Annotated in this window: 54 protein-coding genes, 1 tRNA gene and 1 pseudogene (1 of these 56 only partly in view); 35 read left to right on the top strand and 21 right to left on the bottom strand. The window is 70.7% G+C overall.

The features are described 5' to 3' along the window. The 6 genes from AB0959_RS43395 to AB0959_RS43370 all read left to right on the top strand — a co-directional run. A protein-coding gene (locus AB0959_RS43395) for an MFS transporter (RefSeq protein WP_366832389.1) crosses the window boundary here: on the top strand, positions 1 to 1335 show its 3' portion. It extends 210 nt beyond the left edge of the window; the window shows 1335 of its 1545 coding nt (coding positions 211-1545); its start codon lies off the left edge, out of view; the stop codon is at positions 1333 to 1335. A 236-nt stretch (positions 1336 to 1571) separates the two neighbouring features. Next, positions 1572 to 2717, top strand: coding sequence for a serine hydrolase domain-containing protein (locus AB0959_RS43390; RefSeq protein WP_366832371.1), 1146 nt, complete (start codon positions 1572 to 1574; stop codon positions 2715 to 2717). Positions 2718 to 3091: 374 nt separating this feature from the next. Continuing rightward, the gene (locus tag AB0959_RS43385) at positions 3092 to 3895 is read left to right on the top strand and encodes a DeoR/GlpR family DNA-binding transcription regulator (protein WP_366832370.1); all 804 of its coding nucleotides are present in this window, start codon (positions 3092 to 3094) and stop codon (positions 3893 to 3895) included. Beyond that, positions 3892 to 4839: a 1-phosphofructokinase gene (gene pfkB, locus AB0959_RS43380; RefSeq protein WP_366832369.1), complete on the top strand. Its 948-nt coding sequence runs from the start codon at positions 3892 to 3894 to the stop codon at positions 4837 to 4839. Before AB0959_RS43385 ends, pfkB begins: the two co-directional genes overlap by 4 nt. A gap of 229 nt (positions 4840 to 5068) precedes the next feature. Then, entirely contained in the window at positions 5069 to 7156 is a 2088-nt protein-coding gene (locus AB0959_RS43375) for a fructose-specific PTS transporter subunit EIIC (protein ID WP_366832368.1), read from the top strand. Between the two features lie 247 nt (positions 7157 to 7403). Then, positions 7404 to 7676: a hypothetical protein gene (locus AB0959_RS43370; RefSeq protein ID WP_366832367.1), complete on the top strand. Its 273-nt coding sequence runs from the start codon at positions 7404 to 7406 to the stop codon at positions 7674 to 7676. A 51-nt stretch (positions 7677 to 7727) separates the two neighbouring features. Here AB0959_RS43370 and AB0959_RS43365 read toward each other — a convergent pair whose 3' ends face one another. The 4 genes from AB0959_RS43365 to AB0959_RS43350 all read right to left on the bottom strand — a co-directional run bounded on the left by AB0959_RS43365 (position 7728) and on the right by AB0959_RS43350 (position 12471). Then, positions 7728 to 8477 (bottom strand): DUF6227 family protein, encoded by a 750-nt coding sequence (locus AB0959_RS43365; protein ID WP_366832366.1) that lies wholly within the window; start codon positions 8475 to 8477, stop codon positions 7728 to 7730. Positions 8478 to 8698: 221 nt separating this feature from the next. Further along, on the bottom strand, positions 8699 to 9904 hold the full coding sequence (locus AB0959_RS43360; RefSeq protein ID WP_366832365.1) for an Ig-like domain-containing protein: 1206 nt from the start codon (positions 9902 to 9904) through the stop codon (positions 8699 to 8701). 172 nt (positions 9905 to 10076) lie between these two features. After that, positions 10077 to 11108: a P1 family peptidase gene (locus tag AB0959_RS43355; protein ID WP_366832364.1), complete on the bottom strand. Its 1032-nt coding sequence runs from the start codon at positions 11106 to 11108 to the stop codon at positions 10077 to 10079. Positions 11109 to 11226: 118 nt separating this feature from the next. Beyond that, the gene (locus AB0959_RS43350) at positions 11227 to 12471 is read right to left on the bottom strand and encodes a low temperature requirement protein A (protein WP_366832363.1); all 1245 of its coding nucleotides are present in this window, start codon (positions 12469 to 12471) and stop codon (positions 11227 to 11229) included. 167 nt (positions 12472 to 12638) lie between these two features. Between AB0959_RS43350 and AB0959_RS43345 the strand changes: the two genes are divergently transcribed. After that, positions 12639 to 12833, top strand: a complete 195-nt coding sequence (locus AB0959_RS43345; protein ID WP_366832362.1) for a hypothetical protein — start codon at positions 12639 to 12641, stop codon at positions 12831 to 12833. A gap of 67 nt (positions 12834 to 12900) precedes the next feature. On the opposite strand, the gene mscL is transcribed toward AB0959_RS43345, so the two are convergent. The 6 genes from mscL to AB0959_RS43315 form a co-directional block, all read right to left on the bottom strand. Further along, positions 12901 to 13371 (bottom strand): large conductance mechanosensitive channel protein MscL, encoded by a 471-nt coding sequence (gene mscL, locus AB0959_RS43340; RefSeq protein ID WP_366832361.1) that lies wholly within the window; start codon positions 13369 to 13371, stop codon positions 12901 to 12903. 120 nt (positions 13372 to 13491) lie between these two features. After that, positions 13492 to 14028, bottom strand: coding sequence for a hypothetical protein (locus AB0959_RS43335; protein ID WP_366832360.1), 537 nt, complete (start codon positions 14026 to 14028; stop codon positions 13492 to 13494). Between the two features lie 302 nt (positions 14029 to 14330). Further along, a complete protein-coding gene (locus AB0959_RS43330; RefSeq protein ID WP_366832359.1) occupies positions 14331 to 15173 on the bottom strand; it encodes an S-methyl-5'-thioadenosine phosphorylase in 843 nt (280 codons plus the stop codon). Positions 15174 to 15246: 73 nt separating this feature from the next. Further along, the gene (locus tag AB0959_RS43325; protein ID WP_366832358.1) at positions 15247 to 15606 is read right to left on the bottom strand and encodes an FmdB family zinc ribbon protein; all 360 of its coding nucleotides are present in this window, start codon (positions 15604 to 15606) and stop codon (positions 15247 to 15249) included. A gap of 68 nt (positions 15607 to 15674) precedes the next feature. Continuing rightward, positions 15675 to 16973 carry an MFS transporter gene (locus AB0959_RS43320; protein ID WP_366832357.1) on the bottom strand — a complete coding sequence of 433 codons (1299 nt, stop codon included), beginning with the start codon at positions 16971 to 16973 and terminating at the stop codon, positions 15675 to 15677. 250 nt (positions 16974 to 17223) lie between these two features. Further along, positions 17224 to 18696, bottom strand: a complete 1473-nt coding sequence (locus AB0959_RS43315; RefSeq protein WP_366832356.1) for a potassium/proton antiporter — start codon at positions 18694 to 18696, stop codon at positions 17224 to 17226. Positions 18697 to 18993: 297 nt separating this feature from the next. On the opposite strand from AB0959_RS43315, the gene AB0959_RS43310 reads away from it, so the two are divergent. Then, entirely contained in the window at positions 18994 to 21777 is a 2784-nt protein-coding gene (locus tag AB0959_RS43310) for a penicillin acylase family protein (protein ID WP_366832355.1), read from the top strand. A gap of 117 nt (positions 21778 to 21894) precedes the next feature. Here AB0959_RS43310 and AB0959_RS43305 read toward each other — a convergent pair whose 3' ends face one another. After that, positions 21895 to 22479 carry a 5-formyltetrahydrofolate cyclo-ligase gene (locus AB0959_RS43305; RefSeq protein WP_366832388.1) on the bottom strand — a complete coding sequence of 195 codons (585 nt, stop codon included), beginning with the start codon at positions 22477 to 22479 and terminating at the stop codon, positions 21895 to 21897. A 133-nt stretch (positions 22480 to 22612) separates the two neighbouring features. Between AB0959_RS43305 and galU the strand changes: the two genes are divergently transcribed. From galU to AB0959_RS43270, 7 genes and pseudogenes are all read left to right on the top strand, one after another. Beyond that, positions 22613 to 23515, top strand: coding sequence for a UTP--glucose-1-phosphate uridylyltransferase GalU (gene galU, locus AB0959_RS43300; RefSeq protein ID WP_366832354.1), 903 nt, complete (start codon positions 22613 to 22615; stop codon positions 23513 to 23515). Positions 23516 to 23520: 5 nt separating this feature from the next. Beyond that, entirely contained in the window at positions 23521 to 24843 is a 1323-nt protein-coding gene (glp, locus tag AB0959_RS43295; RefSeq protein ID WP_366832353.1) for a gephyrin-like molybdotransferase Glp, read from the top strand. A 118-nt stretch (positions 24844 to 24961) separates the two neighbouring features. Next, on the top strand, positions 24962 to 25471 hold the full coding sequence (gene moaC / locus AB0959_RS43290; protein ID WP_366832352.1) for a cyclic pyranopterin monophosphate synthase MoaC: 510 nt from the start codon (positions 24962 to 24964) through the stop codon (positions 25469 to 25471). Further along, positions 25468 to 25989: pseudogene (locus AB0959_RS43285) on the top strand (MogA/MoaB family molybdenum cofactor biosynthesis protein); the annotation flags it as partial. The gene moaC and the pseudogene AB0959_RS43285, both read left to right, overlap by 4 nt. Positions 25990 to 26267: 278 nt before the next feature. Further along, positions 26268 to 26903 (top strand): GNAT family protein, encoded by a 636-nt coding sequence (locus tag AB0959_RS43280; protein ID WP_366832351.1) that lies wholly within the window; start codon positions 26268 to 26270, stop codon positions 26901 to 26903. 173 nt (positions 26904 to 27076) lie between these two features. Beyond that, the gene (gene glpR / locus AB0959_RS43275; RefSeq protein WP_366832350.1) at positions 27077 to 28483 is read left to right on the top strand and encodes a gephyrin-like molybdotransferase receptor GlpR; all 1407 of its coding nucleotides are present in this window, start codon (positions 27077 to 27079) and stop codon (positions 28481 to 28483) included. A 148-nt stretch (positions 28484 to 28631) separates the two neighbouring features. Then, positions 28632 to 28705 (top strand) — tRNA-Ala (locus AB0959_RS43270). A gap of 72 nt (positions 28706 to 28777) precedes the next feature. Here the strand turns inward: AB0959_RS43270 and AB0959_RS43265 are convergent. Next, positions 28778 to 29251 (bottom strand): MarR family transcriptional regulator, encoded by a 474-nt coding sequence (locus tag AB0959_RS43265; protein ID WP_366832349.1) that lies wholly within the window; start codon positions 29249 to 29251, stop codon positions 28778 to 28780. 101 nt (positions 29252 to 29352) lie between these two features. Here AB0959_RS43265 and AB0959_RS43260 point away from each other — a divergent pair, with 101 nt between their 5' ends. The 4 genes from AB0959_RS43260 to AB0959_RS43245 all read left to right on the top strand — a co-directional run bounded on the left by AB0959_RS43260 (position 29353) and on the right by AB0959_RS43245 (position 33675). Next, positions 29353 to 29730 carry a cupin domain-containing protein gene (locus tag AB0959_RS43260; protein WP_366832348.1) on the top strand — a complete coding sequence of 126 codons (378 nt, stop codon included), beginning with the start codon at positions 29353 to 29355 and terminating at the stop codon, positions 29728 to 29730. Between the two features lie 233 nt (positions 29731 to 29963). Continuing rightward, positions 29964 to 31289 carry a sensor domain-containing protein gene (locus AB0959_RS43255; RefSeq protein WP_366832387.1) on the top strand — a complete coding sequence of 442 codons (1326 nt, stop codon included), beginning with the start codon at positions 29964 to 29966 and terminating at the stop codon, positions 31287 to 31289. Positions 31290 to 31306: 17 nt separating this feature from the next. After that, on the top strand, positions 31307 to 31942 hold the full coding sequence (locus AB0959_RS43250) for a response regulator transcription factor (RefSeq protein WP_366832347.1): 636 nt from the start codon (positions 31307 to 31309) through the stop codon (positions 31940 to 31942). A gap of 206 nt (positions 31943 to 32148) precedes the next feature. Next, entirely contained in the window at positions 32149 to 33675 is a 1527-nt protein-coding gene (locus AB0959_RS43245; RefSeq protein WP_366832346.1) for a family 43 glycosylhydrolase, read from the top strand. Between the two features lie 53 nt (positions 33676 to 33728). Here the strand turns inward: AB0959_RS43245 and AB0959_RS43240 are convergent, their stop codons facing one another. Further along, the gene (locus AB0959_RS43240) at positions 33729 to 34205 is read right to left on the bottom strand and encodes a GNAT family N-acetyltransferase (RefSeq protein WP_366832345.1); all 477 of its coding nucleotides are present in this window, start codon (positions 34203 to 34205) and stop codon (positions 33729 to 33731) included. 100 nt (positions 34206 to 34305) lie between these two features. On the opposite strand from AB0959_RS43240, the gene AB0959_RS43235 reads away from it, so the two are divergent. Continuing rightward, a complete protein-coding gene (locus AB0959_RS43235) occupies positions 34306 to 35109 on the top strand; it encodes an exodeoxyribonuclease III (protein WP_366832344.1) in 804 nt (267 codons plus the stop codon). 48 nt (positions 35110 to 35157) lie between these two features. On the opposite strand, the gene AB0959_RS43230 is transcribed toward AB0959_RS43235, so the two are convergent. After that, complete coding sequence (locus AB0959_RS43230; RefSeq protein ID WP_366832343.1) at positions 35158 to 36489, bottom strand: recombinase family protein; 1332 nt, start codon at positions 36487 to 36489, stop codon at positions 35158 to 35160. 194 nt (positions 36490 to 36683) lie between these two features. Continuing rightward, positions 36684 to 37304: a MerR family transcriptional regulator gene (locus AB0959_RS43225; protein ID WP_366832386.1), complete on the bottom strand. Its 621-nt coding sequence runs from the start codon at positions 37302 to 37304 to the stop codon at positions 36684 to 36686. Between the two features lie 187 nt (positions 37305 to 37491). Here AB0959_RS43225 and AB0959_RS43220 point away from each other — a divergent pair, with 187 nt between their 5' ends. The 3 genes from AB0959_RS43220 to AB0959_RS43210 are packed head-to-tail and all read left to right on the top strand — an operon-like array spanning position 37492 to position 41020. Beyond that, the gene (locus AB0959_RS43220; protein WP_366832342.1) at positions 37492 to 39129 is read left to right on the top strand and encodes an NAD(P)/FAD-dependent oxidoreductase; all 1638 of its coding nucleotides are present in this window, start codon (positions 37492 to 37494) and stop codon (positions 39127 to 39129) included. Then, positions 39126 to 40091, top strand: coding sequence for an alpha/beta hydrolase (locus AB0959_RS43215; protein ID WP_366832341.1), 966 nt, complete (start codon positions 39126 to 39128; stop codon positions 40089 to 40091). The genes AB0959_RS43220 and AB0959_RS43215 overlap by 4 nt, the downstream gene beginning before the upstream one ends. Next, positions 40088 to 41020, top strand: coding sequence for an SDR family oxidoreductase (locus AB0959_RS43210; protein ID WP_366832340.1), 933 nt, complete (start codon positions 40088 to 40090; stop codon positions 41018 to 41020). Before AB0959_RS43215 ends, AB0959_RS43210 begins: the two co-directional genes overlap by 4 nt. A gap of 57 nt (positions 41021 to 41077) precedes the next feature. On the opposite strand, the gene AB0959_RS43205 is transcribed toward AB0959_RS43210, so the two are convergent. Next, positions 41078 to 41707 carry a TetR/AcrR family transcriptional regulator gene (locus tag AB0959_RS43205; RefSeq protein ID WP_366832339.1) on the bottom strand — a complete coding sequence of 210 codons (630 nt, stop codon included), beginning with the start codon at positions 41705 to 41707 and terminating at the stop codon, positions 41078 to 41080. Positions 41708 to 41813: 106 nt separating this feature from the next. Between AB0959_RS43205 and AB0959_RS43200 the strand changes: the two genes are divergently transcribed. The 4 genes from AB0959_RS43200 to AB0959_RS43185 all read left to right on the top strand — a co-directional run bounded on the left by AB0959_RS43200 (position 41814) and on the right by AB0959_RS43185 (position 46874). Further along, positions 41814 to 42866 (top strand): aldo/keto reductase, encoded by a 1053-nt coding sequence (locus AB0959_RS43200; protein ID WP_366832338.1) that lies wholly within the window; start codon positions 41814 to 41816, stop codon positions 42864 to 42866. Between the two features lie 268 nt (positions 42867 to 43134). Continuing rightward, complete coding sequence (locus AB0959_RS43195; protein WP_366832337.1) at positions 43135 to 43734, top strand: TetR/AcrR family transcriptional regulator; 600 nt, start codon at positions 43135 to 43137, stop codon at positions 43732 to 43734. Between the two features lie 189 nt (positions 43735 to 43923). Further along, a complete protein-coding gene (locus tag AB0959_RS43190) occupies positions 43924 to 46182 on the top strand; it encodes an MMPL family transporter (protein ID WP_366832336.1) in 2259 nt (752 codons plus the stop codon). A gap of 137 nt (positions 46183 to 46319) precedes the next feature. Then, a complete protein-coding gene (locus AB0959_RS43185; RefSeq protein ID WP_366832335.1) occupies positions 46320 to 46874 on the top strand; it encodes an isochorismatase family protein in 555 nt (184 codons plus the stop codon). Positions 46875 to 46899: 25 nt separating this feature from the next. Here AB0959_RS43185 and AB0959_RS43180 read toward each other — a convergent pair whose 3' ends face one another. The 4 genes from AB0959_RS43180 to AB0959_RS43165 all read right to left on the bottom strand — a co-directional run bounded on the left by AB0959_RS43180 (position 46900) and on the right by AB0959_RS43165 (position 49170). After that, positions 46900 to 47157: a hypothetical protein gene (locus AB0959_RS43180; protein ID WP_366832334.1), complete on the bottom strand. Its 258-nt coding sequence runs from the start codon at positions 47155 to 47157 to the stop codon at positions 46900 to 46902. Beyond that, positions 47154 to 47501 carry a hypothetical protein gene (locus AB0959_RS43175; RefSeq protein WP_366832333.1) on the bottom strand — a complete coding sequence of 116 codons (348 nt, stop codon included), beginning with the start codon at positions 47499 to 47501 and terminating at the stop codon, positions 47154 to 47156. The genes AB0959_RS43180 and AB0959_RS43175 overlap by 4 nt, the downstream gene beginning before the upstream one ends. A 76-nt stretch (positions 47502 to 47577) precedes the next feature. After that, positions 47578 to 48492 carry a helix-turn-helix domain-containing protein gene (locus AB0959_RS43170; protein WP_366832385.1) on the bottom strand — a complete coding sequence of 305 codons (915 nt, stop codon included), beginning with the start codon at positions 48490 to 48492 and terminating at the stop codon, positions 47578 to 47580. A 141-nt stretch (positions 48493 to 48633) separates the two neighbouring features. Continuing rightward, positions 48634 to 49170: an ATP-binding protein gene (locus tag AB0959_RS43165; protein WP_366832332.1), complete on the bottom strand. Its 537-nt coding sequence runs from the start codon at positions 49168 to 49170 to the stop codon at positions 48634 to 48636. Between the two features lie 140 nt (positions 49171 to 49310). Here AB0959_RS43165 and AB0959_RS43160 point away from each other — a divergent pair, with 140 nt between their 5' ends. Continuing rightward, positions 49311 to 50159, top strand: coding sequence for a helix-turn-helix transcriptional regulator (locus AB0959_RS43160; RefSeq protein ID WP_366832331.1), 849 nt, complete (start codon positions 49311 to 49313; stop codon positions 50157 to 50159). Continuing rightward, positions 50156 to 50407: a DUF397 domain-containing protein gene (locus tag AB0959_RS43155; protein WP_366832330.1), complete on the top strand. Its 252-nt coding sequence runs from the start codon at positions 50156 to 50158 to the stop codon at positions 50405 to 50407. The genes AB0959_RS43160 and AB0959_RS43155 overlap by 4 nt, the downstream gene beginning before the upstream one ends. A gap of 30 nt (positions 50408 to 50437) precedes the next feature. Here AB0959_RS43155 and AB0959_RS43150 read toward each other — a convergent pair whose 3' ends face one another. After that, positions 50438 to 50800: an SsgA family sporulation/cell division regulator gene (locus AB0959_RS43150; protein ID WP_366832329.1), complete on the bottom strand. Its 363-nt coding sequence runs from the start codon at positions 50798 to 50800 to the stop codon at positions 50438 to 50440. A 232-nt stretch (positions 50801 to 51032) separates the two neighbouring features. Between AB0959_RS43150 and AB0959_RS43145 the strand changes: the two genes are divergently transcribed. From AB0959_RS43145 to AB0959_RS43120, 6 genes are all read left to right on the top strand, one after another. Then, the gene (locus AB0959_RS43145; RefSeq protein ID WP_366832328.1) at positions 51033 to 52103 is read left to right on the top strand and encodes an energy-coupling factor ABC transporter permease; all 1071 of its coding nucleotides are present in this window, start codon (positions 51033 to 51035) and stop codon (positions 52101 to 52103) included. A gap of 1 nt (position 52104) precedes the next feature. Beyond that, a complete protein-coding gene (gene cbiQ / locus AB0959_RS43140) occupies positions 52105 to 52866 on the top strand; it encodes a cobalt ECF transporter T component CbiQ (protein ID WP_366832327.1) in 762 nt (253 codons plus the stop codon). Beyond that, positions 52854 to 53612 carry an ABC transporter ATP-binding protein gene (locus AB0959_RS43135; RefSeq protein ID WP_366832326.1) on the top strand — a complete coding sequence of 253 codons (759 nt, stop codon included), beginning with the start codon at positions 52854 to 52856 and terminating at the stop codon, positions 53610 to 53612. Before cbiQ ends, AB0959_RS43135 begins: the two co-directional genes overlap by 13 nt. Further along, positions 53609 to 54064: a MarR family transcriptional regulator gene (locus AB0959_RS43130; protein WP_366832325.1), complete on the top strand. Its 456-nt coding sequence runs from the start codon at positions 53609 to 53611 to the stop codon at positions 54062 to 54064. The genes AB0959_RS43135 and AB0959_RS43130 overlap by 4 nt, the downstream gene beginning before the upstream one ends. Before the next feature lie 152 nt (positions 54065 to 54216). Continuing rightward, a complete protein-coding gene (locus AB0959_RS43125) occupies positions 54217 to 54705 on the top strand; it encodes an organic hydroperoxide resistance protein (protein ID WP_366832324.1) in 489 nt (162 codons plus the stop codon). 72 nt (positions 54706 to 54777) lie between these two features. Then, the gene (locus AB0959_RS43120) at positions 54778 to 55956 is read left to right on the top strand and encodes a serine hydrolase domain-containing protein (RefSeq protein ID WP_366832323.1); all 1179 of its coding nucleotides are present in this window, start codon (positions 54778 to 54780) and stop codon (positions 55954 to 55956) included. Positions 55957 to 56280: the final 324 nt, after the last annotated feature.

The raw sequence follows: 56280 nt of genomic DNA, 5'->3' as shown, positions 1-56280 counted from the left end.
ACCCTCGCCTCGGCGCTGTGCGGCTTCGCCGCCAACCCGGAGATGCTGGTCGCCGCGCGCGTCCTGCAGGGCGCAACGGCCGCGCTGATGGTGCCGCAGGTGCTGTCGATCGTGCACGCCACCTTCCCGGCGCACGAGCGCGGCAAGGTCTTCGGGCTGTTCGGCGCGATCGTCGGCCTCGGCGCGGTCTCCGGTCCGCTGCTCGGCGCCCTGCTCACCGAGTGGAACCTCTTCGGCCTGGAGTGGCGCCCGATCTTCCTCATCAACCTCCCGGTCGGCATCGCGGCCCTGATCCTCGGCCGCCGGTTCATCACCGAGTCCAAGGCACCGCGGGCCCTGCGCCTGGACCTCGTGGGCGTCGCCCTGGTGACCCTCGGCCTGCTGATGCTGCTCTACCCGCTCACCCGCGGACGTGAGCTGCACTGGCCGCTGTGGGGGTACGGGTCGATGGCGGGCTCGGTGGTCGTGTTCGCGGTGCTGGTGGCGTACGAGAAGCGGAAGGCCCGGATCGACGGCTCGCCGCTCATCGAGCTGTCCCTGTTCCGGGTGAAGAGCTTCGCGGCGGGCATCGCCGTCCAAACGGTCTTCGGTGTCGGCCTCGGCATCTTCTTCCTGGTCTGGACGCTGTACATGCAGATCGGCCTGGGCTGGAGCGCGCTGAAGGCGGGGCTGACCGGTGTGCCGTTCTCGATCGCCGTTTCGGTGGCCGCCGGCGTCTCGGTCCAGCAGCTCGTCCCTCGCTTCGGCCGCAAGGTCCTGCAGGCCGGCGCGCTGGTGATGGCGGCCGGTGTGCTCCTCTACCTCTGGGAGTCCGAGCGGTACGGCCTGTCGATCGCTCCCTGGCAGATGGCGCTCCCGCTGGTCGTGATGGGCGTCGGCATGGGCCTGATCGTGGCCCCGCTGACCGACGCGATCCTCGCGGAGGTCCCGCGGGAGCACGCGGGCTCCGCGTCCGGCCTGATCAACACGGTCCAGCAGATGGGGAACGCGCTGGGTCTGGGCCTTGTGTCCGTGGTCTTCTTCGGGACCATGGACGACCGGCTCGCGTCGGCGCAGGCCGGGCCCGAGCAGGTCGGACCCGCCTTCGGACACGCCTTCCAGAACTCCCTCGGCTGGGTCGCGGCCGTCATGACGGCGATCTTCCTGCTGATGTTCGCCCTGCCGAAGCGGCCGACGCGACAGCCGGAGACGGAGCCGGCAGCGGAGCTGGAGACGGAAAGGGAAGCGGCAGCGAATTCGGCGCCGGCGCCGGCGCCGGAGCCGGCGCCGCAGCCGGAGCCGGTCGCTGGGGGCGGGGCGGCGTCGGGCGGGCGCGCACCGGAGCTCGTGCCCTGACCCCGGTGATACCGGCCTGACTCAACTGCCCGGCGGAAGGCGCCCGTTGCGCGCCCCGCCGGGCAGTGGCGTCGCGGTCCCGCCGGCGTTCGACAGCCACCCCATGTCAAGGGGGGAGACCGCAGCCCCGATTCGGGGGGCAGGCGCACTGATCTCACAGCGGGCCGCTGGCAGGGTCGTCCGTGAGGGATCGGCCCGCCCACGCGAGCCGGACCACGACCAGGGGGAGAAGAGTCATGATGCGCAAGCGCCTCGCCGCCGCGGTACTGCTCGCCGCCACGCTCACCGGGGCGTCCGCCTCAGTGGCGTCGGCTTCCGTGACGTCGGCCTCCGTGACGTCGGCCTCCGTGGCGTCGGCCCGCCAACCCGACCCCGTCCAGCGGCAGTTGGATCTGCTCGTCACCCGGGACGGGGTACCGGGCGCCCTCGCGTACGGCGGTGGGACGACGCGTACGGCCGGTGTCGCGGACCTGACGTCGGGCAGGCCGATGGTCGATGAGCGGGCCCGGTTCCGGATGGCCAGCAACACCAAGGCGTTCACCGCGGCGGCCGTGATGCGCCTGGTGGCGGACGGGCGCATACGACTCGACGCCCGCGCGGGCACCTACGTGCCCCAGCTCGCCGAACGTACCGTCACCGTACGGCAGTTGCTCAAGCAGACCAGCGGGCTGCCGGAGTACGCCACGCTGGTCGACTGGGGCCGGCCCGGCACGGACGAGGACTATCTGGCCCTCGCCCTGAAGAAGGAGCCCGCCTTCGAGCCCGGCACCGACTGGGGCTACTCCAACACCAACTACCTGGTGCTCGGCATGGTGATCGACAAGGTGTCGGGCACCGACTTCCGTACGTACATCGAGCGCACGATCCTGCGCCCACTGCGCCTGGACGACACCTACTGGCCCGCGCCCGGCGAGCTGGGCCTGCGCGGACCGCACGCCCGCAACTACGGCATCCACCCGGCACATCCACAGGACGGCCGGGTGGAGGTGACCGAGCTGCCGGGGTACGAGTTCGGCGCGTCCGGCGGGCTCGTCTCCACGCCCGGGGACCTCAACGCCTTCTGGGACGGCCTGTTCGGCGGCCGGCTCCTGCCCGGCTGGGCGGTGCGCCTGATGACGCGGGACACCACCGACGTCAGCGGCCGCGACGTCTACCCGGCGGGCAGCCGCTACGGCTACGGCGTCGCGTCGATCCCCCTCAGCTGCGGTGGCGTCTACTGGGGGCACGGCGGCGACCTTCCCGGCGACTCGGTGGGCGGCGGCCGGGCCACGGGCGGCCGCGGCACCGTGACCGTCTACACCACGACCTGGGCGGCCGAACACCCAAGCCTGGGCCACCTCCAGGGAGCGGTGGACGCGGCCCTGTGCGCCCACGGGCGCTAGTGCCGCGACAGGCAACGTTCGCCCCGTCGCGACGCCCGGCACGCTCCCCCACTGCCTGAAGGGCGTGGGAGGTGCCCCCACTCGCCGCACCGGGCACAAGCCCAAGTACATCCAGTACGAGGGCCTGCGCCCGGCACTCCCTCAGCCTCCGGCCGGGGGTCCCCCCGGAGCACGCACCGGACGCTGCTCCTTGACGGGCAAACGTCGCCTGCCGCGGCACTAGCCGCCGAGCACAGGGGTTCCGCTCGCCCTCCGATGCCCGTTTGTGTCTGACGTATGCCCGAACCTGTTTACTTTCCGGAAATCCAGGCGTAGCCTCCCTGCGAATCCACAAGTTCGGGCATCACCGGGCAGGAAGTCGGAGGGGAACGGACATGTACGCACCGGAGCGGCAGCAGGAGATTCTCCGGCTCGCCCGTGACGGCGGCCGGGTGGACGTGGTCTCGCTGGCGGAGGAGTTCCAGGTTACGGCGGAGACGATCCGGCGCGACCTGAAGGCCCTGGACCGGGCGGGCCTCGTACGCCGTGTGCACGGCGGCGCGATCCCCGCGGGCCGGCTGGACTTCGAGCCCGACATCGCCGAGCGCGAGGGCACCGCCGCCGACGAGAAGGACCGTATCGCCCACGCGGCCCTCGCCGAGCTGCCGAGCGACGGCACGGTGATCCTCGACGCCGGTACGACGATCGCCCGGTTCGCCGCCGCCATCCCGCTGGAGACGACGCTCACCGCCGTCACCCACAGCCTCCCCATCGCGGCCCGCCTCGCGGACCACCCCGGCATCCAGCTCCACCTGGTCGGCGGCCGCGTACGGCACCGCACGCGCGCGGCCGTGGACGCCTGGGCCCTGCGGGCGTACGGCGAGATCCGCGCGGACGTGCTGTTCCTCGCCGCGAACGGCTTCTCCGCCGGGCACGGACTGACCACCCCCGACCTCGCCGAGGCCGCCGTGAAGCGCGCGGCCGTGGCAGCCGCCCGCCGCGTGGTGCTGCTCTCCGACTCCTCCAAGCACGGCCAGGAGCACTTCGCCCGCTTCGGCGCCCTCGGTGACGTCGACCTGCTGATCACCGACAGCGGGCTGAGCCCCGAAGACGCCACCGCCATCGAACGCGGCGGCACGGAAGTGCTGCGTATCCCGGGGGCCAACCCCCGGACCCCCAGCCGGAAAGACCGCGCATGATCCTCACCGTCACCCCGAACCCCTCCCTCGACCGCACCTACGAGGTCCCCTCCCTCGACCGCGGCGAGGTCATCCGGGCCACCGGCGAACGCATGGACCCGGGCGGCAAGGGCGTCAACGTCTCGCGGGCGGTCGCCGCCGCCGGACAGCGCACCGTGGCTGTACTGCCGCTGGGCGGCGCCCCGGGCGCACTGGTCGCGAACCTGCTCGACGCGCAGGGGATCGAGGTCGCGCGGGTACCGGTCGCCGGTGCCACCCGGTCCAACATCGCGCTCGCGGAGGCCGACGGCGTCCTGACGAAGATCAACGCGCCCGGTCCCGAACTCTCGGCGGCCGAGCAGGAGTTGCTCCTGGAGACCGTGCGCGCCCAGTCCGTCGACGCCTCCTGGATCGCCTGCTGCGGCAGCCTCCCGCGCGGGCTCGCCCCGTCCTGGTACGCCGCCCTGGTCGCCCGCGTCCACGCGGCGGGCACCCGGATCGCCCTCGACACCTCCGGCCCGGCACTGCTGGCCGCCCTGCGCGAACGCCCGGACGTCGTGAAGCCCAACGCCGAGGAACTCGCCGAGGCCGTCGGCCGCCCCCTCGCCACGGTCGGCGACGCGGTCAAGGCCGCCGAGGAGCTGAGGGAGATGGGCGCGGGCGCCGTGCTCGCCAGCCTCGGCGCGGACGGCCAGGTGCTGGTGAGCGCCTCGGGCGCCTGGTTCGGCAGCGCCCGCGTGGACGTCGTCCGCAGCAACGTCGGCGCCGGCGACTCCTCCCTGGCCGGCTTCCTGATCGCGGGCGGCGACGGCCCGGAGGCCCTCGCCTCGGCGGTGGCCCACGGCGCGGCCGCCGTCCAGCTCCCCGGCAGCGTGATGCCGACGCCCGGGGACCTGGACCCGGCCGCGGTGACGGTGACGGCGGAGGTTCCCGTGGACCGAGCGCTGAGGGAGCCGGTGTCATGAGGGTCTCCCTTACGCTTCCGGCGGCCCCGACTGGTGGCGGCTTCCCCTTACCCACCGCCACCGCCACCGCCACCGCCACCGCCGCCACCGCCGCCACCACAGGCACCACAGGCACCACAGGCACCACAGGCACTGCCATCCCCACCTTCACCCCCACCCCCCACTGCATCCCCGTCCCCAGCCCCGCCCACGACTCCCCACGGGCGATACGCGAGCGAAGGAGCCCGCGATGAGCGAGATGATCACCGCGGATCTGGTCGACCTCGACCTGTCCGCCGACACCAAGGAAGCGGCGGCGCGTGCCCTCGCCGAGCGCATGGTGGCCAAGGGCCGGGTGACCGACCTCGACGGCTTCCTCGCCGACGTGGCCGCCCGCGAAGCACAGATGCCCACCGGCCTCGACGGCGGCATCGGCATCCCGCACTGCCGCAGCGAGCACGTCACCGAGCCGACCCTCGCCTTCGGGCGCAGCGCGGCCGGCATCGACTTCGGCGCGGCCGACGGGCCCGCCGACCTGATCTTCCTGATCGCCGCCCCGGCCGGCGCGGACGACGCCCACCTCACCATCCTGTCGTCCCTCGCCCGTCAGCTGATGAACGCCGAGTTCACCGCCGCGCTGCGGTCCGTGGACGACGCGGAACGGGCCGCGGCACTCGTCCGGGGCGACGCCCCCCAGGAAACCGAAGACTCCGCAGACTCCGCGGCGGCGTCGGCCGGAACGGCCTCCGCCGACGCCGCCGCGGGCAGCACCGACGACGAGACGGCTGCTGCGAACACGGCCCCCGAGGCAGCGGCTCCGAGCACGGTCGCCGAGGAGGCCCGCCCGTTCCGTATCGTCGCCGTCACCTCCTGCCCCACCGGCATCGCGCACACGTACATGGCCGCCGAGTCGCTGGAGAACACCGGCCGTGACACCGACGGTGTCGAGGTCGTCGTCGAGACGCAGGGCTCGGCCGGTTTCACCCGGCTCGACCCGGCCGTCATCGCCGCCGCCGACGGCGTGATCTTCGCGCACGACGTCCCCGTGCGGGAGAAGGAGCGGTTCGCGGGCAAGCCCACCGTGGACACCGGTGTGAAGGCGGCCATCAACCGGCCCGCCGAGCTGATCGCCGAAGTCCGCGGCAAGGCCGAGCGCGGCGAGATCTCCTCGGCCGCCCGGCCCGGCTCCACCCCGGTCGAGCGCGCGGGCGAGCCCGGCGACGGCTACGGCACCAAGCTCCGCAAGTGGCTGATGACCGGCGTGAGCTACATGGTTCCGTTCGTCGCGGCGGGCGGTCTGCTCATCGCCCTCGGCTTCGCGATCGGCGGCTACCAGATCAACGCCGCCAAGCCGGTCACCGACCACTTCCTCTGGGGGCAGCTGGACAGCTGGGCCGCGCTGCTGTTCCAGATCGGTGGCGTCGCCTTCGGCTTCCTGATCCCCGTCCTCGCCGGTTACATCGCCTACGGCATGGCGGACCGCCCCGGTCTCGTGCCCGGCTTCGTCGGCGGCATGATCGCCTCCAACATCGCCGCCGGTTTCCTCGGCGGCCTGGTCGCCGGTCTGCTGGCCGGTGCGGTCGTGCTCGCCATCCAGCGGATCAAGATCCCGCCGGTGCTGCGCGGCATCATGCCGGTGGTCGTGATACCGCTGATCTCCTCGATCGTCGTCGGCTTCCTGATGTTCGTCGTGGTGGGCAAGCCCATCGCCGAGGCACAGAAGGCCATGACCGACTGGCTGAGCGGTCTGTCCGGCACCAACGCCATCCTGCTCGGCGTCCTCCTCGGCCTGATGATGTGCTTCGACCTGGGCGGCCCTGTGAACAAGGTCGCCTACGCCTTCGCCACGGGCGGCATCGCCGTCCAGGACCCGAGCGACTCCGCGATGAAGATCATGGCCGCCGTGATGGCCGCCGGTATGGTCCCGCCGCTGGGCATGGCCCTCGCCACCACGGTCCGCAAGAAGCTGTTCACCACCGCCGAGCGCGAGAACGGCAAGGCCGCCTGGGTCCTCGGCGCCTCCTTCATCTCCGAGGGCGCGATCCCGTTCGCCGCCGCCGACCCGCTGCGGGTCATCCCTGCCTCCATGGCGGGCGGCGCGGTCACCGGGGCGCTGGCCATGGCCTTCGGCTCGACCCTGCGCGCCCCGCACGGTGGCATCTGGGTCACGTTCCTGATCGGCAAGCCGTTCCTGTACCTGCTGGCCATCGCGGTCGGTACGGCGATCACGGCCGGCCTGGTCATCGTCCTGAAGGGCATGCGGAAGACCCAGCCGGACGCGGTCGCCGAGGAGGCCCCGGCCGCCACGGCGGAGGCGAAGCAGCCGGTCGCGGCGTGAGCCGTTGACCACGGTGGCGATGGAGCGTGCGACACGATGCCCCATCGCCATACGGCGGCCGCAGCCCGTTGGACAGGGGGCTGCGGCCGCCGTGCGTGGTCCGCAGGCCCTGCGAGCCCTGCGAGCTCCGCTTGCTCACCGAGGTGCGCATTTGCCAGGTTTACATCCGTGGTGCGTTGTTCGCGGCACCTGCGAGATGCGTCACGGTCCGGGCAAAAGGCCCGGACCGTGGTGTCTACTGGGACGCATGCCTGAGCACGTGTCGATCCTCCATCTGTTGGGCGTGGCCGCCCTCGCGGCGGCGGCGGTCATCTGGGTCGCCATGCTCGCCCGCGTCATGCGCCGTGACCTTCCCGTGCACCGGCGGCAGTTCGCGTCCCTGAGCCGCCGCGGACGGATCCTGCGGGGCCTGCCTCACCAGCGCCACTCCGCCCCGCACATCGAGCAGGTCGAACTGACTCCGGCCGAACGCGACGCCTTCGCCGTCCTCGTGCGACGGCTCAGCGGCGGCCGCTCCTGACCGCCCGGCGGTCACCCGTGACCGCGCGTCCTCTTCCGCTCTCTTCCGCGCTCATCCACGGCTCGCCGCCCGTCGCTCCATGGCGTCCCGGGCCGCGTCCTCCGACGCGTAGACCTCGCACATGTGACGCCCGTCCGGCGTCGCCGTGTGCTCGACCTCCCACAGGGAGATCTCCTGGCCGTCGGTGAGTAAGAACGCGTGCTCGTACAGCGAGAAGCTCGGCCCCCCACGGCCGGTGCGGCTCGGACGGCCGAACGCCTGGGTGATCTCGTGCGCGAACGCCGTCCGCCGCAGCAGCGTGGCGAGCTCGTCCCCCGGCGGGTCCGGGTTCTCCGCGCGCCGCAGCAGCCGCCGGGCGTGGTCGGCCGAGTCGTCCAGCACGTACTCGTGGCGGGTCTCGGGAACCGGCGCCAGCTCCACCATGACGGGCAGCTCGAACTCCGGTGTGTCCGACGGCAGCGGCAGCCGCGCCGTGGCGGCCCGCAGCTCCTCCTCGTCCACGTACACCTCGGCCTGCGGATCGCTGCCCGGCGCCGTGTTGTGCACCAGCTCCCAGAGGGTGAGGGCGGAGCCGTCGTCCAGCAGCCAGGTGTGCCGGTACGTCGAGCGGTGCAGCCCCGCGCTGTAGTGCGCGGAGTGCAGCGAACTGTCGTGCGCGAGCGCGCAGTCGAGTCGCCGTATGGTCTCGTCGGGCAACTCGAAGGAGTTCAGGGCACGACCGAGGAGTCGCGCGAGGTGCTCCTCCGGAGACTCGGGCGACTCGGGTGGCTCGTACGCTGCCGTCTCGTACGGAACGCTCAAGGCTTCTCCCGGCGTTGCTGCATGTCACCTTGTGGGTGCATACCGTAGCCCCTCGGTCGGACATCGTGTCCGGGAACCGAGAAAACGTACGTCAGAAAAACGCGCGAGCCGCGCGAATGGTTCCCGCGCGGCCCGCTGATGTGCCGAAGATCTTCGCGTTCTGTCGCCAAAGAGCGCTCGTCAGGACCCGGTTGACGTGACGTCACCCGCCCTGGCGCGACTCAGAGGGCGCTGCCCGCCGTCCAGGCGCTCCACGACATGTTCCAGCCGTTGAGGCCGTTGTCCGGGGCGACCGTCTTGTCGGGGGAGTTCTTGACCGTCACGACGTCACCGACGAGCGAGTTGTCGTAGAACCACTTGGCGGGGGTGGCGCCCTGCGCGCCCTGCACGTCCTGGAGCCCGATGCAGCCGTGACTGGTGCCCTGGCTGCCGAAGGGCGGGTTGCCCTTGTTGTACCAGTAGTTGCCGTGGATGAAGGTGCCCGACGTCGTCAGCCGCATCGCGTGCGGCACGTCCGGGATGTCGTACTCGCCGCCGAAGCCGACCGTCGTTCCGTTCATCCGCGTCTGGACGAACTTCTCGGAGATCACCATCTGCCCGTTGTACGTGGTGTTCTGCGGGCTGCCCGCGGAGATCGGGATCGTCTTGAGCGTCCTGCCGTCACGCACGACCGTCATGGTCTGCGTGTTGACGTCGACCGTGGAGACCTGGGACCGCCCGACGGTGAAGCTGACCGTCTTGTCCTGCACGCCGTAGACGCCCTCGGCGCCCTGCACGCCGTCCAGGTCGATCTTCATCGTGACCTTGGAGCCGGCCTTCCAGTACTCCTCGGGCCGGAAGTCGAGCCGCTGCTGCCCGAACCAGTGCCCGACCACCTTCTGCCCGGTGCTCGACGTCACCGTGATGTGCGACTGCACGGCCTTCTTCTCGCTGATCGCCTTGTCGAACGTGAACGACACCGGCATCCCCACACCGACCGTGGACCCGTTGTCCGGCGTGTACGTCCCTATGAAGCTGTTGGCCGTCGTGACAGTGGTGAAGATCGAGTTGGCGGCGGACGTGCGTCCCTTGCCGTTCTTCGCGACAGCCGAGATCTGGTACTTGGTACCCCGCTCCAACTGCTCCTTCGGCTTCCACGCCATCCCGTCCGCGGACAACTCCCCGGACACGGCCTGCTTCGTCCCCGCCACCGTCATCTTCACCTCGGTCAGCTTGCCGCCGCTGACCTTCACGCCGGTCGCGTTGATGGACGCACCCGTCGAACCGTCCTTCGCCGAGATCGTGATCTTCGCCGCGGAGTCCTTGGCGGAGGTCTTGTCGTTGTCGGCCTTCGCGCTGCCACCGCAGGCGGTGAGCGTCAGGGACCCGGCCACCAGGACCGCCACGGCCCCCAGCGTGCGTCGCACCATCTTGTCCGGCGATGTCACGGGCTGCTCCATCTTCTCGCTTCGTACGTGATCCGCTCCAGTACGAGGAGAAAGAGCGCCCGGGCCCCGGAGAGGTTCCGGCCGTCCCGCCGCTGAGGCACGCACGTGACAGAACCGGGACAATCGGCCTACGGGGCCCGGGTCTTCACCGGGACGGTCACCGGGAAGGTCGTCAGCCCCCGTACAGCTCTCCGTACGCCGGCCACACCCCGCCCGGCCCCTCCACCGACTCCGCCGCCCGCACCGCCCGGACGATCGCCCGTGTCACCACGTCCGCGCCCGCCGCGAGCACCTCGTTCAGCGCGAGCGGGCCGCCCGAGGGCAGGGGGCGGGCGGCGGTGGCCAGGGTGAAGACCGTGTCGCCGTCGTTGAGGAGATGCACCGGGCGTACGGCGCGGGCTATGCCGTCGTGCGCCGTGCCCGCCAGCTTCTGCGCCTGGGCGCGGGTGAGATCGGCGTCGGTGGCGACGACGGCGAGGGTCGTGTTCAGCGGGGGCGCGGTGTTCTTGCCGGTGGCCTCCGCCAGCCGCCGCCGCGCCGCCTCGTGGACCTCGGCCGCCGGGAACGCCGTCCGGCCGCCTCCCCGCAGCAACTCCCCGTACAGCACCCCCGTCTCCGGATCCATCACCGATCCCGACGCGTTGGCCACCACCAGCGCGGCCACCGTGACGCCCGAGGCGAGCACGACGCTCGCGGTCCCGACACCCCCCTTCAGCTGCCCGACCGTCGCCCCCGTACCGGCACCCACACAGCCCTCCTCGACCGATGCGCCCGACTCGCTCGCGGCGGCCGCCTCCACCGCGGCCCGTCCGGTGGCCGCGTCCGGCCTGGCACGGAAGTCGCCACCCCGGCCCAGGTCGAAGACACAGGCCGCGGGCACGACCGGCACGACCTGCGACGGATCGGGACCCACCCGCACCCCGCGTCCCCGCTCCTCCAGCCAGGACATCACCCCCGACGCCGAGTCCAGCCCGTACGCGCTGCCCCCGGTCAGGACGACCGCCTCGACCTTCTGCACCAGGTTCCGCGGATCGAGCGCGTCCGTCTCCTTGGTCCCCGGCCCACCGCCGCGGACGTCGACCGCGCCCACCGCCCCGCCCTCCGGGGCCAGGACGACCGTCGTCCCGGTGAGCCAGCCGTCGCCGGTCCGGGTGGCGTGCCCGACCCGCAGCCCCACGACATCTGTCAAAGCGTCAACTGTCATGGACCCAGTGTGATCCGGCACGGCCCACTCCGCCTCACCGGGGCACCGCCACCCGCCCCGCCCCACCGGGGCACTGCCACCCGCCCCGCCCCACCGGGGCACTGCCGGCCGCTCCGCCTCACCGAGGCACTGCCCCCGCTCTCTCCTCTCCCGCCACCATCCGCGCCGTGAGCGTCACCCCGGTGGCCACGGCCAGCGCCGCCACGATGCCCGCCGCGAGCACCGCCCAGTCCCCCAGGAACGTGCACGCGATCACCGCCAGCGCGGTGGTGGGCAGCACGGCCTGCTGGGCGATCCCCACCTTGAAGTAGCGCGCGTGCAACGCCCACACGGCCAGCAGGTACAGCGCCGTCGGCAACGTCACCGCGGCCGACGCGGCGAGCGTCGAGATGTGCGCCTTGCCGACCGCCTGCTCCACCGCGACCTCCAGTCCGGCACCGATCGCGGCCGCCGACGCGAAGATCACATAGTGGCCGTACCCCCACAGGAAACCCTGCCTGGTGGAGCTCAGCCGCCCGTGGATCGGCACGACGAAGTAGATCCACCACGCCGAGAACACGGTCAGCAGCCCGCCCGCCGCGATCGGCAGCAGCTCACCCAGCGCGTCGTTCTCCTCCACGCCCGACTTCACCGCGACCGTCGCCGCCGCGATCGTCTCGCCGAGCACGATGATCGTGAAGAGGCCGTAGCGCTCGGCGATGTGGTGCGGATGCCAGGTCGTGGCGTGCGCCCGCTCCGCGTACACCGGCACGTACATCTCCGCCGGCACCATCACCAGGAACACCCAGGGACGGGCGGGCTCCGGGAGGACGAGGAGGCCCAGCCAGCCGATCTGGCAGAGCAGCACGCCGACCGCGTATCTCAACGCCATGGTTCTCTCGGCGCCCCCGGCCGCCCGCGCCGCGCGCAGCCACTGGGCGGCCATGGCCACCCGCATGATCACGTAGCCGATCCAGACGACCAGGAAATCGTGGTCCTCGAACGCCTGGGACACACCGGCCGCGAGCACCAGCACACCGGCGATCTGGACCAGCGTCACCACCCGGTACAGCACGTCGTCGTTGTCGTACGCCGAGGCGAACCAGGTGAAGTTCATCCAGGCCCACCAGATCGCGAAGAAGACCATCGCGTAGTTGAGGATGCCCTCGCCCGCGTGGTCCGCCGCCACCGCGTGGACCAGCTGCACGCCTGCCTGGGCGATCGCCACGACGAAGCACAGGTCGAAGAAGAGCTCGAGCGGCGACGCGACCCGGTGCTCCTCCTCGCGCACCCGCGCGGTCAGCCTCCGCAGAGGGCCGCGGTCGGCGGACGAACCGGCGGAAGAGGCGGAGTGCGGGGCCGAACCGGCCGAACTGGATGTCATGCGGCCAAGCAGACCAGAAAACCCGGGGAGCCTCTTGCCCAGGAGTGCACCGGTGGGCGGGTCCTCGCGGACGCCGAGCCCTCCGGCGGTGCCAGGGGCCGGCCCGCACTCCGTGCCCTCCGGTCGCGCCAGGGCCCCGCCCGCCCACGGGCCCGTACCCTGGAGCCATGAGTACCGCTTCCGCCCCCGAACCGCGCGAGCCGGCGAAGCCCCGGCGGGTCGCCGCGCTGGTCTTCGACGACCCGCTCGACCAGCCGTCGTCGGACGACACGGACCGGGGGTGGGGCGAGCGGCCCTCGGAGGGCGACAGCGTCGCCGACCTGAAGCGCTTCCTCGACGAGAAGCCGCCCCACCACCTCTGAGAGCGGTGCGTGAACCATTGCCGAGCGCGGTCGGTGAGCCACTTCCGAGCGCGCTCCGTGAACCGCTCTACTCGCGGTCGTGCCCCGCGCCCCGCTGGGCGACCAGGGCGTCGCGGATCTCCTTCAGGACCTCCAGTTCGCTCACCTCGATGACCTCGTGCGTGCCCTCCTTGGCCTTGCGGCGGGCCTCCTGCCGCGCGAGGTACCTGGCCATCGGCAGCACCATCAGGAAGTAGACGACGCTCGCCGTGATGGCGAAGGTGAGCGTCGCTCCCAGCACGGAGCCCCACAGGATGCGGACGCCCGTCGCGCTGTCGCCGGTGCCCGTGCAGGGGTCCTTCAGGCAGTAGCTGTAATGGTCGAGGTTCTTGGTGCCGATCGCTCCCACCACGGGGTTGATGATGCCCTTCACCACCGCGGTCACGATGTTGGTGAAGGCCGCGCCGATGACCACGGCCACCGCCAGGTCGACGACGTTCCCCCGCATAAGGAAGGCCTTGAAGCCCTCCCAAAGGTTCGGCTCCTTCTTCTCGCTCACCTTGACGCCCCTCCGCGCAAGTTGTGGAACAAACGACTCCGCAACTTACGGCACGGCGTTCCGGCCCTGTCCAGCCGCACCCTCTGAACAACTGATGTGAGCGACGCCCGGTGCCCTTGCTCAGGGTCGGCACAGCGTCACCGCCAGCCGTGAGGTCGCGCCCGCGCCGGCCAGCCGTGCCGCCGCGGCCCTGGGCACGGACAGCACCACCAGCGCCCCGCTCTCGGTGACGCCCGCCGCCGGCACCCTCGTCACCCGGGCCCCGCGCGCGACCACTCGGGCGTCGCCGCCGGCCGTGGCCGACCCCTCCGCCGCGATCACGTCGACCCGGTCGCCGGGCCGCAGCAGCCGCACCGCCGCGCCGTCGGCGATGCGCACCGGCGCCGCCACCATCTCGACGGCGCGCTGCCGCTCAGGAACCGACTCGGCCACCGGATGCCCGCGAGGCCGCTGGGCGTCCCTGGCCGGCTCCGCCTCCCGCGGGCCCGCCGCCACCAGCGTCGCCGCGGTGACGGCCAGCCCGGCGGCCACGGCCCGCCTCCGGCACCGCACGAGTCGCCGCAACCGGTAGCGGGCACCACCCACCCGCAGCGGGGCGAAGTGCGGGACCTCGCAGGTCGGGGGAGCGCCGGAGCCGGGCGGGCCGTCCAGGGGCATGGACGGGGACGCGGAAGCGGAAGCGGACGCGGATGTGAATGTGGTCGAGGTCGAGGTCGAGGTCGAGGTCGGAGAAGGGAACGGAGGGGAAGGGAACGGAGGGGAAGGGAACGGAAGGGACATGAGGCCACCACCTGCTGCGTGAGATCGGCTTGCGGTCCCACGATGAGGCTTCGCCGCAAAGTCCGCCGACGCCCGTGGACAACTCACGAACTGTGGAAAACTCCCTCACCCGAACGGGAGGTTCCGCCGCCCCGACCCCCTTGCGGAACCTGGGCGTGAACCCCGTGCGCGCCCACCCGTCACGGCATCGCGAACCCCGGATCCATCCCGCCCAGAGCCGACGTGCACAGGCAGTCCCGCTTCTCGTTCGGCGGCAGCGCGGAGACCGCGTCGAACAGGACACCCCGCAGCCGGTCGACGTTCGCGGCGAACACCTGGAGCACCTCCTCGTGCGAGACGCCCTCGCCGGTCTCGGCGCCCGCGTCGAGGTCGGTGACGAGGTTCAGCGACGTGTAGCAGAGCTCCAGCTCGCGGGCGAGCGCGGCCTCGGGATGGCCGGTCATGCCGACCACGGACCAGCCCTGCGCCTGGTGCCAGACCGACTCGGCGCGCGTCGAGAACCGCGGCCCCTCCACGACCACCAGCGTGCCGCCGTCCACCGGTTCCCAGTCCCGCCCGCGGGCGGCCTCCAGCGCGACCTTGCGGCCGGTGGGGCAGTACGGGTCGGCCAGCGACACGTGCACCACGTTCGGGACGTCGCCCCCGGGCAGCGGCAGCCCGTCGAAGTACGTCTGCGCCCGCGCCTTCGTACGGTCCACCAGCTGGTCCGGCACGAGCAGCGTGCCCGGCCCGTACTCCGGCCGCAGTCCCCCCACGGCGCAGGGCGCCAGTACCTGGCGTGCCCCGACCGACCGCAGAGCCCACAGGTTGGCGCGGTAGTTGATGCGGTGCGGCGGCAGGTGGTGGCCGCGCCCGTGACGGGGGAGGAAGGCGACCCGCCGTCCCGCGAGCTCGCCCAGGAAGAGGGAGTCGCTGGGCGGCCCGTACGGGGTGTCGACCTGTATCTCGGTCACGTCGTCGAGGAAGGAGTAGAAGCCCGAACCGCCGATGACACCGATCTCAGCGTTTTCCGTGTTCGCCATGCCCGCACCCTAACCGGGGGTACGAACGCCGAAGACCCTGCCGCCGTACGACGACAGGGTCCCGGAGCGGGTGTTAGGCCGCGGAGCTGCTGCTGGAGGAGGAAGATCCCGAGGACGACGAGCCCGAGGACGACGAGCCCGAGGACGACGACGAGCCGGACGACTTCGAGTCGGACGACTTCGAGTCGGACGAGGACTTCGAGTCCGACGACGTCGAGGACTTGGAGGACGACGCCGTGCTGCTGCTCGACGACGAGCCACGGCTGTCGTTCCGGTAGAAGCCGGATCCCTTGAAGACGATGCCGACCGCGGAGAACACCTTCTTCAGGCGGCCACCGCAGTTGGGGCACTCGGTCAGGGCGTCGTCGGTGAACTTCTGCACCGCTTCGAGGCCCTCACCGCATTCGGTGCACTGGTACTGGTACGTCGGCACTGGTCTTCCTCCTGGCACTCTCACTCGATGAGTGCTAACGACGGTCCATAGTGACGTATTCCTGCGGCTCAGTCCACTGCCACCTGTGAGCGGTGACCGATGCCACGTGCGACGGTGCGGGTCCGGGGCCGTGCCACGAGCCGTGACCGCAGTGCCACCAGCGTCGCCAGCGCCAGTGCCGTACCGGCCAGCGGCACCAGGAATCCGGCACCGTTCCACACGTGGTCCTCCAACTGCCCGGCGGCTGTGACGGCGGCGGCCTGACCGAGGGCGACCGCGCCGGTCAGCCACGTGAAGGCCTCCGTGCGGGCGGACGCCGGCACCAGGGCGTCGACCAGCGTGTAGCCGGTGATCAGGGCGGGCGCGACACACATGCCGACCAGCAGTCCGAGCCCGGCGAGGACCACCACGGAGTGGGCGGTCCACAGGCCCGAGGCGGTCACGGCGAGGGCCGCGTACGCGACGACCAGCCGCCGCTGCGGTGCGGCCTTCCAGGCGATCGCGCCGCAGACGAGCCCGGAGAGCATGTTGCCCGCCGCGAAGACGCCGTACAGGACGCCGTTCAGACCGGGCTCGCCGATCGACTCCGAGAACGCGGCGAGCGAGACCTGCATGCCGCCGAAGACGGAGCCGATCCCCAGGAAGGTCACGATAAGCACCCGCACCCCGGGGACCCGTAGTGCCGAAACGTGCTCCACGCGCGCGTGCCCGTCGAGCCCGTCGTGCCCACCGTGAACGGGTGTGGGCTGGGTGCCCTTCTGAGCCGCGAACAGCAGACCGCCGACCAGGGTGAGCGCGGCCTCCGTCACCAGTCCGGCCGCCGGGTCCACGGCCGTGCACAGCGCGGTCGCCACCAGCGGGCCGAGCACGAAGGTCAGCTCGTCCGTGACGGACTCGAAGGCCGCCGCGGTCGTCATCAGGGGCGTTCCCTGGAGCCGCGCACCCCAGCGGGCGCGAACCATGGGACCTATCTGCGGCACCGAGGCACCTGTGGGCACGGCGGCGACGAAGAGCGCCCACAAGGGGGCGTCGGCAAGCGCCAGCGCCGTCAGGGAGGCGCCCGCCAGGGCGTGCAGGACGACGCCGGGCACCAGCACGGCCCGCTGTCCGTGGCGGTCGGCCAGGCGCCCGCTGTAGGGGGCGAACAGCGCCATGGAGACACCGGTCGCGGCGGCCACGGCACCGGCCGCCCCGTACGAGCCGGTGGTGTGCCGCACCAGCAGCACGATGGAGATGGTGAGCATCGCGAACGGCTGGCGTGCCGCGAAGCCGGGGAGCAGGAACGTCCAGGCGCCACGGGTGCGCAGCAGTTGCCCGTAGCCCGGGCGGGACGGGCGGGACGACGTCGAGGTGACCGTGGAAGCCACGGCCCATGCCTTTCTGCCGCCTGGTAGCGCGCGCCCGTGCGGGAGGCGCGCCGAGAGCTGTCCTCTTGCGCGTACTGCGGTAGATACCGGAGTCCACTGCGAGGGGGCGTCCCGGCCGCCATACGGTCGCGCCAGCTCTGCGTCAGGCAGAGGTGGTTCGATCAGGGTGCGGCTTCATAGTACAGAGGCGAGGTCACCGTTCACCTGTGAAAGCGGGCACCATCCGACGGTCGACCTGGGATCCCGCGAGCTATGCTCGCGCCCCGCCGTTGCCCGTCCCCAGCCAGCCCGCCAGTTTTCCGCCCATGCCGACCGCGCGCAGACGCCGTTCCGCCGCGTCCCGGACGGGGTCCGTGGCCACCACGAGCAGTTCGTCGCCGCGTCGCAGCACCGTGGTGGGCAGGGGGACGAAGGACGTGCCGTCGCGCACGACGAGCGTGACGGCCGCGCCGGGGGGCAGTCGCAGCTCGTTGACCTCGACGCCGTGCATCTTGGAGCCCTCGGGGATCGCCACGGACAGCAGGTGTCCGCGCAGCCGCTCCAGGGGTGCCGACTCGATGCCGAGGTCGGCGGCCTCCTGGCCCTCGCGCAGGCGCAGCTTCCGGGCCAGCCAGGGCAGCGTGGGCCCCTGGACGAGGGTGTAGACGACCACGAGCACGAAGACGATGTTGAAGATCCGTCGGCTCGCCTCGACCTCGTTCACCATGGGGATGGTGGCCAGGATGATGGGAACCGCTCCGCGCAGCCCGGCCCAGGACAGCAGCGTCTGCTCGGCCCACGGCACCCGGAACGGCAGCAGGGCGACGATGACGCTCACCGGCCGGGCCACCATGGTCAGCACCAGGCCGATGACGATCGCGGGCACGATGTCGTCGCCCATCTCGTGCGGGGTCACGAGCAGGCCGAGCAGCACGAACATGCCGATCTGGGCGATCCAGCCGACGCCCTCGGCGAAGCCGCGCGTGGCGGGCCAGTGCGGCAGCTTGGAGTTGCCGAGCACCATGGAGGCCAGGTAGACGGCGAGGAAGCCGCTGCCGTGGGCGAGTGCCCCGGCCGCGTAGGCCGTGACGGCGATGGCCATGACGGCGATGGGGTAGAGGCCGGAGGCGGGCAGGGCCACGTGCCGCAGCCCGTACGCGCCGAGCCAGCCCACCGCGAGGCCGATGGCCGCTCCGATGGCCAGCTCCAGGGCTATCTCCAGGAGCAGCACGTACCAGTGCTCCACCGGGCCGGCCGTGGAGAAGGAGACGACGAGGATGACGACCGGGGCGTCGTTGAAGCCGGACTCGGCCTCCAGGACACCGTTCACGCGCGAAGGGAGGGGGATTTTCCGCAGGACGGAGAAGACCGCCGCCGCGTCCGTGGACGAGACCACCGCGCCGATGATGAGCGCCTGCCGCCATTCCAGTCCGATCAGGTAGTGCGCGCCCGTGGCCGTCACGCCGACGCTCACCGCGACCCCGACCAGCGCCAGTGAGCTGGCGGCCGGGAGGGCCGGTTTGATCTCCTTCCACTTCGTGCCGAGGCCGCCCTCGGCGAGGATCACGACGAGGGCTGCGTAGCCGATGACCTGGGTCATCTCGGCGTTGTTGAAGTGGATGTCGCCGATGCCGTCCTGGCCCATGGCGACGCCGATGCCCAGGTAGACGAGCAGGCTGGGGAGCCCGCTGCGCGAAGAGATCCGTACCGCTGCCACCGCGACGAGCAGGACGATCGAGCACACGAGCAGGAGCTGGTTGAGGTGGTGGACGTTCAGCGGCTGGTCCCTTCTCGCGGGTCCGGGCAGGTGGATTCGAGCACGCGAAGGCGGTCATCGGCACGCACTTCTGTGCAGGTACTTCGTTACCTTACCTAACTCTTGACGTTTTCTTGACACTCCAGAGTGCAAGATCGAACGTCCGTACGTGCCGGTTGCCGACTCCGCGTCAAGTTGTGTCGGGCCCTGCGCCTATGGTTGCTCCTGCGCTCAGTTAAAAGCACAGCCCGGTCTGCCGCTCGCATTAGGACAGCAAGGACAGCGATGCCCCCCAACACCACCGCCTCTTCCGGTCAGAAGCCCGGCAAGTCCGGCAGGAAGAAGGGGCGCAGAGCCCGCCTGCTCCTGATCGTCCTGGTCCTGGCCCTCATCGGAGGCTTCGGATACGGGGGATACTGGTCGGTCAGCACCGTACGTGCCTCGTTCCCCCAGACCAAGGGTTCGATCACGCTGCAGGGCCTGTCCGGACCGGTCGACGTCCAGCGTGACGACTACGGGATCCCGCAGATCTACGCCTCCACCGACGAGGACCTGTTCATGGCGCAGGGCTTCGTCCAGGCGCAGGACAGGTTCTACGAGATGGACGTGCGCCGCCACATGACCGCGGGCCGCCTGTCCGAGATGTTCGGCAAGAGCCAGGTCGACAACGACGAGTTCCTGCGCACCCTGGGCTGGGACAGGGTGGCGAAGCAGGAGTACGACACCAAGCTGTCGGCCGAGACGAAGAGCTACCTCCAGGCCTACGCCAAGGGCGTCAACGCCTACCTGAAGGGCAAGGACGGCAAGGACATCTCCCTGGAGTATGCCGCCCTCGGCTTCAGCAACGACTACAAGCCCGAGGAGTGGACCCCGGTCGACTCGATCTCGTGGCTGAAGGCGATGGCCTGGGACCTGCGCGGCAACATGCAGGACGAGATCGACCGCGCCCTGATGACCAGCCGCCTGGGCCCGAAGCAGATCGCCGACCTGTACCCGGAGTACCCGTACAACCGGAACAAGCCGATAGTCCAGGAGGGCCAGTACGACGAGGTCACCAGGACGTGGACCGACGGCTCCGGGACCTCGACGCAGAACGGCGCGGGCACGGGCGGTACCGCCAATGGCACGGGCACTGGCACCGGCACCGGCACCGGGACGTCCGGCGCCTCCTCCGGAATCCAGTCGCAGCTCTCGGGCCTCTACAAGGTGCTGGAGGACGTGCCCGAGGCCGTCGGCGTGAACGGCAACGGCATCGGCTCCAACTCCTGGGTCGTCTCCGGCGAGCACACCATCAGCGGCAAGCCGCTGCTCGCCAACGACCCGCACCTGTCGGCCTCGCTGCCGTCCGTCTGGTACCAGATGGGCCTGCACTGCAAGGCGATCTCCGACAAGTGCCAGTACGACGTCTCCGGCTACACGTTCGCCGGGATGCCCGGCGTCATAATCGGCCACAACCAGGACATCGCCTGGGGCATGACCAACTCCGGCGTCGACGTCACCGACCTGTACCTGGAGAAGCTCACCGGGAACGGCTACGAGTACGACGGCAAGGTGCGCTCCTTCGACACCCGCGAGGAGACCATCGAGGTCGCCGGCGGCAAGTCCAAGAAGATCGTCGTCCGCACCACCAACAACGGCCCCCTGCTGTCGGACCGGGACGACGAGCTCGTGAACGTCGGCAAGAAGGCCTCCGTCGACAGCGCCGCCCCCGACCGCGGCGACGGCTACGCCATCGCGCTGCGCTGGACCGCGCTGGAGCCGGGCACCTCCATGGACGCCGTGTTCGCCATGGACAAGGCCAAGGACTGGGACGGCTTCCGCAAGGCCGCCGCCCTGCTCGACGCGCCCTCGCAGAACCTGATCTACGCCGACACCAAGGACAACATCGGCTACCAGCTGCCCGGCAGGATCCCGATCCGCGGCGAGGGCGACGGCTCCCTCCCGGTGCCGGGCTGGGACCCCAAGTACCGCTGGACCGGCTACATCGACCAGGACGAGCTGCCCTACGAGTACAACCCGAAGCGCGGCTACATCGTCACCGCCAACCAGGCCGTCGTCGACAAGGACAAGTACCCCTACACGCTCACCACGGACTCGGGCTACGGCACGCGCAGCCAGCGGCTCGCCGACCTGATCGAGTCGAAGATCAAGGGCGGCGGGAAGGTCTCGACCGAGGACATGCGCCAGATGCAGCTGGACAACAGCAGCGAGATCGCCCGGCTGCTGGTGCCCCGGCTGCTGAAGATCGGCATCCAGGACAAGAGCGTCCGCGAGGCGCAGAAGCTGCTGGAGGGCTGGGACTACACCCAGGACGCCGACTCGGCGGCCGCCGCGTACTTCAACGCGGTCTGGCGCAACATCCTCAAGCTCGCCTTCGGCAACAAGATGCCCAAGGAGCTGCGGGTCAAGGGCCAGTGCCTGTGGGTCAAGCCGACCGACAACAACGGCCCGGCCGACGAGGTGACGGAGGTCCGTGAGTGCGGTCAGCGCGACGCGGACCAGGCGCAGCCGGACGGCGGCGACCGCTGGTTCGAGGTGGTCCGCAGGATCATCGACGACAAGAACAACGACTGGTGGAAGGCGCCCGGCACGCGCACCGAGAAGCCCGCCAACAACCGTGACGAGCTGTTCGCGCGGGCTCTGGACGACGCCCGCTGGGAGCTGACCGCCAAGCTCGGCAAGGACATCGACACCTGGAGCTGGGGCCGGCTGCACCGCTTGTTCCTGAAGAACCAGACCCTGGGCACCGAGGGCCCCGGCTTCCTGCAGTACATGCTCAACCGCGGCCCCTGGAAGCTGAGCGGCGGCGAGGCCACGGTCAACGCGACGGGCTGGAACGCCGCGGGCGGCTACAACGTCGTCTGGGTGCCGTCCATGCGGATGGTCGTCAACCTCGGGAACTTCGACAAGTCCAAGTGGATCAACCTCAGCGGTGCCTCCGGGCACGCCTACAACGCCCACTACACGGACCAGACGAACAAATGGGCCAAGGGTGAGCTGCTGACCTGGTCCTTCTCGAAGAAGGCGGTCGACGCCGGCACGGGCGACACGCTGTTGCTCAAGCCGTGACGCCGCCCAGCCGTCCATCTGACGCGTCCTGCTGAAAGGGCCCTCCACGCGCGCGTGGAGGGCCCTTTCACTCATGGGGCTCACTCATGGGGGCACCTCTGAGGCATGGGGGCACCTCTAAGGGCGGGCCCGGAAGCGCCGTACTCCCGAGGGGGTCACCACCGCGTGCACCGGACGGTCATGGGGCTCCTCGGGCACGCGGTCGACGACCTCCGTGTCGTACAGGAGCACCACCAGCGCCGGATCGGCCCCCGCGCGCTCCAGGCGGGCGAGGACGCGGTCGTACGAGCCGCCGCCGCGCCCCAGACGCATCCCGCGCGCGTCCACGGCGAGACCGGGCAGCAGGACGGCGTCCGCCCGCTCGACGGCCTCCGGGCCGAGGCGCTCGCCCGACGGCTCCAACAGGGCCATCTTTCCGCCATGTTGGACACGGACCAGGGAACCCTCGCCGTCGTAAGCACCCCAGTCGAGGTCGTTGTCCGCCAACAGGACCGGCAGCAGAACACTCACCCCGCGCGCGTGGAGCGCGTCGAGGAGCGCGAGAGTGCCCGGCTCGTTCCCGACGGAGACGTACGCCGCGACCGTGCGCGCGCGCACCAGTTCGGGCAGGCTGAGGGCGCGGACGGCAAGGGCGTCCGTCGTTTTCCGGACGTCATCCGCCGTCAACCCGTTCCTCACCGCGAGGAGCTCTCCCCGCAACATTCGCTTGGCAGGGTCCATACCGTGCCTCATCCGGCTCACAGGTTGCTCCCGTATTGTTCATAGTCGGCTCATATGAGAGCGAATTAACCGGAGCCACAGAAAGCGCACAAAGGCACCGGATATGGTTGCGCCCATGACTGAGTCGAACCCCAGGATCACCAAGGCTGTCATCCCCGCAGCCGGCCTCGGCACCCGGTTCCTGCCGGCCACCAAGGCCACTCCCAAAGAGATGCTGCCGGTCGTGGACAAGCCGGCCATCCAGTACGTGGTCGAGGAGGCGGTGTCCGCGGGGCTCGACGACATCCTCATGGTCACCGGTCGCAACAAGCGCCCCCTGGAGGACCACTTCGACCGCAACTACGAGCTGGAGTCCGCCCTCCAGAAGAAGGGCGACGCCCACCGGCTCGCCAAGGTCCAGGAGTCCAGCGACCTCGCCACCATGCACTACGTCCGCCAGGGCGACCCCAAGGGCCTCGGCCACGCCGTCCTGTGCGCCGCCCCGCACGTGGGTGACGAGCCCTTCGCCGTCCTCCTCGGCGACGACCTCATCGACCCCCGCGACCCCCTGCTCCAGCGCATGGTCGAGGTCCAGGAGCAGCACGGCGGCAGCGTCATCGCGCTCATGGAGGTCGCCCCCGAGCAGATCCACCTCTACGGCTGCGCGGACATCGAGAACACCGAGGACAGCGACGTCGTCAAGGTCACGGGCATGGTCGAGAAGCCGGAGCCGGCCGACGCCCCCTCGAACTACGCGATCATCGGCCGCTACGTCCTCGACCCGCACGTCTTCGAGATCCTCCGCCAGACCGAGCCGGGCCGCGGCGGCGAGATCCAGCTCACCGACGCCCTCCAGCAGCTCGCGGTCGACGAGAAGGTGGGCGGTCCCGTCCACGGCGTCGTCTTCAAGGGCCGCCGCTATGACACCGGCGACCGCGGCGACTACCTGCGTGCCATTGTCCGACTCGCGTGCGAACGTGAAGACCTGGGCCCGGACTTCCGGACCTGGCTTCGCAGTTACGTAGCCGAGGAGATGTAGCGACTTTGAGCAGCGCCCCGACCCGCGACACCGCTCAGGACCACTTCTGGACGGTGACCGAGCACCTGGAGGACATCCTCGCCACCGTCCGCCCCCTGGAACCCATCGAGCTGCAACTCCTCGACGCCCAGGGCTGCGTCCTGGTCGAGGACGTCACGGTGCCGCTGTCACTGCCGCCGTTCGACAACAGCTCGATGGACGGGTACGCGGTGCGGGTCGCGGACGTCGCGGGCGCCAGCGAGGAGTACCCCGCCGTCCTGACGGTGATCGGCGACGTGGCCGCGGGCCAGGGCGAGCAGCCGCACGTCGGGCCCGGGGAGGCCGCCCGCATCATGACCGGCGCCCCGCTGCCGCCCGGCGCCGAGGCGGTCGTTCCCGTGGAGTGGACCGACGGAGGCCTCGGCAAGGGGCCCGTCTCCGGGATGCGCGCCCACAGCGCCAGCCCCGAGGGCGCCTCCGGGCAGGTCGCCGTCCACCGCGCGGCCGAGGCGCGTGCGCACGTGCGCGCCAAGGGCAGCGACGTGAAGGCCGGCGACCGGGCGCTCGCGGCGGGCACGGTCCTCGGCCCGCCGCAGATCGGCCTGCTCGCCTCGATCGGCCGCGCCACGGTCCGTGTGCGCCCCCGCCCGCGCGTGGTCGTCCTGTCCACCGGCAGTGAACTCGTCCCTCCGGGCGAGAAGTTGGAGCAGGGCCAGATCCACGACTCCAACAGCTTCGCGCTGACCGCCGCCGCCCGCGACGCCGGGGCGATCGCCTACCGCGTCGGCGCCGTCACCGACGACGCCGAGATCCTCCGCGCCACCATCGAGGACCAACTCGTCCGCGCCGACCTGCTCGTCACCACGGGCGGGGTGAGCGTCGGGGCGTACGACGTCGTCAAGGAGGCCCTCCAGTCCGTCGGAGACGAGGACGAGGCGGGCAGCGGCGTCGAGTTCCGTAAACTCGCCATGCAGCCCGGCAAGCCCCAGGGCTTCGGCTCCATCGGCCCCGACCACACCCCGCTGCTCGCCCTGCCGGGCAACCCGGTGTCGTCGTACGTCTCCTTCGAGATGTTCGTACGACCCGCCATCCGCGCCCTGATGGGACTGGAGGACCTCCACCGGCCCACCACCCGCGCGACCCTTCAGTCGCCCAAGGCGCTCAGCTCGCCCGCCGGGCGCCGGCAGTTCCTGCGCGGGACCTACGCCGACGGCAAGGTCACCCCGGTCGGGGGCGCCGGATCGCACCTGGTCGCGGCCCTCGCCCACGCCGACGCGCTCATCGTGGTCCCCGAGGACGTGGAGTCGGTCGAGCCCGGCAGCGAGGTCGAGGTCGTCCTCCTCGGCTGACCGCCGCCGGGGCCCGGCAGATCCCCCTCCGCGAGGGCGCTGAAGTTGGCGTACCGTGTCGTCGCACAACAGGCCGTGCGCGGCACCGCGACGGCCCTGACCGGGAGCGCCACACCACATGACTGTGTCTTCCCGGGGGGAGACCCCCGGACCGCCGGAGGACCGCCTCACACACATCGACGAGGCGGGAGCCGCCCGCATGGTCGATGTGTCGGAGAAGGACGTGACCGCGCGCACCGCCCGCGCCAGCGGCCGGGTCCTGGTCTCGCCGCGCGTGGTCGAACTGCTGCGCGGCGAGGGCGTGCCCAAGGGCGACGCCCTCGCCACCGCCCGGATCGCGGGCATCATGGGCGCCAAGCGCACGCCCGACCTCATCCCGCTCTGTCACCCGTTGTCAGTGTCGGGTGTCAAGCTTGATCTGTCGGTCGCGGACGACGCCGTCGAGATCCTGGCCACCGTGAAGACGACTGACCGCACGGGCGTGGAGATGGAGGCCCTCACCGCGGTCAGCGTGGCGGCGCTCACCGTGATCGACATGGTCAAGGCGGTCGACAAGGGGGCGGTCATCACGGACGTTCGCGTGGAGGAGAAGACCGGCGGCAAGTCGGGCGACTGGAGTCGGGCATGACCGCGTCCCCGGACCCGTCGACCGGGGGCGCCCTGGTCGCGCCGTACGCCGCCCTGGTCGTGACCGCCTCCAACCGGGCCGCGGCCGGTGTGTACGAGGACAAGGGCGGGCCCCTGATCGCGGAGGGGCTCAGGAGGTTCGGCTTCGCCGTCGACGGCCCGACGGTCGTCCCCGACGGCGACCCGGTGGCGGAGGTGCTGAAGGCGGGGGTCGATGCCGGGTACGACGTCATCGTGACCACCGGCGGAACCGGCATCTCGCCCACCGACCGGACCCCCGAGGCCACCCGGAGCGTCCTCGACCACGAGGTGCCGGGCATCGCCGAGGCCATCAGGGCGTACGGCAGACAGAAGGTGCCCACGGCCGCGCTCTCCCGTGGGCTCGCGGGCGTCGCACGCGGGACACTGATCGTGAACCTCCCGGGCTCCACCGGCGGCGTGAAGGACGGGCTGGCGGTCCTGGAGCCCCTCCTGGTCCACGCCGTCGACCAGATCCGGGGCGGCGACCACCCGAGGCCCGGCGACCACCCGAGGTCCGGCGACCACCCGAGGCCCGGCGACCACCCGAGGTCCGGCGGCGACGCGGACGCGGGCGGGGACGCTGCCGGGCACGGGTTTGGCGGAACTGCGGACGCCGCCGAGCACAGACATGGCGGCAGGACCGGCGGTGCCGGGCACGGACATGGCGGCGGGACCGGGCACAGACCCGGCGGGACCGCCGAGGACCACACCGGCCCCGGCGCGGACCGTCCCGGACCGAGTGGGGGTGCGAGCTGACCAGCGCATCCTGGCCCGTCGTGCTGGCGGACGGCGACGTCGTCCTCCGGCCGATAAAGCTGCGCGACCAGCGGGCATGGCGCGAGGTCAACCGGCGCAACCGGGACTGGCTGAGGCCCTGGGAGGCGACGATTCCACCGCCCTCGCCCGGCGGTCCGATCGCGCACCGGCCGACCTACCGCCAGATGGTCCGCCACCTGCGCGCGGAGGCGGGCGCCGGCCGGATGCTGCCGTTCGTGATCGAGTACCAGGGCCGGCTCGTCGGACAACTGACGGTCGCCGGGATCACCTGGGGCTCGATGTGCTCCGGGCACGTCGGTTACTGGGTGGACGAGGCGGTCGCCGGGCGCGGAGTGATGCCGACGGCCGTGGCCCTCGTGGTCGACCACTGCTTCCGCGCCGTCGGTCTGCACCGCATCGAAGTCTGTATTCGCCCCGAGAACGGGCCGAGCCGCCGGGTCGTGGAGAAACTCGGATTCCGCGAGGAAGGACTTCGTCCACGTTATCTTCACATCGACGGGGCCTGGCGAGACCATCTCGTCTTCGCGCTCACCGCCGAAGAGGTTCCCGACGGCCTGCTGGCCCGCTGGCAGCGGGCACGCGCGCGGAACGCGCGGAACACTTCCGGCACCTCCGGTGACACCCCGCGCAAATGAAATACGTGTTCGAAATTGATCGGCTGATGATCGGCTGAGGGCGTTAATTTCGCGCTCCCGGTGGCCTGCTGATCGCATCGGTCACAAAAAAAGCTCGAAATATCAGCCAGATCGTGCGACACACCGGCTCAATTGGCAGATGGCCTCATGCAAACCCCTCTACCGTGTGAGGCGTGAGCAGCAGCGGCCTCATCTACGCAGTCATCGTCGGGGCCTGGGCCGCCTACTTGGTGCCGATGTGGCTCCGTAGGCAGGACGAGCTGAACGAAGCCCGTCCGACGGAACGCTTCAGCACCGCCATCCGGCTGCTTTCCGGACGGGCGGGCATGGAGCGCCGGTACGCCAAGGACCTGCGGACGCGCTCCACCGACGAGGGGGAGCGCGGCGCCGACCCGGGCGTCGTCACCGACTCGGTGGACGTCCGGGCCTTCGCCATGCCCCGCTACCGGCCGCAGACCAGGACGCGGCTGCCGATGGAGCCGGGCGCGGCCAAGGGCGGAGAGCCCAAGGGCAAGACCGGCACACCGAAGGGCGGGGCCTCCGGGGGCAGCGCCAGACCGGTTCCGCAGCAGGCGCAGCCGGGCGGCAAAGCACAGCCGGGCGGTAAGGCGCAGCCGGGCGGTAAGGCACAGCAGGGTGGTAAGGCACAGCAGGGTGGCAAGGCGCAGCCAGGTGGCAAGGCGCAGCACCCGTCGTCGAAGGCCGCGTCGAAGGCGGCTCCGGGTGCACGCGCACGGCGTGGGAGCCAGGCGGAGTCGGCCGCACGCGCCCAGCGCTCGAAGGTGCTCGCGCGCCGGCGGCGTACGACAGTGATGCTCTTCCTCGCCTTCACGCTCGGTGCGATCGTCGCCGCCGTCGGCGGGCTCGCCTTCCTGTGGGCGCCCGGTGTGCCGGCGGTGATGCTGAGCGTGTACATCGCGTACCTGCGGGCCCAGGAGCGCCGGAGGTTCGCGTACACGATGGACCGGCGCCGGGCCGAGGTGGCGGCTCAGCGGCTGCGCGAACGGCAGCCCCGACGGCGGCCGACGCCCGACGTGGACGCCGACGAGCCGGAGGACGGACCAGAGACCGGAACCAACCCAGGCCTCTCCGCCCTCGCGGCCGACCGCCGCGCCCTCGTCGAGCAGACCGATCACGCCGAGTGGGTCGACCAGCAGCGCGAGCGGCAGCGGCGCCCCGGCCAGGGCGACAGCTGGGACCCTGTACCGGTGCCGCTCCCGACCTACGTGACGGCACCGGTCGCGCCGCGGGCCACGCAGAACGTGGACCTGGGGGCGCCGGACTCGTGGAGTTCGGCGCGGTCGAGTGCGGTGGGGTCGGGTGCTGGGGGTGCCGCCGGTGCGGGTGCCGGTACCGCCGCCACGCGGGACCCTGAGAGCACGGCCCCTTCGTCCGCAGCCCAGTCCTCGCCTTCGCCCTCGGCTTCGTCCGACGAGGGTCCGGACAGCACCGACTCCTCCGACGACAGCCGCTCCGACGCCCGCCGCGCCGCGTCCGCTCGCCGGGCCCGGGAGCGGGGCCGTACGCCACTGTTCGACCAGTACGAGGACGGCGACCGGCCGCGGGCTGCCAACGAGTAGGTCCGCCGCGCGCCGTGGCGGGAGTGGCGAAGGGCCGGAGAGCCGGGGCCGCGTGCGCTGACACCCCGGCAGGTCCGCCGTGGTTGACCAGCGTCGGAACGGATTTCCAAGCACCCGGATGGGGATGCTAGAGTTTCACTCGTTGCAAGGGCCTGTGGCGCAGTCCGGTAGCGCACCTCGTTCGCATCGAGGGGGCCAGGGGTTCAAATCCCCTCAGGTCCACGCAGCTCAGAGCCCCGGTTGGTGATCACCGACCGGGGCTCTGACGTGTTCTATGGACTTGCCGCCCCCGCCTCACCACACGGGACGCAACGGCGGGATCGCGTCGCCCGCCAACGTACGGATGAGTGCGGCGAGTTCCGCCCGGGGGAGTTCCAGGCCGGCCTCCTGCAGTCGTGTGGCCAGCTGTCCTTCCAGCTGGTGGAGGACGCGGCCCGCCACGGAGAGGTGTTCCTGGGCCTTGCCGGTCAGGACGACCAGTTTGCGGCGGCCTCCCGCGGGGTGCGGGCGGCGCTCGACGTAGCCGCGCTTCTCCAGGTCGTCGATGATCTGGCCCGCGGCCTGTTTGGTGACCCCGAGTCGCTCGGCCAGTTCGCTGCTCGTCGCGCCGGTGTCGCGGAGGGCCTGGAAGACCAGGCCGTGCACGGGGCGCAGTTCCGCGTAGCCGACGGCGTCCACGCGGCTGACGAACTCGGTGAGAACGAGCTGGAAGGCCATCCCGAGCAGGAAGGTCAGCTCGCTGTTCTCGAGCGGGTCGCGGGTCTTCATCGCCTCATCTTGACACACCTGTGTAAAGCGTCTTTACTCGGCGACCGAAGGGTGAGTAAAGGCACTTTACTCACGTGTTCGCTCAGAACCCTGGAGGCGTCGTGCACGTGGTCAGTGAGAGTGAGCAGCGGACGACCAGGACACCGGCCGGTGTGATGTCCGGGCTGGCGGGGCCCAGTCAGGGCAGCGCCGAGGTCAGCACCTGGCGGGTGGAGCTCGGCGCGGGCATGTCCACGCCGGTGCACATCATCGACCGGGAGCAGGTGTGGATGCCGCTGTCGGGGGCGTTCGAGGTCGAGGTGGACGGCCGGGTCGAGCAGGTGGGGGCCGGTCAGGCGGTGATCCTCGCCGCGGGGGCGGTGCGGCGGCTCACGGCGGCCGCGACCGGTCCCGCCGAGGCGCTGGTCGCCATGACGGTCGGGGGCAGGGCGATGGTGCCGGGCGGCGAGGACAAGATCCGCCTTCCGTGGGCGGAGTGATCCGGTCCGATCCAGTCCGATCCGGTCGGATCCGGTCCAATCCGGTCCGGTCCAATTCGGCCCGGTCCTCGGAGGGTTTCCTCCCCGGCCCGGTTGGGGCGGAGGTAGGCCCAGCCCTACCTCCGCCCCACCCACTGGGCCCATGGCCGCGTGCCGTTCGCCCTTCTACGGTGATCCGTGTGATCCGCATGACCAGTACGACGCGTACGCACCCCCGGAACGTGTGGCAGGCCATGGCCCGGCCGCGCTATCTCGTGTCGTCGTGGCCGTGGCGGGCCGTCGGGTATCTGGTGTCCGGTGCGGTGGCCGGGGCCGTGGTCCTGGTGGGGATCGTGGTGCTCGTGGCCACCGGTGGGGTGCTGGCCCTCGTCCTGGTCGGGCTGCCGTTGCTCGCCGCCGCGTTGCTCGTCGGGGTGCCGGTGGCCGCGCTGGAACGGTGGAGGCTCCGCCTGGTCGACCGGGATCCGGTCACCGGGGGGCACCGCGTGCCCGAGGGGCCCGGGCCGTGGGTCTGGTTCACCACCCGGCTGCGCGAGCAGCTGACGTGGCGGGAGCTCGGTCACGCCGTGCTGTTCGCCGGCCTGCTCTGGCCGGTCGAGGCGCTCGTGGTCACGGTGGTCCTCCTCTTCCCCGGATCGATGGTCGCCGCCCCTCTGCTGATGGCCACGGTGGGCGACGGCCAGGAGGTGAAGGTGCTCAAGCAGTGGACGGTCACCGCGTGGCCGGCCGCCTTCGGGGTCGCCATGCTGGGCGTCGTACTGCTGGCCGCCGGGGCGTACGTCCTCGGGGTCGCCGCCGGGGCCAGGGCAGGACTCACCCGGCTGCTGATCGCCCCGCGTGAGGTGGATCTTGGGGCGAAGCTCGTCGAACTGACCCGCTCCCGTGTGCGGTTGGTGGACGCGTTCGAGGCGGAGCGGCGCCGTATCGAGCGCGATCTGCACGACGGTGCCCAACAACGCCTGGTCGCCCTGACGATGGCGCTCGGACTGGCCCGGCTGGACACGCCTCCCGGCCCGTTGGCCGACCAGCTCGCCCGGGCCCACGACGAGGCCGGCGAGGTCCTCGCCGAACTGCGCGAACTCATCCACGGCATCCACCCCAAGGTCCTCGCCGACTTCGGTCTCGAAGCCGCGGTCGCCGACGCCGCGGACCGCAGTCCCGTGCCCGTGGACGTGGACCTCGACCTGCCCGGACGCCCGCCCCCGGCCGTGGAGGCGGCCGCGTACTTCGTGGTCTGCGAGGCCCTCGCCAACGTGGCCAGGCACAGCGGGGCGAGCCGGGCGGAGGTGAGCGGCGGCTACGGGGAAGGGCGCCTCCACCTCCGCGTGAGCGACGACGGGCGGGGCGGTGCGAGCGCGGACGGCGGCAGCGGCCTGACCGGACTCGCCGACCGGGTGTCGGTGCTCGATGGCAGACTTTCCCTGTCCAGCCCGCCGGGCGGACCGACCCTGCTGAGTGTGGAGATCCCTTGCCGGATGGCCGAGTTGACGGATCGGTCGGAGTTGACGGATCGGTCGGAGTCGACGGAGCGGTCCGAGGGGGCCGAGCGCTCCGCGTAGTCCTGGCCGAGGACAGCGTGCTGCTGCGGGACGGGCTCATCGGCCTGCTCACCCGCTTCGGCCACGAGGTGGTGGCGGCCGTCGGGGACGCCGAGGCACTGCTCGCCGCGGTCGCCGAGCAACAGCCGGACGTCGTGGTGACGGACGTACGGATGCCGCCCGGCTTCCAGGACGAGGGACTCCGGGCGGCGGTGCGGCTGCGCACCCCGGCCGCCTCGGCCGTGGCGGCGCGGCCCGCGCTGCCGGTTCTGGTCCTCAGCCAGTACGTGCAACGGGCATACGCGGCCGAGCTGCTGGACTCCGGTGACGGAACGGGCGTCGGCTACCTGCTCAAGGACCGGGTCGGTCAGGTCGAGGAGTTCGTGGACGCGCTGGGCGAGGTCGCCTCCGGCGGGACGGTCGTCGACCCGGAGGTCGTACGGCAGATGCTGCGCCGACGGCGTGATCCGCTGGCTCGGCTCACCCCGCGTGAGCGGGAGGTCCTGGCGCTGGTCGCACAGGGTAGGTCCAACGGTGCGATAGCGCGCGAACTCGTCGTCACCGAAGCCGCCGTCGGCAAGCACATCGGCAGCATCCTCAGCAAGCTGGACCTGCCCCCGGCCGACGAGACCCATCGCCGGGTGCTGGCGGTGCTGGCGTTCCTGCGTGCCTGAGGGCCGGCAATTCGAAAGGCATGAAGTGTGGGCCTTCTGTGGGGCTTTGGAAGGCTTTCCCAAGCCCCGTGAGCGTTCGGTATCCCGACTCCGTCCGATCCATTGACGCCACTCCTGACCCACCTCTACCTTCTGGCCGAAGTTACGCACGACGTCCGTCATATCGAACGAACGAATCAACGAGCCGCTGCCGGAAGGGACTTGCCGTGCTCCGCAGCCGTACCCGCACCCGTACACGCAGATGGTCGATCCGCCGCTGGTCGACCGTTGGGGCAGTCCTGCTGTCCCTGCTCGCGTCCCTGTCACTCGTCGCCACGCAGCCCACGGTCGCGGCCGACGGCAAGCCGTACACCAACCCGGTCAAGGCGCAGAAGGGCGCCGACCCCTGGCTGGAGTACTACAACGGCAACTACTACCTGGTCACGACCACGTTCACGAACAAGTTGCTCATGCGGAAGTCCCCCACTCTCGCCGGGCTCAGCACCGCCCCGAGTGTGGAGATCTGGTCGGACACCACCGCCGGCCGCAACGCCAACATCTGGGCGCCGGAGATCCACTTCCTCAACGGCAAGTGGTACCTGTACTACTCGGCCGCGCAAGCCGGTGCCGCCTGCTGTGACACCCAGCGCACGCAGGTGCTGGAGAGCGCCGGCACCGACCCGATGGGCCCGTACACCCACAAGAACACCCTCACCGGGTCCAACCTCACCCCCGGCGGCTGGCTCATCGACGCCAGCGTGCTGCAGCACGACAGCAAGCTGTACCTGGTCGGCAGCGGCTTCATCAACGGCAGCAAGCAGAGCCTGGTCATCGCTCCGCTGAGCAACCCGTACACGCTGGCGAGCTCCACATTCACGATCATCTCCAGCCCCACGCTGAGCTGGGAGACCTCCGGCAGCCCGGTCAACGAGGGCCCCGAGCCGCTCTACCACGACGGCCGGACCTTCCTCACCTTCTCCGCCAGCTCCTGCCAGACCCCCGACTACAAGCTGGGCCAACTGGAACTCACCGGCAGCGACCCGCTGAACCCCGCCTCATGGACCAAGAAGCAGACGCCGGTCTTCCAGCGCAACGACGCCGCCGGGGTCTACGGGCCCGGCCACAACGGGTTCTTCACCTCGCCCGACGGCACCGAGAACTGGATCGTCTACCACGCCAACAACTCGGCCAACGGCGGCTGCGGCAACGGCCGTACCACCCGCGCGCAGAAGTTCACGTGGAACGCCGACGGCACACCCGACTTCGGCACCCCGGTCGCGCTGGGCACCACCCTCGCCGGCCCCTCCGGCGAGACCGCGACGACCCCGACCGCGTACACGATCGTCAACCGCAACAGCGGCAAGTGCCTGGACGTCGACGGCGGCAACACCGCCGACGGAACGAACATCTTCCAGTGGTCCTGCACCGGCGGAGCCAACCAGAAGTGGCGCGTCGAGGACATGGCCGACGACACCAGCCGCCTGGTGAACGTGGCCACCGGCAAGGTCGCCGACGTCGCCGACTGCTCCACCGCGGACGGTGCCGACATCCGGCAGTGGTCCTGGCTCAACAACAACTGCCAGAAGTTCCGCCTGATCTACACCGGCGGCGACTACGTGCGGATCGTCAACGCGAGCACCGGCAAGGTCGCCGACGTCGCCAACTGCGGTACGGGCAACGGCGTCGACGTACGGCAGTGGACCTGGCTGAACAACAACTGCCAGCAGTGGCGGCTCGTACCCACGACCGCCTGAACCCGGGCGTCACAAAAGCCGTGCGCCAGGCGGCAGTCGGAGGAAGACGGACACTACAGCGGCTTCGCGAAGCACATGCTGAGCTCGTGGAAGCGGTAGTAGCCGAACTTGGCGCACGGCTCGTAGCCGCTGGAGGTGTACAGGGCGACGGCCTCGGGCTGCTTGGCGCCCGTCTCCAGCACCATACGGATCCGGCCCGCCGCACGGGCGTCGTCCTCCAGGGCGGCCAGGATGCGGCGGGCCAGTCCCTGGCCGCGCGCCTCCTCGACGACGTACATCCGCTTCAGCTCGGCGTCCCCGTCCGCGTTCCCCTCCTCGTTCTCGTCCTGGGCGCGCCAGCCACCCGTCGCCACCGGTCTGTCCAAAGCGTCGTAGGCGATGAGATACGCGCCCCGCGGCGGCTCGAAGTCCAGCGGATCGACCGGCGTGGCGTCGCCCCCGTCGCCGTACCGGACGGCGTACTCGGCCTGCACCTGGTCGTTGAGCTTGACGGCGTCGGGGTGGTCGAAGGAGACCCGGCGTATGTTCATGCGGCAAATCGTACTTCTGTGCGGACATGGGGGGCGCCGGCTCGGGTGCCGGAGCCGGGGCCGCCGGATCCCTCCCGGGACACCCCGGTATCGTGCCCGGGTGCTCACTGTGACCTCTGTGAATGTGAACGGGCTCCGGGCCGCCGCGAAGAAGGGCTTCGTGGAGTGGCTCGCGGGAACCTCCGCGGACGTGCTGTGTCTGCAGGAGGTGCGCGCCGAGCCCCAGCAGCTGCCGGCGGAGGTCCGGGAGCCGGAGGGCTGGCACGTCGTGCACGCGCCCGCCGCAGCGAAGGGCCGGGCCGGGGTGTCCCTCTATACCCGCCGTGAGCCCGACCGCGTCCGGATCGGCTTCGGCTCGGCCGAGTTCGACGCCAGCGGCCGGTACGTGGAGGCCGACCTGCCCGGCGTCACCGTCGCCAGCCTCTACCTCCCCTCCGGCGAGGTCGGCACGGAGCGGCAGGACGAGAAGGTGCGGTTCATGGGGGAGTTCCTGGCCTACCTGAAGGACCTGCGCGAGCGCTGCGCCGCCGACGGTCGCGAGGTCGTGGTCTGCGGCGACTGGAACATCGCCCACCAGCAGGCCGACCTGAAGAACTGGCGCGGCAACCAGAAGAACTCCGGCTTCCTGCCGGAGGAGCGCGAGTGGCTCGGGCGCGTTCTCGGCCCGGACGACGGCGGGTACGTCGATGTCGTGCGGGCGCTGCATCCGGACGTCGAGGGGCCGTACACGTGGTGGTCGTACCGGGGGCGGGCTTTTGAGAACGATTCAGGTTGGAGGATCGACCTCGCCGTGGCGACTCCCGGGCTCGCGCGGCGGGCGGTCAAGGGGTATGTGGAACGGGCCGCCAGTCATGCGGAGCGGTGGTCGGACCATGCGCCAGTAACGGCCGTTTTCGAGTTGTGAGGAGAACGGTGTGGGGGGGCACAGGGCCCTGTGCCCCCCCACACCGTTTCAGGTCTGCGGCTGCTCTGGCAGGGAGCTCACGATGGTGAACACCAGCCGTGAAGTGTCCGGTCCGGTCAGCCGGTCCGGTCCACCGCCGGACCGCCCCTTGGTTACTGTGACGCGTACTCCAGCTTTGAGGAGTTGCTCCCGAGTCACCTCGCCATCCGTGGCGAATGCGTCGTGGTAACGGCTGACGGTGTAGTCGTCCAGCCAGCTGGCGCGGATGGCGGCCTGAGCGGTACAGGTTGTCCCGCGTGCGGAAGCGCGGCAGACGTAGTCGCCGTACGCATACGCTTTCCTTGGGGCGAACATGCGACCGTTGCACCCGGCGCAGTACGCGACTCCGATCAACAGCGATGTTTCCCGGCGCTTCGGGTGCGCCCCTTTTGAGCGGGTGTTGAGGGTGTCCTGCAGAGATTGGAACTCCTCCGCAGTGAGCAGCGGCGGCCCGATCAGCACGGGCAACCCTTCGTTATCGCGAACGGTCTGCCCTTTGTGTACTCGGTGCCCCATCAGCGCCGGTGTCCGGAGGATTTTGGACAAGCTGCCGGCTGTCCAGCGGAATCGCTCGAAGTCACGTCCGTGGCGTCGGCCACCCGTAGGACGCCCCTGAAGTTGGGCATGGCGGTCCCGAGGTACCGGGATACCTGCCGTTTCGAGCTTGCGGGCAATGGCGACAAGGGAAAGTCCCGAATGTACGTCGTCCACAATCGCGCGGACGACGGCAATGGTCTCCGGGTCCGGGGCGAGACACCAGCCGACGCCGGAGGGGTGGGGCGCCTTCTTGTACCCGAACGGAACCAGGCCACCGCCGTATCGGCCCGTAGCGCGCAGCACTTCGTGGGCGCTGGTGAGTCGAGCGGAAATGGCACGAGTCTCCTGCTCGGCGGCGTAGGCCAGGTTCATGCAGCGGCGGATGACCTCGCCGTCCGCCTGCGGCGTGACCACGAGCGGCTGATGCTCTTCGGGCATCCCGAAGACGAGTGTGGTCGCGTGCGTCTCGCTCCACTCGATCAACTCGGACATGTGCGTGACGGATCGTACTGCGCGGTCCACATGAGACCACACGATGGCGTCGTATTCGTCGGGGCGCCGCAGCCAAGACGATAGGGAAGGCCTCTCGAAGGGGGACATCGTGCGCGCAGAAACTCCGAGATCTGCCGCTTCGGCGATCAGCGTGTAGCCCATTTGCTCGGTGCGCAGCTGGATCGTGGTGCGCTGCCTAGCGGGTGAGGTGGTCACCCCGGTGAGGTTGCTGAGGCGCACGGCGCCGAGAGCTCGCGGGTATTCGGTGAAGCTCCAAGTCGGCTGGGCGAGGTGGGGACTATTCTTGGCCATGTCGGCGCTCCATGAAGTGTCGGCCGTACCCCGGGGCTGGTAGGACAGTCGCCGGGGCCTTTTCGATCTCACTCTCGGAGTGCGAACGCGATTCCACGTGCTGTTTTCTGGAATGTGCTTCGATGGAGTGAATGTTCGTCGAACGCAAAGCACTTGCGGAGGCCCTCGCGGGCGTGGACCAGGAGCCGGACGGGCTAGGGCTGCTTCCTCAGCTTCCTGTCCAGCGCCAATGACAGTTCCGCCTCCATCACACTGCGTGCCAGCGGGCGCAGGCGAGGGAGGTCCGCCTGCGAGGCGTGGGTGAGGATCAACTCGGCGAACAGGTCCGCGAGGTCGTCCGCGTGTTCGCGTACGCGCTTGCCCGCCTCCAGGACGGCGGAGAGCGGGATGCCCTCGCGGACGAGCTGGGACGACACCTCCAGCAGGCGGCGGCTGATGTGCACGAGCTCGCCGCCGTCCGTTCCCAGATAGCCGAGCTCCAGCGCCGCGGCCAGGTTCTCGGGGGTCGCCTGGCCGCCGAAGTGGTCGGCCAGTTCCTCGGGGGAGAGGCGGACGGGCACCTCCTCGGTGGGGGCGCCCAGGCCGAGGAGTTCGGCGACGTCACGGCCGTGGTCGAAGGCCTCGGCCAGCTCGGCTATGCCGCTGAGGGTGTGGCCGCGTTCCAGGAGGGCGGCGATGGTGCGCAGACGGGCCAGGTGCGTGTCGTCGTACCAGGCGATACGGCCCTCGCGGCGGGGTGGCGGGATCAGCCTGCGCTCCCGGTAGAAGCGCAGGGTGCGTACCGTGATGCCGGCCTCCTCGGCCAGCTCCTCCATGCGGTACTCGCGTCGTCCGCCGTGTTCTCCCGATCCGTCAGCCACGACCGGAAGCCTATGTTGTACCGCCGGTAACTTCGTTGGGTCCGCCCCCTACCCATCGGTACGGTCCTGGCCCTACTCTCCGGATTGCGCCAGTGTTCACTGGCGCGGTGGCGAGGCCGGTACGAGGCAAGGAGGCGTCGGGATGGCCGAGCAGGCGCAGGCACAGGCGCAGGAGCAGGGGCCGGAACCGGAACAGAAACCGGAGCCGGGACAGAGGCAGGAACCCGGGCGTGAGCACGTGCGGGTGGCCGTCGTCGGCTCCGGGTTCGGCGGCCTGGGCGCCGCCGTGCGGCTGCGGCGCGCGGGTGTCACCGACTTCGTCGTCCTGGAACGGGCCGACTCCGTCGGCGGCACCTGGCGGGACAACAGCTACCCGGGCTGCGCCTGTGACGTGCCGTCCCACCTGTACTCGTTCTCCTTCGCGCCCAACCCCGACTGGCCGCGCGCCTTCTCCGGTCAGGAGCACATCCGCGCCTACCTGGAGCATGTGACGGACGTCTTCCGGCTGCGCCCGCACATCCGCTTCAACTCCGAGGTGCAGCGGATGACGTGGGACGGCGAGCGGCTCTGCTGGGACATCGAGACCAGCGGGGGCCGGCTGTCCGCCGACGTCGTCGTCTCCGCCACCGGGCCCCTGTCCGACCCGAGGATCCCCGACGTCCCCGGGATCGACACCTTCCCCGGCAAGGTCTTCCACTCAGCCCGCTGGGACCACGACTACGACCTGGGCGGCAAGCGGGTCGCGATGGTCGGCACGGGCGCGTCCGCCATCCAGATCGTGCCGGAGATCCAGCCGCGCGTCGGCCACCTCACCCTCTTCCAGCGCACCGCGCCCTGGGTGATGCCCCGTGTCGACCGCGCCATCAGTGGCTTCGAGCGCCGGCTGCACCGCGAACTGCCCTTCACCGCCCGGCTCAGGCGCGGATTCCTGTGGGGGGTGAGGGAGTTGCAGGTCCAGGCGTTCACCAAGCATCCGAACGAACTCGGCCTGGTCGAGCGCATGGCCCGGCGGAACATGGCCCGCGCGGTCAAGGACCCGGCCCTGCGCGCCAAGCTCACGCCCGACTACCGCATCGGCTGCAAGCGCATCCTGCTGTCGAACACCTACTATCCGGCGCTGACACGGCCCAATGTCGACGTCGTGGCCTCAGGACTCGCCGAGATCGACGGCTCCACCGTCATCGCCGCCGACGGCACCCGCGCCGAGGTCGACGCCATCGTCTTCGGCACCGGCTTCCACGTCACCGACATGCCCATCGCCGACCGGGTCGTGGGCGCGGACGGGCGCACGCTCGCCGACGTGTGGTCCGAGAGCGGCATGCAGTCCCTGCGCGGCGCCTCCGCCGCGGGCTTCCCCAACTGGCTGACCGTCATCGGGCCCAACACGGGTCTCGGTAACTCCAGCATGATCCTGATCATCGAGGCGCAGCTGAACTACATGGTCGACTTCGTACGGCAGTTGGACGCTCTCGGCGGCCGCGCCGCCCTCGACGCCCGCCCGGCCGCCGTCACCGCCTGGAACCGCAGGGTCCAGGACCGCATGAAGCGCACCGTGTGGAGCACGGGCGGCTGCACCAGCTGGTACCTCGACGCGACCGGCCGCAACACGACCATCTGGCCGGGCACGACGACGGAGTTCCGTAACGTGACGCGCCGCGTGAACCTGGGGGAGTACGAGGTGCTGCGCGCGACGCCGAACGCGTCGGCCGACGCATCGCACCCCGGCAACCCCGGCACCGAGAAGTCCCGTACGACGACGAAGGTGGAGGCCGGAGCATGACCCGACTGATGCATGTGAGGAGCGGTCCGTACGCCCCGCCCGTGCCCGTACGGGAGTTGACCGCCGTCTCCGCCGACGGCGCCCGGCTGCACGTGGAGGTGCACGGCACCGGGGACGGGCCCGCCGTGGTGCTCGCCCACGGCTGGACCTGCTCGACCGCCTTCTGGGCGGCGCAGATCCGGGACCTCGCCGCCGGCCACCGGGTGATCACCTACGACCAGCGCGGCCACGGACGCAGCCCGTCCACCCCGACGTGCGGCACGGACGTGCTCGCCGACGACCTGGAGGCGGTGCTGAAGGCCACGCTCTCACCGGGTGAACGGGCCGTGATGGTGGGCCACTCCATGGGCGGGATGACCGTGATGGCGGCCTCCGAGCGGCCGGCGTTCCGGGAGCACGTGGTGGCGGCCCTGCTGCTCAGCACGGGCAGTTCGAACCTCGTCGCCGAGTCGCTCGTCGTCCCGTTCCGCGCCGGACGGGCGCGCACCTGGCTCACCCGCAAGATCCTCGGCTCCCGGCTGCCGCTCGGACCGGTCACACCGGTCGCCAGGGCGATCCTCAAGTACGGGACGATGGGCCCCGGTTCGTCGCCGCTGATGGTCGAGGCATGCGCGCGGATCGTGCACGCCTGTCCGAGGCGGGTGCGCTACACCTGGGCCCACGTGCTCGATCTGCTCGATCTCGACCACGGAGTACGGGAGTTGAGGGTGCCCACGGCCGTTGTCGTCGGCATGGCGGACCGGCTGACCCCGCCCGTGCAGTCGCGTGCGATGGCCGCCGCCCTGCCCGAGTGCGTCGGCCTCACCGAACTGCCGGGCGTGGGGCACATGACGCCGGTGGAGGCGCCCGAGTTGGTGTGCTCGCGCATCAGGGAGCTCGTCACGACGTACGTCACCGGCGGGGTGAGCGGCGCCGGTGCGCGCGGCGCTCGTACCGACGCCGGCGAGGAGGCGAACGCGTGAGCGGCGGCCGGGTGAACCTGTCCGGGCGGGTCGCGGTCGTCACGGGTGCCGCGCGGGGCGTCGGTGAACTCCTCGCCCGCAAGCTCTCCGCGCGCGGCGTCAAGGTCGCCCTTGTCGGCCTCGAACCGGACGCGCTGAAGCAGGTCTCGGAGCGGCTGCACAGCGGTGGGGGTACCTCCCGCTCGAGCGAAGCCGAGAGTGGGGGAGCGTACTGGCACGCCGACGTCACCGACCAGGACGCCATGGCCCGGGTCGCGCGGGAGGTGGGGGAGCGCTTCGGGCGGGTGGACATCGTCGTCGCCAACGCGGGTGTCGCGACCGGCGGTCCCTTCGCCGCCTCCGACCCCGAGGCGTGGCGGCGGGTCATCGAGGTCAACCTCATCGGGTCCGCGGTGACGGCGCGCGCCTTCCTGCCCGCACTCACCGCGAGCCGAGGTTACCTGCTCCAGATCGCCTCGCTCGCGGCGATCACCCCGGCGCCCATGATGAGCGCGTACTGCGCCTCCAAGTCGGGCGTGGAGGCGTACGCGCACTGTCTGCGCGGGGAGGTCGGCCACAAGGGTGTGGGTGTCGGGGTGGCGTACCTGTCGTGGACCGACACGGACATGGTGCGGGGTGCCGATCAGGACGACGTGATGCGGGAGTTGCGGCAGCGGCTGCCGGGGCCTGCCGGCAAGACGTATCCGCTGGGGCCGGCGGTGGACCGGCTCGTGGCGGGGATCGAGCGGCGGTCGGCGCACGTGTACGGGCAGTGGTGGCTGCGGGGGATGCAGGGCGTGCGCGGGTATCTGCCGGGGATCATCGCGACGGTCGGGCGGCGGGACATGCGGAGGTTCGAGGCGCGGTTGGCGAAGGTCCGGACCGGGCTGGTGGGGGCGGGCGGGGCTGCGGACGAGCGGGAGCGCGACGGGGCGACGCGTCGTCCGTGACGGGCCGGGACACGCACTGTGCCCGGCCGGTCATGGCCGACCCCGACGGGAAGCCGGTCACGCACGACCTTCGTCGCCCCGCAGATACGCTCCCGCACGCGCCGCAGCCACTGTGGCCTCGGCGGCCTGGTCCGCGGCGGCTTCGTCGAGGCGGTCGCTGCTGGTCAGCAGGCGGTAGTAGAGGGGGGCGGAGACAGCACGGATCACCTCGTGGGCATCGGTGCCCTCGGGCACCTCGCCCCGGTCGATGGCCTGTTGGACGCAGGGTGCCCACTCCTCGACGCGGATGTCGTAGAAGCGGTGGAGGGCCTCGGCTGTCTTCGCCTCGCAGGTGGCGGCGGCGATCACTGCCTTGAACAGCGCTCCTTGCCGCGGGTCGGCCAAGGTGCGCTGCACGAGCCGGGCGTTGGCCTTGAGATCACCGAGCAGCGAGCCGGTCTCGGTACGCGACAGTGACTGCTCGGCCATGTCCAGCAGCAAATCGGCCACCAGGCTGGTCACCGTTCCCCAGCGGCGGTAGACGGTCGTCTTGCCCACCTCGGCGCGGCGCGCGATGTCGGCGAGGTCCAGGTGGGCAAAGCCATGCTCCGCCAAGGCGTCCCCGGCGGCCTGCAGCACCGACGCCCGCACCCGCGCCGTGCGCCCACCAGGACGAACGGTCCCCGGATCCGCACCCTCAAACCCCATAACGGGACTCCAGTTTCGTTAATCACTCGCACCTGCTACGTTGAGGCCCCAGGCTAACGGAACTCCAGGACCATTAGCCAGGTCAGGTGACGAGAGAGGAACAGCTATGGAATACAGGCGGCTGGGCGCATCCGGCCTCAAGGTCCCCGCGCTGAGCTTCGGCGCCGGCACCTTCGGCGGCCAAGGGCCGCTGTTCGGCGCCTGGGGCAACACCGATGCGCAAGAAGCCCGCCGTCTCGTGGACATCTGCCTCGACGCCGGGGTCACGATGTTCGACACCGCCGACGTCTATTCCAGCGGGGCCTCCGAGGAGGTGCTGGGCGAAGCGATCAAAGGCCGCAGGGACCAGGTGATCGTGTCCACCAAGACGGGCCTGCCGATGGGTGACGGCCCAGGCGACGCGGGCTCCTCTCGTTCCCGCCTGATCACCGCATGCGAGGACGCCCTGCGTCGGCTCGGCACCGACTACATCGACCTGTTCCAGCTGCACGCCTTTGACGCCGGCACGCCGATCGAGGAAGTCCTGTCCGCACTCGACGATCTCGTACGAGCAGGGAAGGTCCGCTACCTCGGCATCTCCAACTTCTCCGGCTGGCAGGCGATGAAGTCCCTCGCGAGCGCGGAGAGATACGGCCACCCGCGCTATGTCGCACATCAGGTCTACTACTCACTCGTCGGCCGCGACTACGAATGGGAGCTGATGCCCCTCGGACTCGATCAGGGCCTCGGAGCCCTCGTCTGGAGCCCACTCGGCTGGGGACGGCTCACCGGCAAAGTCCGCCGCGGCCAGTCGCTCCCGGCCAACAGCCGACTGCACCACACCGCGGACTACGGCCCGCCGGTCGAGGACGAACACCTCTACCGCGTGGTCGACGCCCTCGACGAGATCGCGGAGGAGACCGGCAGGAGCATTCCGCAGATCGCCATCAACTGGCTGCTGCAGCGACCGACCGTCTCCTCCGTCATCATCGGTGCCCGCGACGAGGACCAGCTTCGCCAGAACCTCGGTGCCGTCGGTTGGACCCTCACGCCCGACCAGATGGCGAAACTCGATGCGGCGAGCGGCAGGACAGCGCCCTACCCGTACTTCCCCTACCAGTGCCAGGAAGGCTTCGCCCGCCTCAACCCGCCAGTTGTCGCACCTCTGCCTGCTGCGTGACATCGGCGTCAGGGTTGGTGCTGTTGGCGAGCCACCTCGCGGGCACTGCCCACGGTTGCGTGCCCTGTCGCCAGGTGAAGCGACGGAGCGTGACCAGCACTGGACCCGGCGCGTGACCCAGCACACGTACGAAACTGTTTCGTTTCGCAGCCTCACGCGGTATCGTCTCAAGCGTACGAAACGGTTTCGTTCGGGACGGAGCCGGGCAGTCGTCCTACTAGGCTGTCCTTCGCCGGTCCGAACGCGGAGTGGGAAAGAGGAGAGTGGGATGACTGAGACCACGACGGTGCGCCGCAGTCGGATCACGCCCGAGCGCGAGGCCGAGCTCTACGCGGCCGTGCTCGACCTGCTCCGGGAAGTCGGCTACGACGCCCTGACCATGGACGCCGTGGCCAGCCGCACCCGCTCCAGCAAGGCCACCCTCTACCGCCAGTGGGGCGGCAAGGCCGAACTGGTGGCGAAGGCCATGCGGTTCAACAAGCCGGGCAGCATCTCCGACATCGACACCGGGTCCCTGCGGGGTGACCTCCACGCCCTCGTGCACCGCGAGGACGACTGCGCCATGGAGCAGAACGCCGCACTGATGCGGGGCCTGTTCATGGCGGTGCACGGAAACCCCGATCTCCTGCAGGCGTTCCGGGAGCTCCTCGTCGATCCGGAGCTGGCGGAGTTCCACAAGGTGGTGCAGCGTGCTGTCGACCGTGGGGAGGTCCGTGCGGACAACCCGGCGATCGAGTACGTGGTGCACATGCTGCTCGGCGCCTTCGCCACCCGGACACTGCTCGACGAGCAACCGCCGACGCAGGAGTTCATCCGTTCGTACATCGACGCCGTGATTCTCCCCGCCCTCGGCGTGCGAACCCACTGAGTTGAACCCCCGGTTACTGCCCGACCGGCAGCGGACCACCACCTGAGCACCACCTGACCACCACCTGACGCCACCGCTCACGTCGTCGGGCTGATCACCCCTGCCTTCCCCTGCCCTCCCCGGGCCTTCCCCAGGGCTGATCACCCCTGCCCTCTTGCTCGTCCACGACCTGAACGGGAGTACGCCCCCGTGGCCACGTTCCTCTACAAACTCGGCCGGCTCGCCTTTCGGCGACGGCATTTCGTCGCCCTGTTCTGGGTAGCCCTGCTGACCCTCGTCGGCGTCGGGGCGGCCAACGCGCCCGCCGCGGGCTCGACCTCCTTCTCCATCCCCGGCACCGAGGCACAGAAGGCCTTCGACCTGCTGGAACAGCGCTTCCCCGGCTCCAGCGCCGACGGAGCGACCGCGCGCGTCGTCTTCAAGGCGCCCGACGGGCAGAAGATGACGGACGCGGGCAACAAGGCGGCCGTCGAGCAGACGGTCAAGGAGCTGGGCACCGGCTCCGAAGTCACGTCCGTCACCGACCCGTATCTGGCCCACTCGATCTCGAAGGACGGGACGATCGCGTACGCGCAGGTGGCGTACAAGGTTCCCGGCATGGAACTGGAGGACTCCTCGCGGGACGCCCTGGAGGAGGCCGCGCAGGGCGCACGTGACACCGGGCTGACCGTCGAGGTCGGCGGTGACGCCCTGCAGGCTCCGGCCGAGACCGGGACCACGGAGATCATCGGCATCGCGGTCGCCGCTGTCGTCCTCGTCATCACCCTCGGTTCGCTGGTGGCGGCCGGACTGCCGCTGCTGACCGCCGTGATCGGCGTGGGCATCGGCGTCGCGTCGATCACCGCACTGGCGAGCACCCTGGACCTGGGCACCACCACCTCCACCCTGGCCGCGATGCTCGGCCTCGCCGTCGGCATCGACTACGCCCTGTTCATCGTCTCCCGCTACCGCGGCGAACTCGCCGAGGGCCGCGAACGCGAGGACGCGGCCGGCCGGGCCGTCGGCACGGCGGGCTCGGCGGTGATCTTCGCGGGCCTCACGGTCGTGATCGCGCTGGCCGGCCTGTCGGTCGTCAACGTCCCGATGCTGACGAAGATGGGCCTCGCGGCGGCGGGCACGGTCGCGGTCGCCGTCCTCATCGCGCTGACGATGATCCCGGCACTGCTCGGTTACGCGGGCCGCAAGATCCAGCCCGCGGGCACGAAGCCGCGGTGGCTGGGCGGCGGCCGGACGAAGAAGAAGGCCGGCACCCAGGAGGACGGGCCGAAGCAGGCCAAGCAGGCCCAGCAGGCCAAGCCGAACATGGGCACCCGCTGGGCGAGCTTCGTCGTACGCCGTCCCGTCGCCGTGCTCCTCCTCGGCGTCGTCGGTCTGGGCGCGGCCGCCATCCCGGCGACCGACCTGCAACTGGGTCTCCCGGACGACGGCTCCCAGCCGACCTCCACGACCCAGCGCCGCGCGTACGACCTTCTGTCGGAGGGCTTCGGTCCCGGCTTCAACGGTCCGCTGATGGTCGTGGTCGACGCGAAGTCCAGTGACGCCCCCAAGGCCGCTGCCACCGAGGTCTCCGACACGGTCAAGGACATCAAGGGCGTCGTGTCGGTGAGCCCGGCGGTGTTCAACAAGGCCGGGGACACCGCGATGATCACGGTGATCCCGGACTCCAAGCCGTCCTCGGCCAAGACCGAGGACGTGGTGCACAAGATCCGTGACGCGGGCGCGGACATCAGGACGGACACGAAGGCGAACGTCGTCGTCACGGGCAGCACGGCGATGAACATCGACTTCTCCCAGAAGCTGAACGACGCGCTGATCCCCTACCTCGCGCTGGTGGTGGGCCTCGCCTTCCTCCTCCTCATCGTGGTCTTCCGATCGATCCTGGTCCCGCTGAAGGCGGCCCTCGGCTTCCTGCTGAGCGTGCTGGCGGCGCTGGGAGCCGTGGTCGCGGTCTTCCAGTGGGGCTGGCTGGCCGGTGCGATGGGCGTCGAGGAGACCGGCCCGATCATGTCGATGATGCCGATCTTCATGGTGGGCATCGTCTTCGGCCTCGCGATGGACTACGAGGTCTTCCTCGTGACCCGCATGCGCGAGGCGTACGTCCATGGAGAGAAGCCCACCGAGGCGGTGGTCACCGGCTTCAGGCACGGCGCCCGGGTCGTCACGGCCGCGGCGGTCATCATGATGGCGGTCTTCGCGGGCTTCATCGGCTCCAGCGAGTCGATGGTCAAGATGATCGGCTTCGGCCTCGCCATCGCCGTTTTCTTCGACGCCGTCATCGTCCGCATGGCCATCGTCCCCGCGGTGCTCGCACTGCTGGGCAAGAAGGCCTGGTGGCTGCCGAAGTGGCTGGACCGCGCGCTGCCGAACGTGGACATCGAGGGCGAGGGCCTGCGGGACCTGGACGACGACCGCCCGAAGGACGAGGACAGGGAACTGGTGCGCGTCTGACGCGACGGCCCTGAAGAGGGACGGACAGGACCAGCCGGTGAGGGCTCCGTGGGGACGGGGTGCCCTCACCGGCTTCTCATGTGCCCGCTTCGACGCCGAACGGCCGTTGTCAGTGGCGGGGTCTAACGTGCTGGACCATGACCACACTGTCAGAACGACCCAACACGGCCCTGCTGGTGATCGACGTCCAGAAGGGCGTCGTGGCCGAGGCGTACGAACGTGACGCCGTCGTCGCGAACATCAACACGCTCGTCGGGAAGGCCCGCGCGGAGGGCGTCCCCGTCGTCTGGATCCAGCACTCCGACCAGGGCCTGGAGCAGGGGAGCGACGACTGGGAGTACGTGCCGGAGCTGACCCGCGAGGAGCCCGAGCCGCTGGTGCACAAGTCGTACGGCGACTCCTTCGAGGACACCGACCTGGAGGAGGTGCTGGCCGCGGCCGGCGTCGGACGCCTGGTCGTCACCGGCGCGGAGACGGACGCCTGCATCCGCTCCACGATCCACGGCGCCTTCGTCCGCGGCTACGACGTGACGCTCGTCGCCGACGCGCACACGGCAGGGGACAAGAGCGCGTGGGGCGCCCCTCCGACGGACCAGGTCATCGCCCACACGAACCTGTACTGGCAGTACCAGTCGGCACCGGGGCGCACGGCCGCGGTCGCTGGGACGAAGGAGGTGACCTTCCACAGCTGAGTGGACAGGGGATCGGCCCTCTTTCTCAGAAGCCCAGACAGGTGATCTGGACGACGTAGACACGTTCGCTGCGCACGACGACCTGGTACGCGAACATGCCGCCAGGGACGATGACGTCGCCGCCCTTCGGGTCGATCCCCTCGTGGGCCTGGCCGTGGATGTGGACAGCTTCAGCAGCTCTGACCAGCTCGTCCGCTTTCTCTTCCACCCGAGCAAGGAAGTCAGCGGGAGCGGTGCGAGCAGCTTCTTCCGCGCCGAAAGCGAACTCCCACTTCCAACTCACCCGCGGACTGCCTTCATCGCCTCGTCCAGCACGGCGCTCAGCTCCCGCAGGGCTTCCCGCGCGATGGCCGGGTCCTCATGCTCCAGGACGCCCTTTGCACTGGTGTAGCGGGCGGACAAGTCGGGGCGGCGGGCGATCTCGATCTCCCTGGCCCAGATCAGGACCCAGCTCTGCACCGGGCTCAGAGACTGCCACTCGACAGCCTTGGCGAAGGCTTCGTCCTTCTCGGCCTGCATCTCGTCCAGGCGACCGGGGGCGACGATCGAGAGGGCAACGCGCAGGGCGTCAGGGGTCTGGTCGGGGCGGGGGATCAGCTCGTGTCCGTGGTCGGACCGTGTGCGCATGGTGTCCTCCAGGGGTGCCCTGGTCAGGGTATCCGTCCAAGGTGACACCGTCCGGAACTGATGGTGAGTACTCATGTCAGGCGGCCTTCGGCAGGTCGGATCGGCAGTCGCGGCAGCGGCCGGGTTCGGGAGCGCGGAAGGCGCGGTCGCAGCCGTCGCAGGTCTGGAACGGCTGCGGGACCGCCGGTGGAGGTGTTGGTGCGCCGAACGGGGGCGGGGGCGGCAACTGGGCAGTGAGGCGGTGGGCGAGGAGGGCGGCCGGGCGGCGCGGGCCCTCGGGTGGGAGGTCGGCTGTCAGGGCGTGGCGTACGGCGGCGGGGCTGACGTCGCGCTCCAGCCACGCGGCGACGCCGGGGGCCAGGTGGGCCGTGTCGCAGGCGGAGAGGAGCAGGCGGGGGTCGTGGCGCCGGAGGTCGGCGAGGAGGTCGGTGGCCGTCTGGAGGAGGGCGGGGGAGGAGCAGGCGGGCTGCGGTACGACGGGGAGGGGCTTGCGGGGTGTGCGCTTCTTCGGGGTGAGGGTGGGGCGCTGGTGCCGTACAGGCTCCGGCCCTGACTCCGGCTCGGGCTCCGGCCCCGGCACCGACTCCGGCTCGGCGTGGCGGCCGGGCTGGTTGCAGGAGATCGTGCGGGTGACGATGCGGCCGCCGGGGACGCGTTCGCGGGGGCGGCGCAGGTAGCCGTGCGCTTCGAGTTCGCGCAGGGCGGCGGCGATACGGGTCGGGCCCTCGGGGAAGCGGGCGGCGAGGGTCTTGATGTCGGCGCGGGCGCCCTTGGGCAGCGACTGGATGTGTGCGCCCAGCCCGATCGCGAGGAGGGAGAGCTCCGGGTGCTGCACGAGGTGGTTGCCGACCACCGTGAAGCGGGTGGTGTGGCGGGTGTGGTCGTGTTCCAGGCCGCCGCCGGGGCTGTGGTGGGGGCGCCGGTGCGGGTGGTTGTTGCCCGCAACTCGGTACTGGGCGCGCGGGGGCGCGCTAGGGTGCTGGGTACCCATCAGGAAGTTGTGTCCTTCCTCGGTGGTCAGGCCCTCGCACTGGGATGCCAGTCCCGGCGGGGGCCGTCGCATGTCTGCTTGCTGTGTTGCGCTGAGCGTAAGGCAGGCAATGGCTCCCGTATCCAGCCGAGTTGGGCATATTCACCCGCGCGGGTGATGGTGGGCCGGGGGCGGGAGGGGTGGGGCTTGGTCGGGGTTCTTTCTCTCTTGTGGTCCTTGGGAAAGACCGCTCGTGGCACCGGAGCATGAGCGCGTGAGCTCCGGTTCCGATTGCGGTTCCGGTGGCAGGGTGACTTCCGCCCAGACCGTCTTGCGCGGGTGCGGTCCCCGTTCGATGCCCCACCGGTCGGCCAGGGCCTCGACGAGGACGAGCCCCCGGCCGGACTCGGCTTCCGCGCCTGCCGTGTCGAGGTGTGGCAGGCAGTCGCCCCTGGTGTCGGTGACCTCGACGCGCAGGGTGCCGCCGATGACGTGGAGCACGAGCCGGAAGTCCCGTCCGGGCACCCGGCCGTGGGTGGCGGCGTTGGCCGCGAGTTCGGCCACCACGAGGTCCGCCGGGTCCAATGGGAGCCCCCACGCACGGAGTTGTTCGGTGGCGAGCAGCCGGGCCAGTCGGGCGCCGCGTGGCGTGGAGGACAGCAGCACGCTGAAGGTGCGGGTGGCGGTTTCCTGGTTCACGTCACTCAGCGTGGCGGAATCTGGTTGGGTCGACGTGTAATCGGGCCCGTACGTACGGTTACTGTCCCGCTGTTGTCCTGGTCTGTCTCGGCTGTCTCGGGTGCCGTACGGGTACGGCTGCGCGTTGGAGGTGGGTGGCGATGAGTAACGAAGGCGTGGACGAGGCGGGTTGGGACCTCGAACCGGGGGACGAGAGCGCGCCGCTGGTGGAGGCCGTGGGGCGTCTGGTGAAGTTCTGCCGGGAGGCGGCCGGGATGCGGGTGGCCGAGCTCGGCGACGCCCTCGGGTACGGCGAGGACATGGTCCGCAAGATCGAGCGCGGGGTGCGGATTCCCCGGCCGAATTTCCTGGACCGGGCGGACGAGATCCTGAACGCGGGTGGGCATCTCAAGGCGTTCATGGAGGACGTGGAGAAGGCTCGGTATCCGAAGAAGGTGCGGGAGTTGAAGGCGCTGGAGGATCGGGCGGTTGAGCTCATGCAGTACAGCAACCACAACATTCAGGGGTTGTTGCAGACGCCGGAGTACGCGCGAGCGCTGTTCGAGATGACGCAGCCTGCGTACTCGGCGGACGTGGTGGAGCGGGAGACTGCGGCACGCTTGGCCAGGAAATCGATCTTCGAGCGCGAGCCCGCGCCGACGCTCAGCTTTGTCCAGGAAGAGGTGACGCTGGAACGCCCGCTCGGTGGGAAAATGGTGCTGCGCCGACAGCTCGAACACCTGCTGGAGGTGGCGCAGTTGCGCAACGTCACACTTCAGGTCATGCCGACGGGCCGCGAGGAGCACGCCGGAACGCAGGGGCTGATCCAGGTGCTGAAATTCGCCGACGGCACGGCGGTCGGGCGTTCCGAAGGTGCGTTCAACGGGCGCCCGGTCTCCAACCCCAGGGATCTTCGTATCCTGGAACTGCGGTATGGCATGATCCGCGCGCAGGCCCTCACTCCGAGGGAGTCGCTGGCCTTCATCGAGCAAGCGCTGGGGAGACTATGAGCGCCACGGAACTCCACTGGTTCAAGAGCAGCTACAGCGACAGCGGTGAGGCTGGCGACTGTGTCGAGGTGGCTCTGGACTGGTTCAAGAGCACCTACAGCGACAGCAGCGAGGCCGGTGACTGCGTCGAAGTCGCCCCCACCCCCACCACCATCCACATCCGCGACTCCAAGACCCCCCAGGCCCCCCACCTCACGGTCACCCCCACCACCTGGACGCGTTTCGTGACGTACGCGGCCGGGAGCTGATCACCGCTGACCTGATCACCGCTGAACTGGTCACCGCGCCAGCCCCGCCCCCTCCATGTAGGTGCGCCGCAGGAAGCGGATCAGGACCTTCGAATCGAACTGCATGACCTCCACGCCCTCGGTCGAGTGGAACTCCATGACCGCCTGGACCCGGCCGAGCGGCCAGACGCTGACGTCGCCGTCGCCGCTGGTGGCGGGGGAGCGCAGGCCGCGTTCGATGAGCTCGCGGGAGACCTCCCAGTCGTGGGGTTCCTGGTGGAGGCCGGGGAGGTTGACGTGGACAGCGCGGGGATCGTCCTCGGAGTCGTAGCGGAGGAGCACTCTGACCGTGTCCTCGGACTCGATGGAGTCCGTGACGACGTGGGCTCGCGCGTACTGTTCGACAACGGACATCGGACGGCTCCCTACGCTGAGTGACCGAAGCAGAGACCCGGCGGAGGCGGGGCGTCCGCTTTGTGTCCAATGTGCCATATTTTCCGCATCCCGGCCCGGGAGCGCCGACACGTGCGCCCCGGTTATTGGCTGCTACGCGCTCTTGCAAGAGATTCGCAACAAGGCACTATCATCGTACGGTTCCAGCCAGCCCGCACGGAGCCCGAACCCGAGCAGGAGAGCGAGCCAGTCCATGCATGTGCCCGACGGATTCATCAACGCCCCCGTCTCGGCGGCCGCCGGAGTCGTCGCGGCGGGTGCCGTGGCCGTGAGCCTGCGCGGTGCCCGAAAGGAGCTGGACGAGCGGACGGCACCGCTCGCCGGGCTCGTCGCCGCGTTCATCTTCGCCGTGCAGATGCTGAACTTCCCGGTCGCCGCGGGCACCAGCGGACATCTGCTGGGCGGGGCGCTCGCCGCGATACTCGTGGGGCCGTACACAGGGGTCCTGTGCGTGTCCGTCGTGCTGCTCATGCAGGGCATCCTGTTCGCGGACGGCGGCCTGACCGCGCTCGGCGTGAACATCACCGTGATGGCGGTCGTCACGACGGTCGTCGCGTACGCCGTCTTCCGCGGCCTGGTGAAGATCCTTCCGAGGACGCGGCGCTCGATCACCGTCTCCGCCTTCGCCGCCGCCCTGCTGTCCGTGCCCGGGGCCGCCGCGGCCTTCACGCTCGTGTACGCCGTCGGTGGCACCACCGACGTGCCGATCGGGCAGGTCCTCACCGCGATGGTCGGCGTCCACGTCCTCATCGGCATCGGCGAGGCCACGATCACCGCGCTCACCGTCGGCGCCGTCATCGCCGTACGCCCCGACCTGGTGTACGGCGCCCGCGGCCTGACCGCCCCGCTGAAGCTCCGCGTGAACGGCGAACTCGTCGACGCCCCGGCCACCGAGCCCGCATCCGCGTCCGCATCCGTGCCCGTGGCAGCCCGCTCCCCGCGCAAGCTGCTCCTCGCCGGCCTCGCGGCCTCCCTTCTCCTCGCCGGGTTCGTCAGCTTCTACGCCTCCGCCAACCCCGACGGCCTGGAGAAGGTCGCCGCCGACAAGGGCATCGACGCCAAGGTCGAGGACCACGCGACCGCCGACTCGCCGCTCGCCGACTACGGCGTTCAGGGCATCACCGACACCCGCCTGTCCGGCGGCCTCGCGGGCGTGATCGGCGTCGGCGTCACCGTCGTCGCCGGTACGGGCGTCTTCTGGGCCGTCCGCAGGCGCCGCAGCAGCGAGGCGGCCACCCCCACCTCCGTACCCGAGAACGTCTGACATGGGGGCGGGACACGCGCACAAGCTCTACCGGCACGGGCACTCGCCCGTGCACGCCCTGCCGCCGCACACCAAGCTGACGGCCGTCTTCGCGTTCGTGGTCGTCGTGGTGTCCACACCGCGCGAGGCCGTCTGGGCGTTCGCGCTGTACGCGACGCTGCTCGGGACGGTCGCGTACGCGGCCCGCGTGCCCGCCTCCTTCCTGCTGAAGAGGCTGCTGATCGAGATCCCGTTCGTGGCCTTCGCGGTGCTCATGCCGTTCGTGGCGCAGGGCGAGCGCGTCGACGTCCTCGGCATGTCGCTGAGCGTGAACGGCCTGTGGGGCGCCTGGAACGTCCTCGCCAAGGGCACCCTGGGCGTCGCCGCCTCCGTCCTCCTCGCCGCCACCACCGAACTGCGCGAACTCCTCCTCGGACTGCAGCGGTTGAAGCTCCCGCCGCTGCTGGTCCAGATCGCGTCCTTCATGATCCGCTACGGCGACGTCATCACCGACGAGATGCGCAGGATGCGAATCGCACGGGAGTCGCGCGGCTTCGAGGCCCGCGGCGTACGGCACTGGGGCGTGCTCGCCAAGTCGGCGGGAGCCCTCTTCATCCGCTCCTACGAGCGTGGCGAGCGTGTGCATCTGGCCATGGTCAGCCGGGGGTACGCGGGCACCATGCCCGTGATCGACGAGGTGACCGCGTCCCGGGCGCAGTGGTCGTACGCGCTGACCCTCCCCTTCGCCGCCCTCGTCGTCTGTCTGCTGGGATGGGCCCTGTGACTGTTTCCCTGGAGGTCTCCGGCCTCGCCTTCGCCTACCCCGACGGCCACCAGGCCCTGTTCGGCGTGGACTTCCGTATCGAACGCGGTGAACGGGTCGCGCTGCTCGGGCCGAACGGCGCGGGCAAGACCACGCTCGTGCTGCACCTCAACGGCATCCTCACCGCGGGCGCCGGGACCGTGGAGGTCGCCGGACTGCCGGTCGGCAGGCAGCACATGGCCGAGATCCGGCGGCGCGTCGGCATCGTCTTCCAGGACCCGGACGACCAGTTGTTCATGCCGACCGTGCGCGAGGACGTGGCCTTCGGGCCCGCGGCGGCCGGACTGAAGGGCGCCGAGCTGGAGGCGCGCGTGGACCGGGCGCTGGAGCGGGTCGGCATGGCGGAGTTCAAGGACCGCCCGCCACACCACCTCTCCTTCGGGCAGCGCCGCCGGGTGGCCGTGGCGACGGTGCTGGCGATGGAGCCCGAGATCCTGGTCCTGGACGAGCCGTCGTCGAACCTGGATCCCGCCTCCCGGCGCGAACTCGCCGACATCCTGCGGTCGTTGGACGTCACCGTCCTCATGGTCACGCACGACCTGCCGTACGCCCTCGAACTGTGCCCGCGCTCGCTGATCCTCAGCGACGGCGTGATCGCTGCGGACGGCAGGACCGGCGAACTCCTCGCGGACGACGGGCTGATGCGCGCCCACCGTCTGGAGCTTCCCTTCGGCTTCGATCCACGGTCCGTGACAATGGGCGCGTGACGAATCCAGAGGGGTCGCTCATTCTCGACGAGCAGCTGTGCTTCGCGCTGTACGCGGCCCAGCGGGCCGTGACCGCCGCGTACCGTCCTCTGCTCGACGAACTCGGCCTCACCTACCCGCAGTACCTGGTCCTGCTCGTGCTCTGGGAGTCCGGCGAGATCACGGTCAAGGAGCTGGTGGCCGCTCTGCGCCTCGACTACGGCACGGTGTCGCCGTTGCTGAAGCGGCTGGAGGCGGTGGGGCTCGTACGGCGTGAGCGGTCGGCGCGCGACGAGCGGGCGGTGTTCGTCGCGGTCACCGGGCGGGGCGAGGAGCTTCGGGAGCGCGCGCAGTGCGTGCCGGGTGCGCTGCTCGCGACGACCGGGCTGGATCCCGCCGACGCGGTACGGCTGCGTGGGGAGCTGCGCCGGCTGGCGGAGAGCGCCGAGGACGCGGCGGCCCGCGCCCGCTGAGACCGCACACCTGTCACGCCCGTCACGCCCGTCACACCTGTCACCTCGGGTTACCCACGGTTGCTACCCCCTGGTAGGAGCAGTGCTCCTACTGGCAAGTACCTTGTGCACGATGTACTTGTGCGCACTTGACCCGGGGGGAGCCGGCCACGATGGACACGAGAAATGCGACGCCCGAAGACGTCACCGAGGGCGATGGTGACGGAACCGCCGTCGACACCCGTCCCATGAAGATCATGTACGTCGCCGAGGCCACCGCGCACGGCGGCCGGGACGGCTACGTCACCAGCCAGGACGGCCACATCGAGCTACGGGTCGCGATGCCGCCGGAGCTGGGGGGCGACGGCAACGGCACGAACCCCGAACAGCTCTTCGCCGCCGGCTACAGCTCCTGCTTCCACAACGCCCTGGTCCTCGTCGGCCACCGCGAGGGCTACGACCTGACCGGTTCCACGGTCTCCGCCAAGGTCGGCATCGGCCCCAACAAGCAGCGCGGCTACGGTCTCGCGGTCGCCCTCAGCGTCTCCCTGCCCGTCCTCGACCAGGGCATCGCGGCCAAGCTCGTCGACGCGGCCCACCAGGTCTGCCCGTACTCGAACGCGACGCGCGGGAACATCGACGTCACGATCCTGCTGGGCTGAGGAATCGAAGGCTCTGCGGGGCTGTTGCACCCATGGGCGTAGGTGAGCGAGCAGCGATCAGGGAGCACGGGCGTGGACGTGAACGGCACAGTGGCCGAGGGCTTCGAGCCGGTGAGGGACGCGTTCGTCACGAACTTCGAGGCGCTGGGGGAGCGGGGCGCGGCGGTCGCCGTGTACCGGGACGGCCGCAAGGTCGTGGACCTGTGGGGCGGCACCCGTGACGTGGACGACGTGGACGGCGACGCTCCCTGGGAACAGGGCACCGCCCAGATCATGCGCTCCGCGACGAAGGGCGTCGCCGCCGCCGTACCGCTGATGCTGGCCGAGCGCGGGAAGCTGGACCTGGACGCGCCCGTCGGCGAGTACTGGCCGGAGTTCAAGGTGCGCGGCAAGGAGCGGACACTGGTCCGGCACGTGCTGAACCACCGGGCCGGACTCCCGTACCTCGACCGGCCGTTGACCCCCGAGGACGCGCTGGACCCGCACCGCGGCCCCGAGGCGGTCGCCGCGCAGGCCCCGGCGTGGGAGCCGGGCACCGACCACGGCTACCACCCGCTGACGTACGGCTGGATGATCGACGAGCTGGTGCGGCGCGTCACCGGACAGTGGACCGGCGAGTGGATCGCCTCGGAGATCGCCGGCCCGCTCGGCCTCGACCTGTGGCTGGGACTGCCGCGCGCTCAGGCCGCCCGGGTGGGCCGCGCAGGCCGCACCGAGGCCCCTGAACCCTCCGGCGGCCTCCGCCTCCGCCCGAAGCGCTCGGTCACCGAGGCCTACGACGACCCGTCCTCCCTCACCCGCCGGGCCTTCGCCGCGATCAGCCCGTTCCCCGACCAGAACGACCCCGCCTACCGCACGGCGGCCCTTCCCGCCACGAACGGCATCGCCACGGCGGACGGGCTGGCCCGTTTCTACGCGTCCCTGATCGGCGAGGTGGACGGCAACGGCACACGCCTCCTCACCCCTCGGACCGTGGAGTCGGCCCACGCCGAGGAGTCGGCGGGCCCCGACCGGACCCTCGTCGTCAACACCCGCTTCGGCCTCGGCTACATGCTGCACGGCAGCGCGTCACCGCTGCTCGGTCCCGGCTCCTTCGGCCACCCCGGCCGGGGCGGCCCCCTCGGCTTCGCCGACCCCGCCTCCGGGATCGCCTTCGGCTACGTCACCAACGGTTTCCGCAAGACGGTGACGGCCGACCCGAGGGCCCAGGCACTGGTGCGGGCGGTACGGGCGGCTGTCGCGGCGCGCTGACGATTGGCCGACCCCGACCCCGACACCGACCCCGACACCGGCCGGCCCTGGTGCGGCCGCCGATATGATCGGCGGCCGCACCGGGGCCTCGCCACGGCTCCCCCGTTGCCCTGGCCCCTCCCCCGGTGGTGATCACCAGGATGCGCGGAAGATCGCCCGCATGTCGTTGGCCGAGGGTCCACACTCGCTTGGCACACAGTCCACAGGCCGTAACCGTCCCCGCGCGACCCGCGCGACCCGCGCGACCCGCGCGACCCGCGCGACCCGCGCGACCCGCGCGACCCGCGCGACCCGCGCGACCCGCGCGACCCGCGCGACCCGCGT

Origin of the sequence: Streptomyces sp. NPDC046862, from assembly GCF_040704615.1 — a bacterium.
In the GTDB taxonomy this organism is placed as follows: domain Bacteria; phylum Actinomycetota; class Actinomycetes; order Streptomycetales; family Streptomycetaceae; genus Streptomyces.
This window is presented reverse-complemented; position numbering and strand designations above follow the sequence as displayed.

Bases quoted from the DNA above. Each gene is read 5' to 3' on its own strand.
- AB0959_RS43390 (WP_366832371.1), top strand. From the start codon at position 1,572: ATGATGCGCAAGCGCCTCGCCGCCGCGGTACTGCTCGCCGCCACGCTC.
- AB0959_RS43385 (WP_366832370.1), top strand. From the start codon at position 3,092: ATGTACGCACCGGAGCGGCAGCAGGAGATTCTCCGGCTCGCCCGTGAC.
- pfkB (WP_366832369.1), top strand. From the start codon at position 3,892: ATGATCCTCACCGTCACCCCGAACCCCTCCCTCGACCGCACCTACGAG.
- AB0959_RS43375 (WP_366832368.1), top strand. From the start codon at position 5,069: ATGAGCGAGATGATCACCGCGGATCTGGTCGACCTCGACCTGTCCGCC.
- AB0959_RS43370 (WP_366832367.1), top strand. From the start codon at position 7,404: ATGCCTGAGCACGTGTCGATCCTCCATCTGTTGGGCGTGGCCGCCCTC.
- AB0959_RS43355 (WP_366832364.1), bottom strand. From the start codon at position 11,108: ATGACAGTTGACGCTTTGACAGATGTCGTGGGGCTGCGGGTCGGGCAC.
- AB0959_RS43350 (WP_366832363.1), bottom strand. From the start codon at position 12,471: ATGACATCCAGTTCGGCCGGTTCGGCCCCGCACTCCGCCTCTTCCGCC.
- AB0959_RS43345 (WP_366832362.1), top strand. From the start codon at position 12,639: ATGAGTACCGCTTCCGCCCCCGAACCGCGCGAGCCGGCGAAGCCCCGG.
- AB0959_RS43335 (WP_366832360.1), bottom strand. From the start codon at position 14,028: ATGCCCCTGGACGGCCCGCCCGGCTCCGGCGCTCCCCCGACCTGCGAG.
- AB0959_RS43330 (WP_366832359.1), bottom strand. From the start codon at position 15,173: ATGGCGAACACGGAAAACGCTGAGATCGGTGTCATCGGCGGTTCGGGC.
- AB0959_RS43310 (WP_366832355.1), top strand. From the start codon at position 18,994: ATGCCCCCCAACACCACCGCCTCTTCCGGTCAGAAGCCCGGCAAGTCC.
- AB0959_RS43305 (WP_366832388.1), bottom strand. From the start codon at position 22,479: ATGTTGCGGGGAGAGCTCCTCGCGGTGAGGAACGGGTTGACGGCGGAT.
- galU (WP_366832354.1), top strand. From the start codon at position 22,613: ATGACTGAGTCGAACCCCAGGATCACCAAGGCTGTCATCCCCGCAGCC.
- moaC (WP_366832352.1), top strand. From the start codon at position 24,962: ATGACTGTGTCTTCCCGGGGGGAGACCCCCGGACCGCCGGAGGACCGC.
- AB0959_RS43265 (WP_366832349.1), bottom strand. From the start codon at position 29,251: ATGAAGACCCGCGACCCGCTCGAGAACAGCGAGCTGACCTTCCTGCTC.
- AB0959_RS43255 (WP_366832387.1), top strand. From the start codon at position 29,964: ATGGCCCGGCCGCGCTATCTCGTGTCGTCGTGGCCGTGGCGGGCCGTC.
- AB0959_RS43240 (WP_366832345.1), bottom strand. From the start codon at position 34,205: ATGAACATACGCCGGGTCTCCTTCGACCACCCCGACGCCGTCAAGCTC.
- AB0959_RS43230 (WP_366832343.1), bottom strand. From the start codon at position 36,489: ATGGCCAAGAATAGTCCCCACCTCGCCCAGCCGACTTGGAGCTTCACC.
- AB0959_RS43225 (WP_366832386.1), bottom strand. From the start codon at position 37,304: ATGGAGGAGCTGGCCGAGGAGGCCGGCATCACGGTACGCACCCTGCGC.
- AB0959_RS43220 (WP_366832342.1), top strand. From the start codon at position 37,492: ATGGCCGAGCAGGCGCAGGCACAGGCGCAGGAGCAGGGGCCGGAACCG.
- AB0959_RS43215 (WP_366832341.1), top strand. From the start codon at position 39,126: ATGACCCGACTGATGCATGTGAGGAGCGGTCCGTACGCCCCGCCCGTG.
- AB0959_RS43205 (WP_366832339.1), bottom strand. From the start codon at position 41,707: ATGGGGTTTGAGGGTGCGGATCCGGGGACCGTTCGTCCTGGTGGGCGC.
- AB0959_RS43200 (WP_366832338.1), top strand. From the start codon at position 41,814: ATGGAATACAGGCGGCTGGGCGCATCCGGCCTCAAGGTCCCCGCGCTG.
- AB0959_RS43195 (WP_366832337.1), top strand. From the start codon at position 43,135: ATGACTGAGACCACGACGGTGCGCCGCAGTCGGATCACGCCCGAGCGC.
- AB0959_RS43185 (WP_366832335.1), top strand. From the start codon at position 46,320: ATGACCACACTGTCAGAACGACCCAACACGGCCCTGCTGGTGATCGAC.
- AB0959_RS43175 (WP_366832333.1), bottom strand. From the start codon at position 47,501: ATGCGCACACGGTCCGACCACGGACACGAGCTGATCCCCCGCCCCGAC.
- AB0959_RS43170 (WP_366832385.1), bottom strand. From the start codon at position 48,492: ATGGGTACCCAGCACCCTAGCGCGCCCCCGCGCGCCCAGTACCGAGTT.
- AB0959_RS43160 (WP_366832331.1), top strand. From the start codon at position 49,311: ATGAGTAACGAAGGCGTGGACGAGGCGGGTTGGGACCTCGAACCGGGG.
- AB0959_RS43155 (WP_366832330.1), top strand. From the start codon at position 50,156: ATGAGCGCCACGGAACTCCACTGGTTCAAGAGCAGCTACAGCGACAGC.
- AB0959_RS43150 (WP_366832329.1), bottom strand. From the start codon at position 50,800: ATGTCCGTTGTCGAACAGTACGCGCGAGCCCACGTCGTCACGGACTCC.
- AB0959_RS43145 (WP_366832328.1), top strand. From the start codon at position 51,033: ATGCATGTGCCCGACGGATTCATCAACGCCCCCGTCTCGGCGGCCGCC.
- cbiQ (WP_366832327.1), top strand. From the start codon at position 52,105: ATGGGGGCGGGACACGCGCACAAGCTCTACCGGCACGGGCACTCGCCC.
- AB0959_RS43135 (WP_366832326.1), top strand. From the start codon at position 52,854: ATGGGCCCTGTGACTGTTTCCCTGGAGGTCTCCGGCCTCGCCTTCGCC.
- AB0959_RS43125 (WP_366832324.1), top strand. From the start codon at position 54,217: ATGGACACGAGAAATGCGACGCCCGAAGACGTCACCGAGGGCGATGGT.